The organism is Paenibacillus eucommiae, from assembly GCF_017874215.1.
Classification (GTDB): Bacteria; Bacillota; Bacilli; order Paenibacillales; family NBRC-103111; genus Paenibacillus_AI; species Paenibacillus_AI eucommiae.
The window spans coordinates 57,672-115,342 of record NZ_JAGGLB010000029.1; the positions used below are offsets into that span (position 1 = coordinate 57,672).

The 57,671-nt window shown below is 48.3% G+C and carries 51 protein-coding genes and 1 pseudogene (2 of these 52 cut by a window edge); 37 read left to right on the top strand and 15 right to left on the bottom strand.

Annotated features, from left to right (window positions below; all coding sequences use genetic code 11):
- Positions 1-98, top strand: partial view of a GNAT family N-acetyltransferase gene (locus J2Z66_RS31455; protein WP_209976727.1) — the final stretch only. Its footprint begins 472 nt before the window's first position; only the last 98 of its 570 coding nucleotides appear in the window; its start codon lies beyond the left edge, outside the window; it ends in the stop codon at positions 96-98.
- Here J2Z66_RS31455 and J2Z66_RS31460 read toward each other — a convergent pair.
- Positions 70-525 (bottom strand): VanZ family protein, encoded by a 456-nt coding sequence (locus J2Z66_RS31460; RefSeq protein ID WP_209976728.1) that lies wholly within the window; start codon positions 523-525, stop codon positions 70-72. The two genes, J2Z66_RS31455 and J2Z66_RS31460, sit on opposite strands and share 29 nt — an antisense overlap.
- Positions 526-709: 184 nt before the next feature.
- Here J2Z66_RS31460 and J2Z66_RS31465 point away from each other — a divergent pair, with 184 nt between their 5' ends.
- The 6 genes from J2Z66_RS31465 (at position 710) to J2Z66_RS31490 (ending at position 7,962) form a co-directional block, all read left to right on the top strand.
- On the top strand, positions 710-1,564 hold the full coding sequence (locus J2Z66_RS31465; protein WP_209976729.1) for an ankyrin repeat domain-containing protein: 855 nt from the start codon (positions 710-712) through the stop codon (positions 1,562-1,564).
- A gap of 33 nt (positions 1,565-1,597) precedes the next feature.
- Positions 1,598-1,987 carry an ankyrin repeat domain-containing protein gene (locus J2Z66_RS31470; protein ID WP_209976730.1) on the top strand — a complete coding sequence of 130 codons (390 nt, stop codon included), beginning with the start codon at positions 1,598-1,600 and terminating at the stop codon, positions 1,985-1,987.
- A 604-nt stretch (positions 1,988-2,591) separates the two neighbouring features.
- A complete protein-coding gene (locus tag J2Z66_RS31475; RefSeq protein WP_209976731.1) occupies positions 2,592-2,852 on the top strand; it encodes a hypothetical protein in 261 nt (86 codons plus the stop codon).
- Between the two features lie 179 nt (positions 2,853-3,031).
- Positions 3,032-6,187, top strand: coding sequence for a hybrid sensor histidine kinase/response regulator (locus J2Z66_RS31480; protein WP_209976732.1), 3,156 nt, complete (start codon positions 3,032-3,034; stop codon positions 6,185-6,187).
- A gap of 2 nt (positions 6,188-6,189) precedes the next feature.
- Positions 6,190-7,323, top strand: coding sequence for a response regulator (locus tag J2Z66_RS31485; protein WP_209976733.1), 1,134 nt, complete (start codon positions 6,190-6,192; stop codon positions 7,321-7,323).
- Positions 7,324-7,524: 201 nt separating this feature from the next.
- A complete protein-coding gene (locus tag J2Z66_RS31490; RefSeq protein ID WP_209976734.1) occupies positions 7,525-7,962 on the top strand; it encodes a LytR/AlgR family response regulator transcription factor in 438 nt (145 codons plus the stop codon).
- A 28-nt stretch (positions 7,963-7,990) separates the two neighbouring features.
- Here J2Z66_RS31490 and J2Z66_RS31495 read toward each other — a convergent pair whose 3' ends face one another.
- Positions 7,991-8,533, bottom strand: a complete 543-nt coding sequence (locus J2Z66_RS31495; RefSeq protein WP_209976735.1) for a hypothetical protein — start codon at positions 8,531-8,533, stop codon at positions 7,991-7,993.
- 102 nt (positions 8,534-8,635) lie between these two features.
- On the opposite strand from J2Z66_RS31495, the gene J2Z66_RS31500 reads away from it, so the two are divergent.
- From J2Z66_RS31500 to J2Z66_RS31515, 4 genes are all read left to right on the top strand, one after another.
- Positions 8,636-9,229: a TetR/AcrR family transcriptional regulator gene (locus J2Z66_RS31500; protein ID WP_209976736.1), complete on the top strand. Its 594-nt coding sequence runs from the start codon at positions 8,636-8,638 to the stop codon at positions 9,227-9,229.
- A gap of 89 nt (positions 9,230-9,318) precedes the next feature.
- Positions 9,319-10,113, top strand: a complete 795-nt coding sequence (locus J2Z66_RS31505; protein ID WP_209976737.1) for a VLRF1 family aeRF1-type release factor — start codon at positions 9,319-9,321, stop codon at positions 10,111-10,113.
- A 654-nt stretch (positions 10,114-10,767) separates the two neighbouring features.
- Complete coding sequence (locus tag J2Z66_RS31510; protein ID WP_312894857.1) at positions 10,768-11,739, top strand: transposase; 972 nt, start codon at positions 10,768-10,770, stop codon at positions 11,737-11,739.
- A gap of 45 nt (positions 11,740-11,784) precedes the next feature.
- Positions 11,785-12,234, top strand: a complete 450-nt coding sequence (locus J2Z66_RS31515) for a hypothetical protein (protein ID WP_209976739.1) — start codon at positions 11,785-11,787, stop codon at positions 12,232-12,234.
- 339 nt (positions 12,235-12,573) lie between these two features.
- Here J2Z66_RS31515 and J2Z66_RS31520 read toward each other — a convergent pair whose 3' ends face one another.
- From J2Z66_RS31520 to J2Z66_RS31560, 9 genes are all read right to left on the bottom strand, one after another.
- Entirely contained in the window at positions 12,574-13,476 is a 903-nt protein-coding gene (locus tag J2Z66_RS31520; protein ID WP_209976740.1) for a helix-turn-helix domain-containing protein, read from the bottom strand.
- A 14-nt stretch (positions 13,477-13,490) separates the two neighbouring features.
- The gene (locus J2Z66_RS31525) at positions 13,491-14,342 is read right to left on the bottom strand and encodes a Gfo/Idh/MocA family oxidoreductase (protein ID WP_209976741.1); all 852 of its coding nucleotides are present in this window, start codon (positions 14,340-14,342) and stop codon (positions 13,491-13,493) included.
- Between the two features lie 21 nt (positions 14,343-14,363).
- Complete coding sequence (locus J2Z66_RS31530; protein WP_209976742.1) at positions 14,364-15,422, bottom strand: Gfo/Idh/MocA family protein; 1,059 nt, start codon at positions 15,420-15,422, stop codon at positions 14,364-14,366.
- Between the two features lie 74 nt (positions 15,423-15,496).
- On the bottom strand, positions 15,497-16,021 hold the full coding sequence (locus J2Z66_RS31535) for a GNAT family N-acetyltransferase (protein WP_209976743.1): 525 nt from the start codon (positions 16,019-16,021) through the stop codon (positions 15,497-15,499).
- Positions 16,022-16,334: 313 nt separating this feature from the next.
- Complete coding sequence (locus tag J2Z66_RS31540) at positions 16,335-20,279, bottom strand: carbohydrate binding domain-containing protein (protein ID WP_209976744.1); 3,945 nt, start codon at positions 20,277-20,279, stop codon at positions 16,335-16,337.
- A gap of 351 nt (positions 20,280-20,630) precedes the next feature.
- Positions 20,631-21,125, bottom strand: a complete 495-nt coding sequence (locus J2Z66_RS31545) for a sugar phosphate isomerase/epimerase family protein (RefSeq protein ID WP_245375992.1) — start codon at positions 21,123-21,125, stop codon at positions 20,631-20,633.
- Positions 21,109-21,273 (bottom strand): hypothetical protein, encoded by a 165-nt coding sequence (locus J2Z66_RS31550; RefSeq protein ID WP_209976746.1) that lies wholly within the window; start codon positions 21,271-21,273, stop codon positions 21,109-21,111. The genes J2Z66_RS31545 and J2Z66_RS31550 overlap by 17 nt, the downstream gene beginning before the upstream one ends.
- A complete protein-coding gene (locus tag J2Z66_RS31555; RefSeq protein ID WP_209976747.1) occupies positions 21,254-21,391 on the bottom strand; it encodes a hypothetical protein in 138 nt (45 codons plus the stop codon). Before J2Z66_RS31555 ends, J2Z66_RS31550 begins: the two co-directional genes overlap by 20 nt.
- A gap of 4 nt (positions 21,392-21,395) precedes the next feature.
- Positions 21,396-21,620: a hypothetical protein gene (locus J2Z66_RS31560; RefSeq protein ID WP_209976748.1), complete on the bottom strand. Its 225-nt coding sequence runs from the start codon at positions 21,618-21,620 to the stop codon at positions 21,396-21,398.
- Between the two features lie 101 nt (positions 21,621-21,721).
- Here J2Z66_RS31560 and J2Z66_RS44185 point away from each other — a divergent pair, with 101 nt between their 5' ends.
- Entirely contained in the window at positions 21,722-21,940 is a 219-nt protein-coding gene (locus J2Z66_RS44185; protein WP_376774520.1) for a DUF2716 domain-containing protein, read from the top strand.
- A gap of 313 nt (positions 21,941-22,253) precedes the next feature.
- On the opposite strand, the gene J2Z66_RS31575 is transcribed toward J2Z66_RS44185, so the two are convergent.
- The 3 genes from J2Z66_RS31575 to J2Z66_RS31585 all read right to left on the bottom strand — a co-directional run bounded on the left by J2Z66_RS31575 (position 22,254) and on the right by J2Z66_RS31585 (position 25,137).
- On the bottom strand, positions 22,254-23,072 hold the full coding sequence (locus J2Z66_RS31575) for a sugar phosphate isomerase/epimerase family protein (protein ID WP_209976751.1): 819 nt from the start codon (positions 23,070-23,072) through the stop codon (positions 22,254-22,256).
- 92 nt (positions 23,073-23,164) lie between these two features.
- The gene (locus J2Z66_RS31580) at positions 23,165-24,175 is read right to left on the bottom strand and encodes a Gfo/Idh/MocA family protein (protein ID WP_209976752.1); all 1,011 of its coding nucleotides are present in this window, start codon (positions 24,173-24,175) and stop codon (positions 23,165-23,167) included.
- Positions 24,169-25,137, bottom strand: coding sequence for a Gfo/Idh/MocA family protein (locus tag J2Z66_RS31585; RefSeq protein WP_209976753.1), 969 nt, complete (start codon positions 25,135-25,137; stop codon positions 24,169-24,171). The genes J2Z66_RS31580 and J2Z66_RS31585 overlap by 7 nt, the downstream gene beginning before the upstream one ends.
- A 365-nt stretch (positions 25,138-25,502) precedes the next feature.
- On the opposite strand from J2Z66_RS31585, the gene J2Z66_RS31590 reads away from it, so the two are divergent.
- From J2Z66_RS31590 to J2Z66_RS31705, 25 genes and pseudogenes are all read left to right on the top strand, one after another.
- Positions 25,503-26,264, top strand: a complete 762-nt coding sequence (locus tag J2Z66_RS31590; protein ID WP_209976754.1) for a hypothetical protein — start codon at positions 25,503-25,505, stop codon at positions 26,262-26,264.
- Between the two features lie 443 nt (positions 26,265-26,707).
- The gene (locus J2Z66_RS31595) at positions 26,708-26,875 is read left to right on the top strand and encodes a hypothetical protein (RefSeq protein ID WP_209976755.1); all 168 of its coding nucleotides are present in this window, start codon (positions 26,708-26,710) and stop codon (positions 26,873-26,875) included.
- Between the two features lie 69 nt (positions 26,876-26,944).
- Positions 26,945-28,555, top strand: coding sequence for a response regulator (locus tag J2Z66_RS31600; protein ID WP_312894862.1), 1,611 nt, complete (start codon positions 26,945-26,947; stop codon positions 28,553-28,555).
- Complete coding sequence (locus J2Z66_RS31605) at positions 28,552-31,350, top strand: cache domain-containing sensor histidine kinase (RefSeq protein ID WP_209976757.1); 2,799 nt, start codon at positions 28,552-28,554, stop codon at positions 31,348-31,350. The genes J2Z66_RS31600 and J2Z66_RS31605 overlap by 4 nt, the downstream gene beginning before the upstream one ends.
- A gap of 109 nt (positions 31,351-31,459) precedes the next feature.
- Complete coding sequence (locus tag J2Z66_RS31610) at positions 31,460-32,959, top strand: ABC transporter substrate-binding protein (protein ID WP_209976758.1); 1,500 nt, start codon at positions 31,460-31,462, stop codon at positions 32,957-32,959.
- 68 nt (positions 32,960-33,027) lie between these two features.
- Complete coding sequence (locus J2Z66_RS31615) at positions 33,028-33,933, top strand: carbohydrate ABC transporter permease (protein WP_209976759.1); 906 nt, start codon at positions 33,028-33,030, stop codon at positions 33,931-33,933.
- Positions 33,934-33,963: 30 nt separating this feature from the next.
- Entirely contained in the window at positions 33,964-34,809 is an 846-nt protein-coding gene (locus J2Z66_RS31620) for a carbohydrate ABC transporter permease (protein ID WP_209976760.1), read from the top strand.
- Positions 34,810-35,196: 387 nt separating this feature from the next.
- Positions 35,197-36,807: a LamG-like jellyroll fold domain-containing protein gene (locus J2Z66_RS31625; protein ID WP_209976761.1), complete on the top strand. Its 1,611-nt coding sequence runs from the start codon at positions 35,197-35,199 to the stop codon at positions 36,805-36,807.
- A 391-nt stretch (positions 36,808-37,198) separates the two neighbouring features.
- On the top strand, positions 37,199-38,974 hold the full coding sequence (locus J2Z66_RS31630; protein WP_209976762.1) for a polysaccharide deacetylase family protein: 1,776 nt from the start codon (positions 37,199-37,201) through the stop codon (positions 38,972-38,974).
- Positions 38,975-39,052: 78 nt separating this feature from the next.
- On the top strand, positions 39,053-39,883 hold the full coding sequence (locus J2Z66_RS31635) for a hypothetical protein (protein WP_209976763.1): 831 nt from the start codon (positions 39,053-39,055) through the stop codon (positions 39,881-39,883).
- A gap of 112 nt (positions 39,884-39,995) precedes the next feature.
- Complete coding sequence (locus tag J2Z66_RS31640; protein WP_209976764.1) at positions 39,996-41,252, top strand: DegT/DnrJ/EryC1/StrS family aminotransferase; 1,257 nt, start codon at positions 39,996-39,998, stop codon at positions 41,250-41,252.
- A gap of 706 nt (positions 41,253-41,958) precedes the next feature.
- Positions 41,959-42,204 (top strand): annotated as a pseudogene (locus J2Z66_RS44190) (multi antimicrobial extrusion protein MatE); the annotation flags it as partial.
- An 803-nt stretch (positions 42,205-43,007) separates the two neighbouring features.
- Positions 43,008-43,805 carry a hypothetical protein gene (locus J2Z66_RS31645; protein WP_209976765.1) on the top strand — a complete coding sequence of 266 codons (798 nt, stop codon included), beginning with the start codon at positions 43,008-43,010 and terminating at the stop codon, positions 43,803-43,805.
- On the top strand, positions 43,805-44,167 hold the full coding sequence (locus J2Z66_RS31650; RefSeq protein ID WP_209976766.1) for a GntR family transcriptional regulator: 363 nt from the start codon (positions 43,805-43,807) through the stop codon (positions 44,165-44,167). The genes J2Z66_RS31645 and J2Z66_RS31650 overlap by 1 nt, the downstream gene beginning before the upstream one ends.
- Before the next feature lie 36 nt (positions 44,168-44,203).
- Positions 44,204-44,944, top strand: coding sequence for an ABC transporter ATP-binding protein (locus J2Z66_RS31655; protein ID WP_209976767.1), 741 nt, complete (start codon positions 44,204-44,206; stop codon positions 44,942-44,944).
- A gap of 51 nt (positions 44,945-44,995) precedes the next feature.
- On the top strand, positions 44,996-46,018 hold the full coding sequence (gene hflK, locus J2Z66_RS31660) for an FtsH protease activity modulator HflK (protein ID WP_209976768.1): 1,023 nt from the start codon (positions 44,996-44,998) through the stop codon (positions 46,016-46,018).
- A complete protein-coding gene (hflC, locus tag J2Z66_RS31665; protein ID WP_312894858.1) occupies positions 46,015-46,881 on the top strand; it encodes a protease modulator HflC in 867 nt (288 codons plus the stop codon). Before hflK ends, hflC begins: the two co-directional genes overlap by 4 nt.
- Positions 46,882-47,060: 179 nt before the next feature.
- Entirely contained in the window at positions 47,061-47,879 is an 819-nt protein-coding gene (locus J2Z66_RS31670) for an undecaprenyl-diphosphate phosphatase (RefSeq protein ID WP_209976769.1), read from the top strand.
- 126 nt (positions 47,880-48,005) lie between these two features.
- Positions 48,006-50,591, top strand: a complete 2,586-nt coding sequence (locus J2Z66_RS31675) for an Ig-like domain-containing protein (RefSeq protein ID WP_209976770.1) — start codon at positions 48,006-48,008, stop codon at positions 50,589-50,591.
- A gap of 326 nt (positions 50,592-50,917) precedes the next feature.
- Positions 50,918-51,790 (top strand): ABC transporter ATP-binding protein, encoded by an 873-nt coding sequence (locus tag J2Z66_RS31680; RefSeq protein ID WP_209976771.1) that lies wholly within the window; start codon positions 50,918-50,920, stop codon positions 51,788-51,790.
- Positions 51,783-54,071 carry a hypothetical protein gene (locus tag J2Z66_RS31685; protein WP_209976772.1) on the top strand — a complete coding sequence of 763 codons (2,289 nt, stop codon included), beginning with the start codon at positions 51,783-51,785 and terminating at the stop codon, positions 54,069-54,071. The genes J2Z66_RS31680 and J2Z66_RS31685 overlap by 8 nt, the downstream gene beginning before the upstream one ends.
- Positions 54,064-54,765, top strand: a complete 702-nt coding sequence (locus tag J2Z66_RS31690) for a hypothetical protein (protein ID WP_209976773.1) — start codon at positions 54,064-54,066, stop codon at positions 54,763-54,765. Before J2Z66_RS31685 ends, J2Z66_RS31690 begins: the two co-directional genes overlap by 8 nt.
- Before the next feature lie 21 nt (positions 54,766-54,786).
- Positions 54,787-55,368 (top strand): RNA polymerase sigma factor, encoded by a 582-nt coding sequence (locus J2Z66_RS31695; RefSeq protein WP_209976774.1) that lies wholly within the window; start codon positions 54,787-54,789, stop codon positions 55,366-55,368.
- Positions 55,361-56,191: a hypothetical protein gene (locus J2Z66_RS31700; protein WP_209976775.1), complete on the top strand. Its 831-nt coding sequence runs from the start codon at positions 55,361-55,363 to the stop codon at positions 56,189-56,191. Before J2Z66_RS31695 ends, J2Z66_RS31700 begins: the two co-directional genes overlap by 8 nt.
- The gene (locus J2Z66_RS31705; RefSeq protein WP_209976776.1) at positions 56,188-57,051 is read left to right on the top strand and encodes an ATP-binding cassette domain-containing protein; all 864 of its coding nucleotides are present in this window, start codon (positions 56,188-56,190) and stop codon (positions 57,049-57,051) included. The genes J2Z66_RS31700 and J2Z66_RS31705 overlap by 4 nt, the downstream gene beginning before the upstream one ends.
- Here J2Z66_RS31705 and J2Z66_RS31710 read toward each other — a convergent pair.
- A protein-coding gene (locus J2Z66_RS31710; RefSeq protein WP_209976777.1) for a cryptochrome/photolyase family protein crosses the window boundary here: on the bottom strand, positions 57,048-57,671 show its 3' portion. 699 nt of this gene lie beyond the right edge of the window; the window shows 624 of its 1,323 coding nt (coding positions 700-1,323); the start codon falls outside the window, past its right edge — the gene reads right to left on this strand; it ends in the stop codon at positions 57,048-57,050. The genes J2Z66_RS31705 and J2Z66_RS31710 overlap by 4 nt on opposite strands.

The window sequence follows — 57,671 nt, forward strand, 5'->3', positions numbered from 1 at the left end:
TGTACGTGAAGCGTGGATTTACGGAAGATGGTGTCGTGCAGGTTAGTGGGCATCTTTTTTACAGAATGATTAAACGGTTGAATGGGTTGAACGTATGATTATTTTGGTAAAGCAAAGACCTATTACGGCTCCGAAAGTGTTCAAAATAATATCATCTATATCGAAGCTGCCAACACGGGATAACATTTGAGTCAATTCTATGGCTAGCAGCAGAAGGATAATGAAAGTCAAAAAAGGCAAGGCTCTAATATATAGCTTGTTTAGTAACGGTAAAAACAGGCCTAAAGGTATAAACAAAATAACGTTTCCGAATAAATTTTTGACCCAGGTTTCTGTATTGAAATAATGGCGGTTTACGATATATTGTTTGATAGTCTGAAAGGGAACAATATTATAATTATAACCGTCCCAAAAATATCTTCCTCTAATGAAAAGCAATTTGATCATAACCAGGCTGTAAACAACAGCTGTCAGTAAAATGAAAAGGTTATACCAATTGCTTTTTAAGTATGCCTTTTTAAACATCAGGAAACTACTCCTCTCACCCCCATCTATCTTATCATATCTGCAATTTCGGGTCGATTGTTCCGTAACTCTGCTTTGAATTAATAAATGTTGGAAATTTAAGATGAATTATGTTAATGTAATATTGTAATTAAAAATACAAGAAAAGAAGAATTCAAAATGAAAATTCAGAGGAGTATCCCTCATGGCAAATAAAAAGCAAAGTATTGTCATATCCATCAGGCTGGATGAAGTCTCTTTGAAAGCTGTTGATTTACTTGTGGATTCAGGGCTGGAATCGAATCGTTCAAGAGCGGTCTCACATTTCGTGAACCTGGGAATTCAATCCTCTGAAGAGCTGCTCAAAAAAGCGCAGGTTCTGGCAGATAACGTTCATCAGCTGAGAAATGAAATGATTGAAGCGGTCAAAATAAACAATCTGGAAATGGTAGCAGAGCTGCTTAGCCAAGACTCTTCGCTTGTAAACGCAAGCAACAGCAAGGGAGAGACAGCGATTCTAATGGCAGCCTATTATCAGGCAAACGAGATCAAAGAATTACTGCTTAAAAATGGGGCAGAGCTAAGTATCTTTGAGGCGTCCGCAGTAGGCAATACAACGCGAGTAAGGGAGCTGCTGACAGAATCACATGAGCTTATAAGCAGCTATAGTGCAGATGGGTATACCTTGTTAGGCTTAGCTTCACATTTTGGCAACGAAGAAACGGTACGGTTTTTGCTAGAGCAAGGTGCAGATGTAAACGCAAGAAGTAAAGATGGCGGCTTAAACAATATGGCTATTCATGCAGCGATCGCTGGTAACTTTGAACATATTGTTAGACTGCTTGTCAGTCATGGTGCAGATGTAAACGCTAAGTGTGAAGGAACGTGGAGGTCAGGCTTCAACACCCTCCATGTTGCGGGCTATTTTGGCCGCGAGGCGATTATAGAATTTTTGCTGCAAAAGCACGCGGATAAAACAGCTAAAAATGATAAGGGCGAGACTCCCTGCGAAGTAGCCACTGCCAGAGGACATCAAGCGTCAGCTGCGCTCTTACTATAACAATTAAAAAAACGAATCTAAGGAGAATAGTCCATGGAAAACAAAGAAGCGGTTCAACCAGCTTTGGTCAAAGAATTTGTCGGTAATGCTCATGGTGATCTAGATCGTGTCAAAGAGCTTCTGCAGCAAGAACCGGGACTTATACATGCAGCCTGGGATTGGGGTGGCGGAGATTGGGAAACAGCCTTAGGGGCTGCAGCCCATATGGGAAGAAGAGACATAGCAGAATTTCTTTTAGAAAAAGGAGCACGGCTGGATTTGTTTGCCGCAGCAATGCTAGGAAAGCTAGATATAGTTAGCGCCATACTGGCTGATAATCCCGATCTGAAAAATGCATCAGGCCCACACGGAATCCCGTTATTTCAACATGCTGTAGCTGGTGGGGAAGAGGCCGTCCAGGTTCTACAGTTTCTGCTCAAATAAACAGGAATAAAGGAGATATTTGCAGCACAAATTGAGTGGGACTTCCACTTAACGATGTTTTTAATCGCTAAAGCAAGTGATTCCAGGGCAATCAGCCACTTTAATGATGTTTTTCATCGCTATATGTGCACGAATGGCCTCTTTGGGTGGTAAAAAGAGATTTTAACGATGTTTTTCATTGTTAAAGTAAGGTTGTGGAGACGAGCTGGTGCTTTTAGCGATGAAAAACATCGTTAAAGTAGCAGATCGTGCCAGCTCTTCATTCCTAGGACCTTTGCCCGCTAGGAAGACTCCTCCAAGCAAGAGAAAAAACCTTGCTGGCTGTCAGTTTGAGCTTGGTGTTCGTGTGATTGTAGCTTAGGAGAGGGAAGGGCTGTGGGAGGAAGAGCGATAGCGCCCGCCTTTAGAGATTTGTTCCAACCCCCTCATCCATTCCATTCAAGGGAACAAATCTCTAACAGCGGCTGGAGCCCACAGCCCTTCCCTCCCGTAACGCATCCAAGTTTCAAACATGCTCCTCAAAGGAGCCAGCAAAGCGTTTTTCAAATCAAACTGTTTGTTAAAGGTGGAAGAAGGTTAATAGACGGTAAGGAGGTGCTTTCTAATGAAAAAGGATTTAACCACTTCAACTATAGAGATGGTATATGGAGAAGCATCGTTAGAGGAAACTGAAGATATGAGGAACGTGGACCCGGAGCTATCAGCTAATCCGGATACGCTAATCGTAGAAGAACCGGATCCCGAAATCAGTCCAGTTGCGGAAGAGGGAACCCCGGTTGATCCTGCGGCTCCGCCCGCGGATATTATGCCTGGCACGGATCTTCTAAATGGATATAATGGAGACGGGGAAGAAGAACAGCAGTAGTTAAAATAGGTGCTGCTGAAACGGACTGGTTTGAAGTCATAAGACTTCGAGCCAGTCCATTTTCATTTTGATCTGGTTGCTCAGCTGAAGCTTCCTCGCCCAATTTCTTTTTTTTATTAGAGGAATCTTGTTGAAATATATCGAAATAGTTCTTTTAGACCGTGACCGGGGAGTGAAAAATGAAAAAGCAATGGCTGATGGTGCTAGTCGGTTTCATATTAATAATGATTATTCCAGCATGCGGGTATATTCGAACGGAAATATCGATTCCGGAGAGTCCTTCTCCTAAGGAAGGTGTGCTGGATTTAAGTAATTGGAATTTTGCTGCAGAAGGCCTTATCCGCCTGAGTGGGGAATGGGAGTTTTATCGCGGGCAGCTCCTGATTCCTGAGGATTTCGCCGAATCATCTTTAGACAGGGGCGAGAAGCCGGAACTTAGCGGTATGGTTCAGCTTCCAGGTCAATGGAATGGGTACATAGCTGGTGAGGGCCAATCATCAGGCTCGGGTTACGGCACGTTCAGGCTGCGTATTCAGCTGAAGGATGACGCAGAAGAGGTATTTGGTATCCGAACAACCAATATCCGTATGGCTAACAAAATATTTATTAACGGACATGAAGCCGGGGCTAGTGGGAATCCTGCTAAAAGTGCTGCTGAAGGCGAGCAGAACAATACTCCTTATGTAGGGTTCGCCGCGGTTAGTGGCAATGAAATTGAAATTATAGTTCAGGTTGCTAATTACAGCTATGCATCGGGAGGTATCATTTATCCGATCCTGTTTGGAGACCTTGAATCTATTATGAAAAGCCGCGAATTCGCGCTGTTTGGCGATTATATGACCCTGGCCGGACTTTTAATCTTTTTCTTGTTTTTTCTGGTTTTGTTCCAAAAGAGGAAGCAGGAACGCTCTTTGCTTTATCTCTGTTTATTTTGCCTGATTTCGCTCTTATATGTACTGACGCATGGGGAGAAGCTGATTGGAGGCATGATTCCAGGCTTGGGTTATGGATTTGTACTGAAGGTCCAGATGGTTTCCTCTGTGCTCGCCTACTTTTTTCTTCTTCATTATGCGAATGTGTCAGTGCCGAACGCCATCAGTCGGAAATTTATAAGAATTTGCAACTGGTTAGCCCTGCTTCTTTCGCTTGCTGCTATAATTGTGCCAGTGGTGACATTTTCGAGATATTTTCCGCTGCTTGTTGTAATAGGCGCCTTTGTTATATCTGGAATGGTGTACATTATGATCATAGGCATTCTTCGGCGGACGGAGGACGCTGTTTACATGCTGTTCAGTATTATGAGCATTCTGGCTATTATTGTGATCAATATTTTGCATGTGCTGGGCAAGATGGAAAACCAGTTTTTTGTTCCCTATGAAATGCTGATATTTGTCGCTGTGCAAATTTTGCTGCTTTCTGGAAGATTCGCCAGATCGTTTTATGAGGTCGAGGAGCTGTCCCGAAAGCTGCTAACTTTGGACGAACTGAAGGACGAGTTTATGGCGAACACCTCTCACGAGCTGCGCACGCCGCTGCATGGTATCGTGAATATTGCTGAGTCACTGCTGGAGGGTGTAGCTGGGGCGCCTAATCAGGATCAGGCTAAACAGCTATCGATGATTGTGTCGACTGGCAGGCGGTTATCTTATCTGATCAATGATATTCTGGATTTCGCCAAGCTTAAGAACAAGGACATGATTCTTAATCGCCAGGCTGTTGATCTTCCCTCTGTGGCCCAATCGGTGCTGGAAGTCATCGAGCATTTGTCTGGTATGAAGGGAATTGTTCTGACACAGCAATGGCCGGACAATTTACCGCTGATTGACACAGACGAGGATAGACTCCGGCAGGTCTTATATAATTTGCTTGGTAATGCGGTGAAGTTTACCCATAGAGGGGAGATTCGGGTTTTCGCGGAGGTTGGCGAGGGCTCAGTAACGATCTTCGTTTCAGATACAGGAATCGGCATTGCCAAGGAGCGGTTCGAGGATATTTTCAAATCATTCGACACTGGCAGTGGTTTGGCCGAGCTTTCAAGTTACAGCGGAACTGGGCTCGGTTTGAGCATTACGAAGAAATTGGTAGAGCTGAACGAAGGTCAAATTAAGGTTGAATCGGAGCTGGGCAAGGGGTCGGTATTCCAAGTCACCCTCCCGGCTGCGAAATCAGCCGTACAGCTAGATAGTGCGCAGAATAGGCGGGCAGCGGCTGTTACGATCAAGGAGACTGCTGTTGCGGTAGAGAGTGTTAAGTCTGCGCCCTCTCCCGCGGCTGCGAATGATTTCACGGTGATGGTTGTAGATGACGACCCGGTTAATCTTCAAGTATTGATTAATTTATTGTCGATGGAAGGCTACACAGTGATAGCCGTTAATAGTGGAGCGGATGCGCTCCAAGAATTGGCGGGCAACTTCCGGATTGACCTGGTAATTACAGACTGGATGATGCCGGCAATGTCTGGCATTGAGCTGTGCCGGGAAATCCGTCAGCGTCGTCCGCTGTCGGAGCTGCCGCTGCTTATGCTGACAGCGAGAAGTCAGATGGAGGATATCCAAACCGGATTCAGTGTGGGCGTGAACGATTTTCTAAGCAAGCCAGTAGAGGCTGGTGTGCTCAGGGCGCGTGTGCGTACACTGCTAGAGCTGCGTAAATCCGTGCAGTCAGCGATCCGGTCAGAGATGGCCTTCCTGCAGGCCCAGATTAAGCCCCATTTTCTATATAACGCTTTGAATACGATGATTGCTATATGTCCCACAGATCCGGAAAAAGCGACAGAGCTGCTGATGGAACTCAGCCGTTATTTGCGCAGCAGCTTCGATTTTCATAACCGAGCCCAATTCGTTTCCCTGGATAAGGAGCTGGAACTGGTCCGTTCCTATATGGCGCTGGAGCAAGCCCGCTTCGGTGAACGTCTGAAAATAAGCTATGAAATAAGCACCCATCTACAGGGATTAATCCCGCCGCTCAGTATTCAGCCCATTGTCGAGAATGCGGTTAGACACGGTGTGATGCAAAAATCAGCCGGAGGGACAATCAGGCTGATGATTAAGAAAGAGGGCAACGCACTAAAAATTTCTGTAACTGACGATGGTATAGGGATGAAGATAGAATATGTGAATGGGCTTTTGTCTGAAGATTCGAATACTCGTGGTGTCGGTCTGGTGAATATTCACAGGAGGCTGCTGACGCTGTACGGAAAGGGAGTTCAAATTTCGAGTGAATGGAAGCAGGGGACGACCGTTTCTTTTGAGGTGCCTCAAGCGCAAATTGGCGGTATGGCACAGAAGTGGCGGGGAGCCGTTAGTTTGCAAGAAGCTGTGGAGAGGAGAGGGTGAGCATGAACATTATTTTAATTGATGATGAGGAGCCGGCTCTGGTGCATTTGGAACGGCTGCTCAAAACCGACGGTCGTGTTCAGATCGCAGGCAAGTATACATCCGCTCAGGAAGGGCTGGATCATCTTGCTCGAGAGAGGGTTGATATTGTATTTCTGGACATCGGGATGCCGGAAATGAATGGCATTGAGGCGGGCGAACGAATTCAACAGATAGACAGCAGTATACGAATTGTGTATATAACGGCCTACTCTAACTATGCGATAGAAGCATTCGAGCTGCACGCCCTTGATTACTTATTAAAGCCAGTCGATACGGCGCGTATGACCAAAACGTTGGACCGGATCGAGGAATATGCCAAGCTGTCAGACAAAGGATTGAAAGAAAATAGGGAGGAGGTCGTAGCGGTCCGCTGCTTTAAGCGTCTTGAGCTTGTTGGAGACCCCGGTTCCCGGGAAAAATTAAAATGGAGGACGATGAAAGCACAGGAGCTTTTTGCTTATTTGCTCCATCTGGGGGGACAACGGGTGAATAAGGATCGGCTGATTGAAACGCTTTGGCCGGATGCCGAACAAGACAAGGCGGTTACGTATCTTCACCATTCTGTCTCCCGAGTCCGGAAGCTGTTGAAGGAGTGGGGAGGATTAGTGACGATCGAATATGCGGATGACAGCTATGGCCTCTATCAAGAAGCTATTCTTACGGATGTGCAGCTATTTGAACGGGAACTCTCGCAGCAACCTTATAACTTTAGAGACAAATGGAACCACTATGAGCAGATTTTGCTGCTGTATCGCGGTGACTATCTGGAGGACCACGATTATGAATGGGCAAAGCCGAGAAGGAGTGCGCTGCTGGAGCGCTATCTGCATCTGGTGACTGCCATGGCCAGGCACGAAATGGAGGATGGCCGGGAACGCTCAGCAGCAAAGCGGCTTCTCGAGGCACAGGAAAGAGATCCATACTCAGAGGAGGTATGCCGGCTTTTGTTAACAGCATACAGCATGTTGAATGATTATACTGCGATTCAGCGCAGCTTCGAGTCCTTCACGGAGCTCCTTCAAAGAGAGCTGGGGGTTGAACCGGACAACCGGACCAAAGAGGTGTACGAGGAGCTCATGAAGCGGCGGATGTGACATCAGAACGCATGTGGCCAAAAATAGGGGCGTTGTATTGATGTTTTTCATCACTACATGATCTGCCATCACGAACCCAGTCTTTCACCGCACCCTTAAGCGGTTGATGGGCTTTTTGTGTTGGCTGCGGCATCAGGCTGTAGTTCTGAGAATTAGAACTATGTTTAGAACCGGTATAGAGGAGGTTGCTATAATGGGGTTATGCTGAAAGCTGATTCTGAAGGAGGCACCTTAAATGAAGCCGGAATTTTTACAATGTTAAGGGTCATGCTGATCCAAGGCGAAGAGTTGGTGCTGGAAGAGCTAGCGGCACTGCTTCACAAGATCGGCGGGATCGAAATCGTGGGCCAATACGGCAATGCGCTTAGGGCCTTGGAGACGATGGAAAGCCCGGCAGCGCCGGCTATAGATTTGGTTTTTCTCGACATTATGATGCCTGGAATCGATGGTCTTTCGGCTGCAAGGTATTTCAAGAAGCGGGACGAGCGGATTGAGATTGTGTTCGTCACTGCATACCCGCAATTTTCAATTGACGCTTTTGAGCTTCAGGCACTGGACTACTTATTGAGGCCCATAAACAGGGAACGGTTGGAGAAAATGCTGGAACGAGTTAAATACAAATGGAATAAGCGGCAATAAGCAACGCATGGTAAGCAAAGCAAGGTTCTTAGACGGCCTTCTTGCTCTCGCGGGGCCACAAGGTGTAGCTAAAGCTGATGAGAAAATCGATGCCAAGCACAACCGACCACAGCTGGATGGTTTTCAGTAATGGAAGAGTACGGGGCCCATCGCCTACCAGCACAATTAATACATACAGGAAAGCGCAGCCTATAGCCCAGGCAAGAAGATGATGGAGCCAGCCTATGCGTTCATGACGGGCATGCATGCGGCCGGATTTAGGCTTTGGTGTTGGAGCGGGACCACCGGCAAAACGGTGGGCGAACCGTTGATCAGCCCATTTGATCATGCGGTGGCCAAAGGCGATCGAAACGCCGATATAGATGGCAGCAAGGGAATGGACGAATGTAGCCTCTGCACCTCTCCTTAAATCAATCCCTGTAGCAATAAGAAGCACCAGATCAATAATTGGCGTGCAAAGTAAGAGGATTGTGCCTACTTTTTTGAGTTTGAGTATATAACGGCATACAAGGCCGGCAAGGATAAAAAGCCAAAATGCAATTTCACAGCTGATGATGAGTGTCACGATCAAGTTGAAGCCCCCCTTTTTTTTTTGAAAGTACAGTTGTATTAAATAAAAGCTTTTTTATTATAACACAGTTGTATTATAAAACAAGAGTGCTATAATACAGCTATGCCTAAAATAGTGGATCATAACCAACGAAGAGAACAAATAGCGGAAGCAGTTTGGCGCATTATACGCCGTGATGGACTGGAAGCCGTATCGGTACGCAGTGTCGCCAATGAAGCTGGTATATCACTCGGCTCGCTGCGGCATTACTTTGATACGCAGTCTGAGCTGCTTGCTTTTTCCATGCGGCTTATGTCTGAGCGGGTTAATTACCGTATCAAGAATCTTCCGTTTAGTGGAGACCCCCGCCATGATATCGGGCTCGTAATTAGCGAATTATTGCCACTTAACGGAGAGACACTTGCTGAGTCTGAAGTGTGGCTGGCCTTCATGGGGAAGACCATTACCGATGAGACCTTGCGGACATTGGGCAGGGAAGTTCATGATGAGCTTTATGCAGGGTTTAGAAGCGTAATCGATCTTCTCATTCAGAAGAAGATGACCAAAGAGGGCATTGATGCCGAATATGAAGCAAAGCGGCTGCATGCTCTTGTTGATGGTCTGGTTGTACATCATGTCAACTTTCCGGAAAGGGTACCTAAAGATGATTTAATGCGGATAGTCCTGGCGCATTTAGACAGCTTCATCATTGAATAGACTTCTATATTGCCGTCTGGAGCAAAGCCTTAAGATTCAAATCTGCCTTTGCAGGGTAAAGGATTAGAGCAAAGGAGGCAGATATAAAGATGAGTGTTAAACAAAATCTTGAGCAGCTGAAAAAGCGTGAGTTCTCCCCTGAGCAGCATGTGTTGACTATCTATTTGGAAATACCGGCCGAGAGAGGCCAGCAAGCAACCTGGAAAATCCGCTGTAAGAATGGAATGAACCATCTGATCGAATATGCCCAAGCGGAGGGTGCGGACGATCAAGTCAAACAGCTTACTAAGCTGCAGACACTTTTGGAGCAGACGCTAGAAGCCAATCGCGAGAATTTGAAGAACGGTTTACTTATTATTGCTTGTCCTACTAATGGAATTATGCTGTTGGAAAATTTGCAAATACCACTGCCGAATGCATTTTATTGGTCAGCACGTCCCCAATTGGACGAGCTTGAGGCAGCACTTGCCCAGCACCCTGCAGCAGGAATCGTGCTGATTGGAAGTGAGAGTGTCACTGTGTTAGATACCTCCCATGGGCAAATTAAACGGGAATGGAATTACATTTGGGACTCCGATCAAGAGGACTGGAAGCAGTATCAAGGTCTTTCTTACGGAAACCGGGAAGCTTCGGGAGCCAGCCACAAGGATCAATTCGACAAACGGTACGAGGCCAATCAACAACGGTGGTTAAAGCGCCTGGGTCCTATCCTGCTGCGCCATAACCAGCGAAATGAGTGGGAGGAAATCGTATTGAGCGGCGAACCTGGCCTAACCTCGGAAATGGCAAAGGAATTAAACGGTAAGAAGCCGCTAGTCCTGCCAAAAAATTTAAAGGGTATGCCAAATCATCAAGTCCTAAAGGAAGTTTACGCCAGCCTCTAGACTTACAGGTGAGAGCATCGAGATATTCTAGAAAGGCTGTACGCTAAAGCAGTAAATCTGCTAAGGTGTACAGCTTTTTTAGTGAGGCGTGCCCAGAGCACGCATCTTCTAGCCGGTGAAAGTCCGGTCGCGGGAGGGGCCAAGCCCCCGCGTAGCTAGGATACTTGCGTATGGAGAAATCTGTGCGTAAAAGCGTATCGACGAAAGAACCTGTCAGAGATAGGGCGAGCGACATGCCAGGCCGTAACATCAAGTGAATCCTGCCGCATCGTCAAAAAAGACCTGAAAAGGACAAGAGAGAGTCGAGCCTCGATGTGTTAGGCGAAGACCATGGAACGCGTGAAGCCATTGGAAGTGCAGCGCGGAAGAACTCTCCGGTGTAGAGGGATCGACATGTTGGGAAAGTTGTGCTTGGAACTAGGGAGACCCTAACCCGCACGAGTTTTTTTTCTACGACAGCATGATTAACTAGCAAGTATTTCCGATTTTATGTCGAATAGATAAGGATCAAGAATGTGATCGGAGTGGATCCTTATGTTTCCTAAAAATCGGTTAGGCGCTGCACCTAAAGTGTACTTTAGACCGGAATTTCGTCATTGCCCACATTGTGAAAGTAAACTGCGTCGTTCCCATACAGCATGGGAGAAAAAAATTGTGACATTAAAGCAAGGCGTTATTCATGCTTGGAATGTAGCCTACGCTTGTCAGAATCCGGATTGTTCATATTGTGGTGTTGCGTATAAGTCGGCAGAGGCCGAGATGCTGAGCATGAAGCATTCCTCTTATGGTTATGATGTGCTCTGCCTCGTTGGCGAACTGCGGTTCAAGCAGCATAGAACCGTAAAAGAAATTGCCGATGCATTAAACGAACGCGGAATTCTAACGAGCGAACGAAATGCTCAAAATTTATACGATCGCTATCAAACCCTACTCGCCGCCAGTCTCGATGATCACGTCAAAAAGATATTAGCGGAGATCACTGAACAAAACGGAGGCATTATCCTCTCGATGGATGGTGTTCAACCCGAAAAAGGAAACGAAACCATCTATGTCATTCGCGAAGTATTCAGTGGCACCGTTCTTGCCGCTCAAAATATGAAGAGCGGAACAGCAACAGAACTGAAAACGCTGATTGAACCGATCATCGAACTGGGCTACCCCATCGTAGGCATTGTCAGTGATGGCCAGCAGTCGATTCGATTGGCGTTTGAAACCTTATTGCCCGATGTGCCTTATCAATACTGTCAATATCACTATTTAAAAGACATTGCCAAACCAGTCGTGGATGCGGATCGCAAATTGAAGAAGGAACTCAAAAAAAGCATGCGCGGCATTCGGAATATTGAACGTAAAATTGAACAGGCAGAGACAAGAGTGGGCGACATGGAATCAGAGCAATCTCTGGGAGAAGCAGCGGCAATGAAATCACCAGGAGTCACCGAAGCGCAGATTGCTAAGGGATATGTAACCGCAGTCCGTGCTTTACTTTTAGAAGATGGAGATCCGCCACTCGAATTGCCTGGATTGCTCATTTATGAGCGTGCGCAAGTGATTCAAGCATCGCTACAACGGTGTTTGGATAAAAAAAGAGCCCAATTTACTCCAAAGTTTAATGGTAATATTTAGTAAATTAGGTTTTTTAAGTAATGTTGTGAATCCGTATCTCGACTAATGGAACCGATCCAACATATTGCGACATTGTTAACACCGGAGGTGGACAAGAGTAGTGAAACGGTCGTATGGGAAATGAAGGCGCTGCTGGCATGGGTAAAACAAACCTACACCAAAGAAAGCGATGTACTAATGGTCGATAATTTATTCTGTTACTCCAAAGGGTTTTGGAAAGGACTTTTCACTTGTTATGATCATTACTACATTCCTCGAACAAATAATGGACTGGAACAATTTTTTCGACAGACGAAAGCTTGTCATCGACGGATTACAGACTTACGTAATTGGAATACGTACATCATTCGTAATGGAGAGATGATTGTATTAGTAAACGATGCGCTTCGTCAAGAACACCTCATCTCGCGTCTGCGATCGATTTCCTATGATGCCTACAAGGTGCGGAAGATTAAATGGGATCAACGGTTATCCAGTGTCATTCAGCGTAAATAACCGCAATCCCGATAAATACCTGAACGACTTGGAGTGAGTTAAATTGTTAGTCAATTATGCTGTCGTAGTTTTTTTGCGGTTCTGTCAGTTGTTAAGTTTGATGATATGGATGAGGTCATTACCAATTGGTATGTGTAGACCGTACAGGATCACCGACAATTAAAATGTGAATGCGTCAGGACAGTGGAGTAAGCTGATCGGACGATAAATTGGAAATATCCAAGCATGAAGGACTAACACAACCAAAAGTAAAAGGCTCTATGCAGGACGTGTGGCAGAAATGAGTCTCTAGTCCAATGAGTCCATTTTGACACGTAATAATTCTCGAATACAAGAACCCTATTCCTGCCCACGCTGATCAGCCACATAACGGGAAGGGGGATATCCCATAATGCGCGAGAAAGCTTTGCTGAACGATTGGATCGTTTCATAGCCGAGCTTTTCTCCCACTTGTTTAATGGAGAGATTCCCGTATTTAAGCAATTCAAGCGATTTCTCTATCTTCTTATGATTGATATAACGCTGCAAGGTCATGCCTGTTCTCTGTTTGAACACGTGGGATAAGTAGGTGGAGTTATAATTCAACTTGATGGCAAGTTCCGTAATGCTGCCAAGCTCGAATATGTGTTTCTCAATGTAGCGGATTACAGCATATACGGTTTGGCCTACTGAATGAGGAGACCTCTCCGATGCATATTGCAATATTTTGTCGGCTTTCTCAGTGAATGAACGATAGGCTGAAACGATGATCTCCTCGAAGTAATTCCGAATCATGATGCGGGAATAGGGCTTCTGGGAATAAAATTCATCGATGTTGCGCATGAAAGGAATAAGCAGGTTGTGCGTATCTTTAGAGAAATGATAAGGAGCCGACTGGAAGAATGCCAGCATCTCGGCAAACTCCTTGTCGGCTTGTTCATTGAAATTGAATCCCATGTATACGAAGCGAAGCATGTTGGTTCGGTCGGTTTTAATTTCATGTCTGTGCCCGATCGAATTGAATACGATATCTCCCGCTTCCACCTTGATGCAGGTGTCGTCGATATAGAAATACCCGCTTCCCGATACGATACAGCTTAACTCCAGACAGAATTGGTTATGCGCTCGAACCTCATAGCCGCATTCACAGCAGATTTCCCCAATCTGGAACAGATCGATTCCTCCAAATGTAGCCTGTTTCGCTGCAAAGATGTTGTCGAAATGAAACAGGCAACCCATCTGCCTCGAATCTTTCATGACCATAATGACTGATGCCTCTATTCGCTAAATTTACCCTGCGGCAATTCGATCCACTGGTACGGCGTTTGCGCGGCCTTGGACCCGTACTCAATCAAGGTAATGACTGCAATCGTTTCCTCCGGCTCAACCGTGGAAATACCGCTACGGAAGAATTGTACGAGATTATCGATGAATGCTGCAAAAAAATCTGCTTCCGCCGCAAGTCGTGAAGAATGGCCATCCTCAAATTGTAGGGTGAGGAGAAACGGGCTGCCCTGTATGAGATGAATCGTTGCTTGACGTCCGTGAGTAAATTCAATCAGTAAGGCAGGCGTTAGCATCGTGCCAATGGACATGACCCGCTTGGCCCCGGCGCCCATCAAGGATACAATTGGCTCAATCTGATGAACGGCATAGTTGGCATATTTACCTGGTCCTTGGCTGCATACAGTATCGATTTCCTTGCCAAGGGCTTCTGCATATTCGGGAGCAAATCGTAGCGCCGAGGAAGAATAGAAAGGCGTGCCATTCTTTGCTGCCCATTCGATCAATTTTATTGCAGTCAATCGATCGGGAGCAAATGTTTTATCCACGAATGTTGGTTTGCCTGACTGCAAGGGAAGCCAAGCTAGCTCTTCATGGAATTCCGGATGGTCAGGAGACAGCACGACCAAACAATCGCTGTTTTCAATGACGGCTTCAATCGTGGGCAGCAGCTCGATCCCCCTATCGCGACACCAGCCAGCATTGTCCCGCCCGTTCGGCGCATCTATTTTACCATAGGCGCAGGTTACCTTCATCGTTCCCCCGGATGCTTGTTCAATCCATTCCGGATATTTATTGGCATGCCCTTCATCGAGAAAATAGTCGATAAATCCGATTCGTTTCATTTTCTATCCTCCATGGTTGATTTAGAATGCAATCTCTTTATTTAAATCGGATGAATCATAGATGCCTTGGATGATTCGCGAGGAGAGAATCACGGAATCGATATGGGATGGTAGCTTCTCGCCTGTACGGATACAGTCGATGAACCCGTTGATCTCGTTCTGGAACTTATCAACGGACTTGTAGGAAGGAGTTGTCTCCAGCAATACGCCATCTTTTGCTCCATACACTTTAAAGTCTTTGCCATATTGCAGACGAATTCCAGCCTTGTCCCCGAGAAAGTCGATATACATTTCATCTACTCCGATATTCTGCGCCCATGCTCCGTTTAATGTAATGGTTGGACCTTCAGTTCTGATCATGGCTGTTACGAAATCATCTACGTCATAGGTGCCAGAATAATTCGGCGGGCCCGCCCACATGTTCAGATACGAATAATTCGGCATGTCCAAGCCCAATTTGCTATAAACCTGTCCGGTTACCGTCTTAGGCAGCGGGTCACCCGAGCAATACATGACGATATCGAGAAAATGGACGCCCCAGTCGATCAGTACGCCTCCTCCAGCAATAGACTTAGTCGTAAATGTACCGCCTAATCCCGGAATCGAACGCTGGGAGCGAAAGCTGACATATACATGATACAGCTCGCCAAGCTCTCCATTCGTGATCATCTTCTTGATCAAATTAACGCCCGTATTAAAACGGTTGCACACACCGATATTCAACACAAGTCCGGTTTTATGCTGAACCTTCTGCATCTCCAACGCTTCTGCATAGGTTCTTGCAGCCGGCTTCTCGCAAAGCACGTTCTTGCCCGCACGCAAGGATTCGATGGAGATAGCCGCATGAACATGATTCGGCGTACAGATGGATACCGCCTCAATTTCCGGATCATTCAAGGCAATGCGATAATCCTCAATCGCTTCCCCGCAGCCGCTGTCAAGCACGGCTTTATCCGCTTTCTCTTTGATGATATCGCAGAAATACTTAATCTCGGCGTTGGGATTATTCAGATACGCTTTGATATGTGCGGCGTTGGCATTCGAGCCGCATCCGATGATGGCAACCTTGATTTTGGACAATGTAAATTCCTCCCTATCGATTTTGATAAGATAATTGTAGCATTCATGCAGCATTATTAAAGGTGATAATTTGTTTAGATGGTTATCCCAATTTGTCTTAGTGTTTTGGCCATATGCCAATAGGGCTTATGGTGAATAAAGATTTCTTTGTCTGCCTCGTATCCCAGTCTTTGATATAGACGATGTGCTACTAGATTCTCCTGATCCACGTTGAGGGCTATTTTGGTGTATTTTAATTCGGCGGCATTCCACTCTGCTGCTGCGATTAATTCTTTGGCAAAACCTTTCCCCTGATGGTTAGGGCTGACTGCGAGTGCATCGATATAATATTCGTCTTCATCAGCCTCTTGTTCGATCTGGAAGGAAGCATTTCCGCTTGATTGCCGCAAATGGTCAATTATGGGCTGATAGAGGTGGACGGCTTGACTGCCATGGTAGCACAAGATCATCCCGGCAAGTTCGTTATCCACCTCTTTGACCCAGATGCATGCTTGGCTGAAACGGTTTCCCTTCATTTCGTAGAATAGTGCCAATTGCTTGAGTGCTTCAGGTTGGTTACTCTCACCCGTTAATTGGTATGCCATATCTTGAATAGCCAATAAGATTAGCTTCGCGATTGGTGCGGCCTCCTGATTGGAGGCTTGTCTTACTAAATCAGAAAGTTTAACTCCAGCTGGATTCGGGGGGATTCGATCTATTCCGGTTGATGGCGGTTTGATAAGGAGGGGCTGACATAACCAGCCTTCACTCTACAAATCCGAAAAATTAGTGAGACGTTAAGCTCTTATGCACAATATTGCACGAAATGCAACAAATTTTCCATCCCTTTCTGAATATTTCTAGAAAGCCTCCTGAACCGCTATACAAGCGGATCAGGAGGCCTTTTCATGCAGGTGCAGGCAATGAATGATTTCAGTTCAACAATACCCCAACCTCGTCAAAATAGGCGTCACCGCTGTTAACAGTTGGGTCGTTATGCTCCAGATAGATATTAACCTGATCCGTATAGGTGCTAGGCGCAGTGAAGGAGACCGTATAGTTGGCCCACGAAGTGCTGTCCACCAACCCGCTTGTTGCCAGATTCGTTGAAGTGGTTTCGTTGCGCACCCTTGCTCTTGCTTTAGCCAAAGACCCGTTTGTTTTGCTGTAGAAGGTAAGCGTATAAGATGCGGAAGGCTTAAGTCCTTTTAGCGTGTAAACAAGTTGTTGGCTTACGCCCGATACATCGGTTGACAGCTTGATGCTTGCACTCCCTTTATATTTCTCTGCAGTGGTTAATACAACTTTGCCGGATACCGTCCCCGACGAACGTACCCAATATTTTGGCAGCGTGCTGTCGAAAATTTCCGCTTCTTCAAATCCTGCATTAGGTGAAAAGGAATTCCACAGGGACGGGTAAATCTTCACATCGTCGAAATAAACATATTGGTTAGCCGGCGTGTAGATATTGTGATACAAGTCAAGCCTGATGTCATTGCTTGCATTGGATGGGGAAGTAAAGCTTAATGTTCCCGCGGTCCACGATGTATTCGCCACATTTACGGTATTAACCAAGCTTTCTGCCGTATAATTATAGATATCAGCCCGTGCTTGGACACTTCCTGATCCGGCTTTGGCAAAGAACTTTACATCATACAGGCTGTTCGGCAAATATCCCGTTATTTTTTGCTGGAGGATATTCCATGCGGTGCCGTTGGTTTTAAGAGCCAGTCCCGCATCCCCCTTGTAAGCGTTCGAAGTATCCCGATAGGCTGTACTCGAATTCGTGTATGCTATATATCGGGTCCAGAAGGTCGGTAACGTGCTGTCATCTTTATTGGACAGTTCGAAATTGCCGTTTACTGTAGTTTCCGGATTATAGACGGTTAGAGCTGCCAATAAAGGCGGCATAACATAGCCGTTAATGTTATTGACAATGGCCATGCTGATATCCCAAATTTGCGGATCGAATTCGGCGAGCTCCACAAACTCCCATATATAAGGAGTGGAAGCAATAAGGTTAACAGTTGTGCTGTAGTTTGTAACCACGTTGTATCCAATGACTGGTTGCGACATAGAACCGTTCCACATGGTATCGACAAAAGTGGAAGCAAACTTCTCCATATCCGTTTTCGTAAACACAACACCGTAATGATAAGCCGTTATGGCTGCAGAAATGTCAAGGGAGCCATGGGAAGTATCTTCGAAAGTGTCATAATCAAAGCCGTTATCCCAGCTTCCGGAACGATTCCAGTAATCCCATTTATAACCGGTAGAGTTTGTTTCCAGATTGTCTTTAAAAAAGTTCAACAGCTGTTCAGCGCGTGTTTTGTAACTGGCGATCCCTGTAATATCCCAAAGGTATAAATAACATTCTGCTGCGACCAGGTTCTGGTTATGGGGCAATGTTCTTCCTGCAAAGTATGCGCCCCGGTTTCCTGAAGGAAACACATAAGTGCCCCGATTGTTGCCAAGATCTACGAAGTTCGTACTCCACTTGGGAAGCACTTCGTCTTCAACAATAAAATCCAGATAAGCATCGGCTGTTGCTCCATAAATAGCATCCAGATCGGGATCGTCATGTACCGTTTTAATAAACTTCAGTGCTCCTTTGATGGTCATCGTGTCTCCAATGAGGAATCCTACCCGTTCTCCCACGGACACATTATCAAAATAAGCGAATTGGGAGCTGTTGTTGTAATACTGTTGGGTAAGGCGGATTTCGATCACATGATTGGCCGCATTGGGCGTCGTGAAGTCGAGCTGCAGATCAGCCCAATTGGTATTCACAAACGTCATGGATGCAAGCTGGGTGGAAGAGGTTACATCATAGACCACTACCTTGCCGCCATTCGACGCAGTGCTCGTTTTCCCGTTAAAGTAAACCGAATGCGGCTTGTTCGCTTCATAGGCCAAAAGCTGCTGTTTCACGTATCCGTCGGTCGAACCATCATTGCCGATGACAAGGCCATAGGAGCTGTAATAAGATTTGTCGTTTGCATTTGTCGTATATGCGTTGCTCTTGGTCTTGTTGACCCTCTCCCAGGCGGCAAAGCTCTTGTTTACAATCGGAACCACCTCCACATCGTCAATGTACGTGATCAGACTGTTATCTGTCGCTGTGGAAGCCTGCCTAAGCCGTAAATAGATCGTATCGGTCAGAGAATCGGTTGCTGTAAAATCGAACGATTGCTTTTCCCAGTGTGTGTTGCTGAATGTAATGCTTCCCAATGTTGTTGCTGTGGTTGCATTATACAATTCTACTTGCCCCTGCGCCGCAGGTAAATTGTTCCGTCCTATGAACTTGACGTTATACTGCATGCCTGGAATCAGATAAAGCTGCTTCCTAAGCATGGGCACTGCAGAGTTATTCGATTTAATGACAACGCCCTTGGACGATGAATAATATTCATTCAAAGTGGTGGAAAGATACGCGTTGCTTGAGGTGGATTGAAATCTTGCCCAACCTGCCGGCAGGGTCGAATCAGCTCCATCCGAAGTCTCAAATCCAAAATTGCCATTGACGTTTTCCGTATAAGGTTCAATCTTCAAATCATCAAAATAGGCGATCCAGGTTGGATGGGTGTGTTCGGCTTGCCTCAGATAGATGTTTAGCGTCTTGCCTGCCAGACTGGGCGCGGTAAAGATGAAGCTCTGTTTCTGCCAAGACGTATTATTGAAAGTTTGATCCAGAATGTATTCCGAGTCAGTCACATTATAGACTAGAATTCTGCCGTAAGCGGATGAACTGTTGGTTTTGCCCATGATTGACAAAGTATATTTTTCTGAAGGTATATAGGGAAGCTGCTGGGACAATTCTTTCCACGAAGAACCGTCAGACTTGATTACGAGACCATTGCTTCCGGAATAGTATTCCCCAGCCGTAGAGGAACGGTAGGTATAGGTGCTGGTGCCAAATCTGGCCCATTTGTCCGGCAGTGTGCTGTCGCCTGAGTCTGCAGTTTCAAAGCTGCCATTCTTGACTTCGTTGACGATATTCTCAACAGGCTTGATGGAAATATCATCGAAGTAGGCTGCCCAGCCCGATTGGTCAATTTGAGCCAGCTTTATCTTAATGGACAGCGTTTGCCCTGAGGTAGTCGGTGCCGTAAAGATCAGGCTGCGCTTTACCCATTCTTCGATGAAGATCATGCTGTCGAGATCAAATGTCGCAGTTTCGGCCAATACCGCTGATGTCGTCTCATTATAGATTTGGATTTTACCTACCATGCTGCGGCTGTCGGTCTTGGCGGCAAATGACAAATTGTATTTTCTGCCGGGTGAGTAGGTAAACGACTGCTTAAGGGTTGCTGCACTTCCGCCATTATATTTAACGGCGAGCCCTGCACTGCCGGAGTAGTACTCCCCTGCAGCGGTTGATCTGTACACGGTTGTGTTAGTTCCCGCTTCCCTTGTCCAACTTGCGGGGACACTGTCCGCGCCTGACGTTTCAAACCCTCCGTTGGCAATCGCATCCGCTTCATTCGCATCCTGGGCGTCTGACTCAAAATCTTGATTTTCCATATGCTGATAGGAATATTTCGGGGAATACCATCCCCATGTACCGTCTCCTTCCGGATCCTCCGCATTGGCTTTGACTCTGTCAAAGTGATCGACGAATTTATCCAACCAATACTTATCCTTATATTTGTTGTAAATGTCGATGTAGGAGTCAAGAATGTAGCTTTCTCCCCAAGAAAGGGTTGCTGCATCCGAAGATTCCGAATAGCCTCTGCCGTAATTGGTTTCCGCATCCAATTGCTTATAGCGGTCAAACACACGGTCCTGTGCTGAAGTGGTATAGGCAAAAGAGAATATCAGAGCGAAAACGGCAAGCAGGCTCAGGATTGCTTTTGTATAATACTTTCTATTGGACATAAATTTAAACACCAACCTCTCATTTTAAATTTTTTGCATGATGAGTTTTGAATAAACAACTCTTAATATAGTTTGTCATTTAGAAACATGATGTGTTCTACGATAATCTCCTTAAGTGCGGCTACTAATTCGGATTGTACGGCTATTTGCCTGAATAAAGGACTGACTGCTGCTAAACCGAGCAAGACACCTCCTTTACCACTTCCTCATTCTTCCCAAATCTTTCTTGCTTCTTCTTTGAACAATTGCACATCCTCTGGTGAAAAAAGCTGATTAAGTTTGATATAGCCGTTCTTAACAAATTGAGTTTAGGTAGATGTCACCATCGATACACCCCTTTCTTCATCTTACTTACAATCCTGCTTCTTTCAGCAGACTTTGCAGGTTGATTCTAGCTTTGGTGATTCGTTCATCGATTTGCTCCGGGTCGATCGGTGACGGGATATCGCCATCAATCCGCTCGACAACAACCGAACCGGACATCCCTGAACGTTGCCAAGTACTGAACAAGGCTGCGAAATTTACATCGCCTTCACCGGGAATCGGGAAATCGGGATTTGCCGATTCCCGGTGAAGGCGATGGTCTTTAGCGATCAGGGAGATGGTTTGTGCGGCTATTATGGGAAAATCCAGCTCGGAGCTTATTACCTCATAATAATGCACGTTGCCGGGATCATAACTCGCCTTGATTGAGCTGGAGCCAATTTGCTCAAGTGTCTGCAACAGATGCCGGGCAGTTGCCGTATTTCCTGTATGCGGCTTCAAGCTGACGGCGATACCCATAGATTCGGCTATGAATCCGATTTCACGGTACTTGTCAACGAACCGCTTATGTTCCGCTTCCAGCTCTTCTGCGGGTTTTGCAAGGTGGGGAAACTCCTGGTATCCCCACGTTTGCTATATCGACATGCAGATGGTCGGGAGTAGCAACCCAGACAGCATCCAAATCCTGCTGCAGCAAATCCTCGTAATGATCATATACGGTTGCGCCCATTTCCGCGCTCCCGGGAACGGTTATGCACCGCTTTAACGGACACACCGGGCAGTTTGTGTAAGGTTCGCGCATGCAGAGCACCCATTAACCCGCAGCCAATTAAACCAATGTTGATCATACTTTCACCCGCCTGATACTACGGCTTCATACATCGCCCAAATGGTTCTGAGCGATTTCAATGCATCATAGCCGTCCGTTTCGGGTTTTTGGCCGGATTCGATGCAATCGAGGAAATGCTCAATTTCTCCGGACACAAAGGAGCCCGGTGAAGTATCCGGATTATAGGTCATCAAGGTTTGGTGGCCATTTTCCGTCACGGCTTCCAGAGTGGTCAACTCGCTATTCAATATTAGCAATGCCTTGAGGGTGTGAACATGCAAAAACGCGGGCCTTTCCGCGAACGGCATTCCCCAGCTGGTTTCCAGATAGCCGAGCGCACCCGGTGTAATTGTCCGGATACTGTTACGATGAAGAACTCATTAGAGACTTCGAGAAAAAGTCCATTATGGCCTTTCAACAATGTACCCTACCCGAGGAGCTTATTTACGATTTAGATTGGCAACATGAATGTTATTTAGTGGATACACGACTGGAGTTTCCAAGACATGTGCCTTGGAGAGTGGATAATGGAGATTGGGTAATTTCCATTCATCCAGATGGCCAATGAAAAAGAAAGCATGTTTTACAATATTTTCTACGATAAAATTATTTTTTAGTTTTGTAATAGGAGTCATGGCAGCTCCGAAGTTGTCGTTTTACTTCAATGGAAGTACGAAAAACATGGATGTAAGAATCATAAACAATAAAGCATACGTGCCCTTAAATGATCTGACAGCCCTATTCGATAGCAAAGTAACTTATGACAAAAGCAAGAACAAGTATTCACTTGTCCTTGCCAAATTGTTCTTTAAATGATGTCACCATCGAATACTCCCCCAGTCAACTTGTTAAACATATTTTCTACAAAACTTTTCCGTGCCTCAACTTACTTCTAATCCTGTTTCCTTCAGCAGACGTTGCAGGTTGATTCTCGCTTTGGCGATTCGTTCGTCGATTTGTTCCGGGTCGAACGGCGAAGTGGTATCGCCATCAACCCGTTCGACAACAACTGAACCTGACATTCCCGAACGATGCCATGTACGGAACAAGGCAGGGAAATCAACATCGCCTTCACCGGGGATGGGGAAATTGTGGTTGGCCCTGGACCCGCGATGGTCTTTAGCGATCAGGGAAATGGTTTGTGCCGCAATGATGGGGAAATCGAGCTCGGAGCGTATCCCCTCATAATAATGCACATTGCCGGGATCATAGCTCGCCTTGATAGAACTTGAGCCAATTTCTTCAAGTGTCTGCAAAAGATGGCGGGCCGTTGCCGTATTTCCGGTATGTGGCTTCAAGCTAACGGTGATACCCAAAGATTCGGCTATAAATCCTATTTCACGGTACTTGTCGACGAACCGCTTATGTTCTGATTCCAGCTCTTCTACGGGTTTTGCAAGGTCGGGAAACTTGTGGTATCCGCAAGCTCCGAGGGACACCACTTCTTTTACACCCAATGTTTTGGCTGTTTCCAAACGGTGTCTGGCTTCTTCGAGAGGCATTCCGGGAGCAAGCTGATTTGTGCCGATCAGCATAATTGGTTCTACGCCGTAACGATCGAACAGCCGCTGTAGCTGTATTAAAGATGTTGTATCGTTCCCGCTTGGCACTTCCATGCCGACATGGGGCAGGCCAAAAGCGATATTGCGGTAACCGGCCCGGGATATTCCTTCAAGTGCCCGTTCGAACGGGACATTCATGTAAGGCAATGACATACAAGCAATTTGGATCATGGAGGTACTCCCAACTTTCTCAACTGAAATAAATTCACCAATAAGCAAGGTGCAGATTATTAGATCGTTTCCACAAAAATTTCCCGGCGTTCCTTCAATGAACGGTAGGCCGCTTCGGAAACGGCGATGGCCTTCAATCCGTCTCTAAGTGAAATAAGCGGCTGTTTATCGTGAAGAATACAATCGATAAAATGACTGTTCAAACGTATCCACATATCATTGTCCGAAAATGTAATCCGTTGTTCCGGATTTTGTTCGTCCTTTACGCGAAGTTCCCCGTTGTTGTTCACAACCGTCAGGTTTTTGGCAGCTACTCCGGCCATATCGTACTCCACCCGCGTCAACCAAGGAGTACTCACGTGAGCAATTCCGCCGCTTTTGAAGCGTAAGGCCACAGTGAATCCGTCTGCTACACTTCCCGGCGGCAGCAGGTAGGTACCCCCATAGGCAAATACGCTTTCGACCTCTCCACACATCCAGATCAGCAGGTCATAATCATGGGAAGCGTGGGAGAAAATCGGTCCTTTGCCGATTTCGTCGCTGAAATACCAGTCAGGTGTGTCGTAATAGTGATCGCGGTACTTGTCGTACACTTTCTGGTTAGGATCAAGAAAATGGGTTCTCATCGACCAAGCTTGCAATGCAGAGCCTGCTTCCGGGGCAGAGATGATTTCTTTCATCTTGCGGTTGGCGGGAGCAAACCTCAGCGGATATCCGACCATTGCTTTCAAATGCGGATGTCTCTCTCCGACGGCCACGATCTCGTGGCCATCCCGGACAGAGGTCGCAAGCGCCTTTTCCAGAAACAAATGTTTTCCTGCTTCCAGCACCGCTTTGGATATATCGACATGCAGATGGTCAGGAGTAGCAACCCATACAGCATCCAAATCCTGTTTCAGCAGATCTTCGTAACGATCATATACGGTTGCGCCGACTTCCGTGGCAAGGCTAGCGGCCTTGTCTCTGGATCGGTTATGCACAGCCGTTACTGAAGCACCAGGCAGCGACTGCAAGGTTCGAGCATGCAGGGAACCCATCAAACCGCATCCGATAATTCCGATTTTTAACATTTAATCACCTCATACATCGCCCAAATCGCACGGAGTGATTTCAACGCATCATGTCCATCCGTTTCGGGTTTTTTGCCGAACTCGATACAATCGAGGAAATGCTCGATTTCCCCCGACACAAAGGAACCGGGGGATGTGTGCGAATTATGGGTCATCAAGGTTTGACGGCCCTTCTCCGTCACGGCTTCTAGTGTTGTCAGATCACTGCTCACGATTAACAGAGCTTTAGGGGTGTGAATGTGCATGAGCGCGCGTCTTTCCGCAAACTGCATCCCCCAGCTGGTTTCCAGGTAGCCCAGAGCACCACTTTCGAATAACATCGTACTATGTGCCGTTCCTTCGCCTTCCATCCATTCGGTTCCCGTTCGGGTGCCTAGAGTAGAAACTTTGACGGGTTTGCCCAACAACCAAACAAGCAAGTCGATATAATGGCAGCCGTGGCTGAACAGTACGCCTCCGCCCAAGGTTTCTTTACGCGACAACCAGCTTCCCGGCATGGGCGGAATAAATCCTTCAATCCAGCAGTTCGCATTGAACGGTTTTCCGAACTCTTCCGTTATTATTATATCCTTGAGCTTTCTTATAATGGGCAAGAAACGGATAACATAAGCCATCATAAGGATGGTATTGTTCTCTTCGGCAGCCTTGATGACCCGCAAGCAATCCTCTTCTGTATTGGCGAGCGGTTTCTCCAATAGCACATGTTTGCCTGCTTTAAGGGCGAGAATGGATTGATCCGCATGCAAATGATGAGGGGTGCAGATACTGACAGCATCGATGTCGTCCATAATGGAAAGCCAATCGGACGTATATTTGCATCCCAATTCTCCCGCCAGTTTGGCTGCTTTCTCCTCGTCCAGATCCACAACCCAACGCAGATCGGCGCGTTCCGCCGAATGGAATGCATAAGCATGCTGCAATCCCATGTTTAAACCGACTACAGCCGTTCTAATTTTTTTCAAGTCACATTCTCCTATTCGTTTTTTTGTGTACTTAATAATTGAATCGTATGGCATTGAGGCAAGAAAGTCTTTGTCCGGCAGGCCATAAATTTGCATAACTCGATTTTTATTTTGTATTGAAAGCACTTTGTGTTGCTGTATATTATTATATAATGGGTCTCAGCCCTAAACTATAAGGCAGAATAAAGATATTGTGGTTTTTATTAATCATCTTAATCTTTGTCCGGATGAAGAGTTGTTGGTTTAGGAATTATCACTTTATGCATGCCTAATTTACATCATTCACATCGATACTTTGATGTGTTAGAATGTTCCCTGATAGAAAATACAATCTATACCATAACGGTATAAAGTGAGGAGCATTTATGAAAACAAGAGAACCTTACAGCTTTTTCCGACCTCAAAGAGCAGCAAGCTGGTGGTGCACTCTCGATGACATACTTTGGCCTCAAAAAGGTGTTATTGACCGGATCAAGCGGCGTGCAGAAGGGTTTGCGGAAGCAGGAATTGATACAGCTATCAACTTCGGTTTTCATATTCGCTTCGACTTCTCCAATTACTTCAGTCAATTGCACGGTTATCTGAACAACGTGTGTGAAGAACTGCACAAATACGACATTCGCTTCCTGGACCACTACTCCTGTAACCTCATCGAACGGCCCCGCAATCAAACGGATCTCATAAGGATGAATAGCGCTCAAAGGCATCACATCCTGCTACATCACGACCCCCTTGCCGCTGAATACGCAGGATATGCGGGATACCGATTCCACGATCTCTGCGAGGTCGATGTGCGCGACGGAAGCAGGGGCTACAGTACATCATATCAAACCGAGTTATTCTGTCATAACAATCCCTTGTTTCTTGAAATGCATGGCAAATACCTCGAGAGGCTGCTTAGTGAAGTAGCCTTAGACGGTGCGCAAATCGATGATATGGCTCACTATGGTTGGTTGTCCACATGCGGCTGCATTCACTGTATAGAAAGATTCAAGCGAGATTATGGACATGTACTGCCTGTTTTTGGAGAACCCTCATTCTGGGGCAAAAGGATATTGCCGCCCATATGGGGAATGCGCCTGCTATTGCACTCAGTTATACTATTTATGATAAAGGCGGTTATTTAGGATGGAGCCTCAGTCGTTTTTGGGGTGTTGTTAATTGGAGCAGTACACTGAACGGTCGACTTCAGGAAGATCCGACGGACATGAGGGAAACTCATGAGATTATAAATCCCTATAACAACTGAGTGCATTTGTGGAATCCAATATAATGGAGGTCGGCACTTGCACCTCGGCCGCCGAAGAAAAACATGCTTCATTGAGTTCGCATACAAATTCGCTAAAACGGCTTATCGACAATGGAGATTTTACACCCCGTATCCGGCAAATCGCCGGTGATTCTTGCTGGTCAACCAGGTTGCGTGTACATGCCGGGGGAGTTGTCCTTCATCTGATGAACCGTTCGCTTGAGGCAATTCCACATCCTGTCCATATGGATGCTCATAATAATGCGGTTGTATTGAAGGATATCAAATCCTTAAGCTCGGATAATCAACTGGCTTTCGAAGTTGAATTCCATTGGGGTCGATGCAGTTGAGCCGTGGACTTCAGCCATACTGAAGAGTCCGGAGCTTGGTCCGGATTCACGGGAAGTCACGATTGAGCGAATGTCGGATACGAAGGTTAAAATTTTCATTAACTTGGACGGTATTGATGTCTACGGTGTGATTAGTTGAGAGTTCCCGTGAATGCATTTTGTCTTGCCTGTGATTATGAATAAAAGGGGGTTGGTTGATTTGTACAAAGTGGTCATCGTGGATGACGAAGATGTCATCCGAGAAGGTCTGAAAACATTCGTCGACTGGAATCGGGTTGGTTATTTCGTCGCAGGAGAGGCGGAAGACGGAGCAATGGCGTTCGAACTGGTGCAAGATTTGCAGCCCGATCTTGTAATAACTGACATAAAAATGCCCATCTGCACGGGAATTGAGTTGATGGACAAACTGCGCAATTATAACCGGGACATCAGAATCATCGTCCTGAGCGGCTACAACGAGTTTCAATACGCGACGGCCGCGATCGAGGCTGGGGCCGTCGGTTATCTACTGAAACCGATCAAATTCGATAAACTGCACGATCTCCTGGCCAGCGTGAAGGAAGAATTGGATGCCGACGCGTTCGCGCGAACCCGTAGCGAGTATGTGGGCAAGCTACTCAGATACGATTTCATCCTGCAACTGTTGCAGAGGCATCCGGCCAATCGGCAGGAAGCGGAAAAGAGAGCTGCGGAGCTTGACATGCCGCTCGCGGGGAGATGCTGTGATGTTTGGCTTGCGCAATTCGACGATTACAACGATCTGACGCACAGATACACGAAGGATGAGATGGAATCATTCAAACTTGAGCTTAGAGAAACGGCGGCAGAGGCAATCCGCCCGATCGGCGACGTTTACGATTTTCCCTGCGATGACAGTTCACTCGGATTGTTGATTGCTGGCGATTGCCGGAGCAAGGATGATTGGAGGGCAGCTGCCTCCAGGCTGTTGAATGACGCGAACAATCGTTTCCCATTTCGGGTTACGCTGGGCATAGGCGGTATTTTCCGAACGATCGAGGAAGTCCATGAAAGCTATCTGATCGCCAGAAGCTTGATCGCCAAGAAGTTTTTTCTCGGCAAAAATCTGATCATTATGAAAGGGAACACTTCGGAAGTCCCAGATACCGCCGACGCAGTCTCACCTGTGCCCACGACATTGCATATGGAACGGCTGATTGTGCATATGCAGAGCTTGGAAAAAGACAAGGTTCGCGAATATGTCGATGAGGCATTTGCCAGTGTGTCTTCCAGAAACGAAGCGCTCAATGTCTATTATCTGTTCATGCAACTCGTCCAGAATTTCATGGACAGGTTCGCTTTGTCCAACTCCCGCCTCGCCCATTTGAAGTCTCCCGATTATCAATCGCACAAGGAAACACTTGCGGAATTGAAAGATGAGATCAATCAATTTTTGTGCCTGGTCGTCGACGCCATGGCCGAAGGAGGCGCCGCAAGCACGAATAGCATGATCGGCGAAGTCAAAAAATTCATCGAAGCGCAATATGCGCACGAGATCTCCCTCGAGTCGGCGGCCAGGCATATTCACGTCCATCCGGTGTATCTGAGCAAAATTTTCAAGAAAGATTCTGGCGTCAATTTCATCGACTATTTGACCGAGGTCCGGGTTGCCAAAGCCAAGCAGTTTCTTGCCGATACCAGGTTAAAGGTCTACAAAGTGAGCGAAATGGTCGGCTACAACGATCCCAGACATTTCAGCAAAATTTTCAAATCGGCAGTCGGGGTAACGCCTTACGAATACCGTAGGGGCGTTCTAGGATTCCTAGACGACCCAGCCGGGTCACAAGGACAAAAACTATGAAGAAGAAATTTATCGTATATTCCCTAGTCGTGCTCACTCTGAATTTGCTTATCATCGGTTTCATTTCTTACCGCATTTATTCTTCAACGGTATTTAAGAGCGTCGCCGATACGAATGCGATCATTCTGGAGCAGACCGTTGACAATATCGATTTTGTGCTGCGGGGAATCGAACGGCAATCGATCAACGCCTTCGAGGCAATCGATTTTAATCTCTATTTCCGGTATTCGGGCACCGACGCTTTCGAACAAATGACAGCGTTTTCAAAGAGCTTCAATCAGTTTATCCGCATGACGGGCTTTGTCGAATACGTATTTGCGGTCGGCAAGGACGGGGAAATTTTATCGACGGTCGAGCATGCCGGCAGAAATCAGTTAGACCTTGCCCTGTTCGAGCGGCTATTGGGGAATTCCGACGGCCGTTTCGTCTGGACGTATACGCTGATGGAGGACTACACGGTCAGCCGGAAAATGATCGGATTGAGTAGGGCCATCTTCGACGAACAAGGCCGGTATGCGGGTTACCTGGTTATTTTTCTGAATAGCAAGTCTCTGGAAAATTTCTACCCTGACGGACAAGTCAAGAAGATGATGCTGGTCGATGGGGATGGCACGATCGTGTCTTCGAACGACAAGGCTTTCACCGGCGGCGCATGGAGCGCACAAAATCGGGTCGGACCGGGCGAGACGGCAGCCAGGCGAATTGAGGGCAAGCGCTATCTCGTCTCATCCATCGAATCGGGGGTTACCGGGTGGACGCTGTATGTTGCAGACCCCGCTGACAGTATTTTTGGGGAAATCATGAAACGGTACGGCTGGCAGGCAATTCTGCTGGCGCTAGTCTTCCTTTGTTTCGTCGGCTCGATCGTGTTTTTCGCCGATCGGCTGCTGACCCCGCTCAGCAAGCTTAATGCAACAGTCAAGGCGGTGAACGGGGAAGACGGCAACCTCCAACTCGGCGCCTTGAGCGGTCGATCCCGGAAATTCCCGTTTTGGGCGCGTCTGAATTTCGAGACCAGGCTGACTGTCGCCCTTCTGACCATCACTGTGCTGCCGATCATGCTGCTCATCTTCGTCTCCTACAATTTTACCCATGCGATGGTGGAGAAGAAGGCCGTCGAAGTCAGCACGCTGAACGCCGAGCAAATCAGAAAAAAGGCGGAGTCCTACTTGAACGACCTAGAAAGGTCCATCTATTACTTTTACTATGACGATAACATGATACGGATTATGGGGGGGCATCAGCAGGAAGCCTCCATTCGGGACAAGTCCGATTATCGGGCCGTTCAGGATATGGTGGAGAGGGTCAAAACCCAGAAGCGTGAAATTGTGTATATCGATATTTACAACGCCCGCTCCGACTTGATGTACCGCTCCCAAGAGCGCAACGAGAAGTTCATGTACAAGCCGCTCTCACCTGCCTCTACTTCCGGACAGACCTGGCTGGATTCGTACCGAGACGGTTACAACGACCAACTCATCACATTCGTCAAGAAGATCGCCCGGCTCGATGACAGCGTTGTACTGGGCTATATTTACATGACGATCCGCTCGGACGCGCTGGAGCTCGGTCCTAGCGGCAAAGGCCGGGACGAGAGCGATACCTTCATTGTGAATGCGGACGGCGTGATCATGATGGACGGCAACAAACACCGGATCGGCCGGATGCCCGATATAGAGTATATGCCGTATATGCATGCCACCGGATACGGAGGAAACGTGAAAATGATGGGCAAGGGCGGCAATCTGCTACTCAGCGACTTTCGTCTGGGCAATACCGGTTGGCGGCTGATCCATATTACTTCGCTCGGTTACGTGCAGGACAACATGGTGAAAATTTTGCTGTATGACATCCTGGTACTGCTCGGCAGCTCCATTGCGATGGGCATCTTCGTCGTGCGGTATACCAGGAGAGTGACGAAGCCGGTGAAGGAACTGACCCGTCAGGTCGCCAGCTTCGCCAATACGCTGTTCGATTACCGGATCGAAGAGTTCAAGGGCGACGAGATCGAAGAGCTCAAGGTCAATTTTCACAAACTGATTTCCAAAATCGACACGTTGATCAACGAAGTGTACCAGATTCAGCTCAAGAAGAACGAGGTGGAATTAAACAAGAAGGAAGCCGAGCTTGCGACGCTGCAGGCGCAGATCAACCCTCATTTCCTGTACAACACGCTGGAAGTCATCCGCTTGGAATCGATGTTCCAAATGGGCGGCGAGAACGAGGTTTCAGTTATTGTGACCACCTTGTCCGATTATTTCCGGCTCAGCCTGAGCGAGGGCAGGCGTTCGATCACGTTGGCGGAAGAACTGGAACACGTACGAAGCTATATGAAGATCATGAACTACCGGTACAGGGACAAAATCGACTACTGCTGCGAGGCGCCGCAGGAGGCAATGTCGGGATTGATTTCGAAGATCACGCTGCAGCCCATCGTGGAGAACGCCATTTATCACGGCATCAAGCCGAAGAAAGGCCAGGGGATGATCCGCATTTCCGGATGGCTTGCCGGCGATTTGCTAATCCTGGAAGTCCAAGACAACGGCGTCGGCGTCGCACCCGAGCGGCTGGCGGAGTTGCGGGAAACCATGAACGGCAGCGGGCTGGAGAAGGCCCGGACGGACGGTGGCGGATACGGGCTGAGAAACGTGTCGCAGCGCATCAAGATGCAATTCGGCGACAAATACGGGCTGGAATTCGCCAGTACGCCGAACGAAAGCACGACGGTCCGCATCCGGATTCCGTTCTTCAGCGAGCATGACGCCCCGCATCCGGACAAAGATCAAGATGATTAATAAAAACCACAATATCTTTATTCTGCCTTATAGTTTAAGGGCTGAGACCCATTATATAATAATACACAGCAACACAAAGTGCTTTCAATACAAAAAAGGAGGTCCAGCGATGGTTAAAAAGACAAGATTATGGTACGTCATGACGGCCGCACTGCTGATCGTTGCGCTCGTGCTCGCCGGATGCAGCAGCAAGAATGAGACGCCCAAGCCGAGTGACTCTGCTTTACCCGCACCTTCGTCATCGCAGTCCGCAACCACCAGCCCTACGTCCGGAGGGGAATCACAAGGCATCAAGATCGACCCGAACAAGAAGGTCAATCTGCGCTACTACACGTCTCAGAGTTACGACCAGGTCGCATTCGAGGCGTCTTATCAGGATTGGCAGAAGATGTATCCGAACATCAAAGTGGAAATGGTGCTGAGCTCCGGCAGTGATTTCCAAACTGGCGTTAAGATGGCCTCGATCGCCGGCGAGCAGATGGACGTCATCTATATGAGTGCCGATAATATGGAACGGGCAAACCCGGACACCCTGTACTTACCGCTCGACGAGCTTGTTGCGCGGGACGGTTGGGACCTGACGGTGGAATTTGGAGCTTACCAGGAACAACTCAAGGTGAACGGCAAGTTGTATGGCATTCCTCGAGGAATAGCACCGGATGGAGTCTGGTACAACAAAAAGTATTTCGAAGAGGCGGGTCTGCCGGATCCTTCAAGCGGGGACTGGACGTGGGACGAGTTCTTCCAGGCCGCGAAGAAGCTGACGAAATACGATGACGAAGGCAATATTACACGTTACGGCATCCATGATTGGTCGTTCGGCGGCACCAGCCTCTCAGTCGCGACGACGAGGCTCGCTCTCTACAGCGGCTGGGAATTAGTTAATACGGACGGCAGCTTCAACATGGACTGGACGAATTACAAGAAAGCGGTGGAACTGCTCTATAATGCGGTTTACATCGACAAGTCGATGGCTTCGCCGTCGGATATCAAGGCTAAGGGCCTGCATTGGCAGAACGACTACTATGCCGGCAAAACTGCGATGGGCATTGGCGGCCGCAATGGCGCCATCTTCCAAGATCTTGCGGTGGAGTATGGGCAGTTGACCAAGGAAGAGGACGACGCAAACATTCACACGTTGGCTCCGATGCCGCGGTGGGACGCCAATTCCCCCAAGAAGCAGGCGTACGAGCTGGTGGTCGGCGCTGCGGTCTCCAAGACGACCAAATATCCGGAGGAAGCGTATCTGTTCACAAAATGGTTCTCGACCAAATCGGTCGAAATCTCATCCAAGGTCGCCCACACGATGCCGGCGTCCAGGCTACTGGACAAGAGCGTGCTGCTTGAGAATTGGCGCTGGTACAGCGACAAGAACGACAAGGTGACGCAAGGCAAGCAGCGGGACGATCTGTACAGCCGGATGATGGACCCGGAAATCAAGCCAATTTATTTTCAAAACTCTGGAAAATTCTCTTACGTCGCGAAGATGAAACTCGAACTGGATAAACATCTGTCGCTACTGTTCGCCAAGGAGAAGTCGCTGGATGAAACGATCCAGAATGCCAAGATTGCCACGTTCAAAATCTATGAGGAAGAAACGGCGAAATAATACAAAATCAGGGTGAAGCCGCGGAGAAGATGCGCTCTGCGGCTTCACGCCGAAGGTGGTGCTGGAAGATGGAGAAAACCAAGCGGCTGTACGTCACGAGAAAATTCCGGCAGACGATCGACGGATATTTGTTCATTTTGCCCAACCTTGTCGGATTTCTCGTGTTTACCCTATTCTCGATCGGATTTTCGTTTGCCGCCGCTTTTACGAACTGGGATATGGTAACAGGCCTCGGCCATATGAAATTCAACGGTCTGGCCAACTTCTCCAAGATGTTCGGCGATCAATGGTTCATCGATTCCATGGTCAATGTTATCTATTTCGTAGCCTTCGTGCCTTTGCAAATTCTCGTTGCGTTAATCGTAGCGTTCATCATCAATGAAAGCGTGTATTTTACCAAGACGATTCGCACTGCACTCTTCCTGCCCTACGTCACCAATGCGGTCATTATCGCCATCGTATGGGGGATGCTGCTCAACCCGGGCGACGGCATTGTCAACAACCTGCTTCGGACGGTTGGAGTCGGCCACCCGCCGGGTTGGTTGGGCAGTCAGGATTGGGTTAAGCCGGCCATCATCGTCATGACGACTTGGTCCGGCCTCGGGCTGAACGTCATCCTGTTTCTGTCTGGACTGGTCGGCATTCCGAAGGAAATTTACGAATCGGCGGAGATCGATGGTGTCAAACCGTTTACCAAGTTTTTATATATTACGTTCCCGCTGATTTCGCCGACGACGTTCTTTATTCTGATTACCTCCATCATCGGCTTGTTCAACGCCTGGTCCCACATCCAGATTCTTACAGGAGGTGGACCTGGGAGCTCCAGCACGGTCATCGGTTACTACATTTACAAGACGGCGTTCGAATTCGGCCAGATGGGGTACGCGTCCGCGATGGCATTGGTGCTGTTCGCCACGGTATTCGTATTTACCCTCGTGCAATGGTTCTATCAAAAAAAATGGGTTCATTATTGACAAAGTCCGCGAGAGGAAGGGGGGAAATCGATGCCGCTGAAAAAAAAGTTTTGGAAAGTCGTTCGGACCTTGATCTTGCTTGCTTTTTCTTACGCCATGGTCTTCCCGTTTCTGTGGATGCTGGTCGCTTCGTTGACGCCGGAGCGCGAAATTTTCTCCGTCCCGTTCTCGATCATTCCGGATCCGATCAACTGGGACGGTTACAAGAGCGTCTGGGTCAAGTCGGTGCTCGGCTACAACATGGGCCTCTATTACTGGAACAGCGTCAAAGTTACGCTGATCGCCATGTTCGGCTCGCTGATCACCTGCTCGCTTGCAGGGTATGCCTACGCTAAAATTTCTTTTCCCGGCAGGAATATCATGTTTCTAGGGCTGCTGGCCACGATGATGATTCCTTCTCAGGTCGTCTTGCTGCCAAATTTCATCATTTACAAGGAATTGGGTCTGGTGAATACGCATGCCGCGATTTGGCTCGGCGCCTGTTTCGGATCAGCGTTCGGCATTTTCCTATTCAAGCAATATTTTTCCGGGATCCCGCATGAATTGAACGAAGCGGCAGAGATAGACGGCGCGGGCAACTTCAGAATTTTCGCGAGCATCATGATTCCGTTGGCTAAACCGGTCATCGCCACGCTCGTCATCTTCAACTTCATAGGGTACTGGAACAATTACGAAGGGCCGCTCATCTACTTGCGTTCGCCGGAGCTGTTTACGCTTCCGCTGGCACTCAAGGTCATGTCCAATGACAAATATGTCGTTCAATATGCCGGCATCATGGCCGGATCAGTCAGCGCTGCGCTGCCGATTCTGATCGTGTTCATCACAATGCAGAAATATTTCATACAGGGCGTGACCATTGGCAGTGTCAAAGGCTGACGAATCAAGCGGGGCTGAACGGAGATCAAGGTTTTGAACAAGCTGCGACTGTGCATTATCGGCTGCAGCAATATGAAGGGGGCGTATGCGCGGGGTTATCGGGAGTAGGAATCGTTTCCGCAGCAGACGGAAGTGCTGATTACGTTCCAAGCCAGTAGCAAAAATGCTGCAATACAAGATCGGACACAATTCTCTCGTGCATCCACAAGGACCGTCGATCGCTGACGGACGGACCGGGAAGCCTTCATGGACTGCGTGTCATCTGACGTATGTATGAGACGGAGGAACAAGGCATGATCGCCGACCTGTGGGGAAAGGGAATGGACGAAGAGTGGACACATACGAATGGCGCCGCTATCTGGGCGCCGTAATGGGGAGAGGTTGAGCATGAGTTTCACACAAACGGAAAAGCGGGAACGGCCCCGCCGTATCGGATATTGGCCGCTGAGGAGCGATGCCGGGGATGCGTTGGGCGGTGGCCGTGACGGGATTGCGGAGCATGTACGATTCGAGGATAGCGCAATATTCGACGGCGTTACATCGACGATCCGGCTGCCGGGCGCCGGGGAGACGGACGGTTCGCAGCCGTTCTCTCTGTCGCTTGAGTTCGAGGTTGACGATCAGGGAGGCAGTTGTCTGCCAGGCGGTCTGGTTAGCCGTTACTGCGAGGAGCGCATGGAAGGCTGGCACCTGTCGGTGCTGTCCCAACCAGGCGTCACCTCAGCGCAGACCAACTGGCGCAATCTGCAGTTTGGCTGGACTGCGGAGCGGGCCGTCGGCGAATGGAAGGATTGGGGCAGCCCGGGTGGCAGCCGGATGATCTGCTCCATGTGTGTGTTCGACGACAGCCTGTATGTCGGCATATTTGACGATGCACAGGATCGCAAGGGCCACGTCTACAGCTTGACGGACGAGGGAGAATGGTTCGACTGCGGCCATCCGGACGATAGTAACTCGGTATGGTCGCTCGCCGAATTCGGCGGCAGGTTATATGCCGGCACGATGCGCTACAAGGCGTCGGGATCGGCACTGCCGGAATCGCCGAACCAGGCGCCGGGCGGTCGTATCTTTCGTTACGAAGGGGGCCAGGAATGGTCGCTCTTCGGCGAATTGCCGGTCGAGGGTAATGACAGCATCGGTGCCCTGACAGTGTTTGGCGACCGCCTGGTGGCAATGCCCTTCTATTCGTACGGCGCCTTCGCCTTCGACGAGTCCGGCAGGTGCGAGCCGCTCGGCGCGCCCGGATCGGAGGGGAAGACACGAGGATTCACGCTGTCCCCGTTCCAGCGCAGACTATACATCGGCTGCAATTATTCTGATGGCGTCTGGAGCCGCACTTTGACGGAGCCGTGGCGGAACGACAGCGTCTTGAAGAATTGCGATCAGGTGTACTGCTTCGCCGTGTACCACAACCGCTTCCTGACGGGTATATGGCCGGAAGCCCGCGTGCTGTGCTACGAAGGAGGCGTGGATTGGAGCGATTACGGTCTTCTGGGTGCAGAGAAGGAAGTGATGGGCGTTTCCGTCTTTAACGGCAGGTTGTACGGCGGCACACTGCCCGGCGGGGAGGTATATCGATATGCCGGCGACCGCCGCTGGGAGAAGGTCGGCGTTCTGGAATCACCTGAACTGGATGTCGTCCATCGGCGGGTTTGGACGATGGCGGTGTACAGAGGCAGCCTGTTCGCAGGCACGCTGCCAAGCGGCAAGGTGTGGAGCCTAGGCGGCGTCCCGCTCGTGACGAGCGACCGCAGCCTGACGCCGGGCTGGCACCGGGCGACGGTCACGTACAATAGGGAGACGCTCGCCCTCTATCTGGACGGCCGGCTCGTATCGGAAGCCCCGGTCGGCGGCGCGGTCGATCCGCTGTCCGGCGACGTGCCGCTCATGCTGGGCAGCGGCCCCCAATGCAAGTATTCGGGGCGCATCCGCGAAGCGGAGCTGTATGACGGAGCTCTGACGGCCGGGCAGATCGCCGACTTGAGCCGGAAGTCCTGAAGAGGAGCAGGAGGGCACAGACGGATAATCAAGCAAATCCACCGCGAACTGGTCATCCGCGATAAAGGTAAAGGAAGGTTGCCGGCGCCGAACCCGGTTTGCAGAGGGTCGTCGCCGGCAAACAACCCTGAGATGACGGTTAATGGAATGGTATTTTTTAATTCGCGAATCCGGATGATGCGATATTGCCTGACCATTGGGACAGGTATCTTTTGTATACGACTTCAAGCAAGGCTTACCGGGATACAACAAAAGCGTACAAGTGCGAAGCTGGCGCTCATTATGTATGGCATCGCATGGAACATCCATTAATTGAACCGCACAAAATCTTGGAACGATCAGACCCTGGCTGGACCGGGTCTGATCGTTCCATCGAAAGAAGGAAACCCTGATGCTTACGATCGTATGGGACACAGCGGAAGTCGAACAGGTACGGGACGAGGGTAGAGATTGCTACACACCCTACCTGTTGACGATTCTTAGTGATCTCGGATTATCCTGTCGCGTTCTGAACCATAAAGCTTGGTTACAAAGCCCGCCCAATGGTGTCACCCTCGTCGCCGGGGGAACGGATGATTCACAATGGGCCGCTGCCTGCCGCTCATATTGCGAGCGGGGCAACGCGCTGCTGGCGATCGGCGGCGTATATGGTCTGGAGGACGTGCTGGGCGTCGTCTGCACCGGGCGGGTTCGCGAAGGCTGGGTCGATTGGGCAAGTGGCGGGCTGGCTGACGGTATGCGAAGCGCCTTTCATTTCTTCGAAGCCATATGCGTGGAGTCCCGTGATGCCGGGGTGAAGGCGGACGGTTCACTCGTGCGGCTGAACGGGTCGCTGGGCGTCGAACCCACCATAACCGTGCGCGATCATGGGCAAGGCGCGGCGGCCCTGCTGGCGGTAGACCTGATGAAGACATTCTGCCTCATCCAACAGGGAGTGGCAGTCGTGCGCGATGGCAGGCCAGCGCCCGATGGTACGGCTGCTACCGATGATGACGTGCTGAAGACCGATGACGCCGCCGTCCTCGATTGGACGCGCGACCGTACCGCCGCGGAGGCAGGCGGCGTGCCTATCTTCCTCCACCCGGTTGTGGATGAATGGAGAATCGTGCTGATGCGGCTGATCTACCGGTTGCATGAGAAGATCGGTGCTCCGATGGCGCAGAGCTGGTTCTGGCCGGACGGTCTTACGGCGATCGGTCATATTTCGCACGATACTGACGGCAATTCGCCCGCGCATGCCTGCGCTTTGTTGGCCAGGTTGAAGGAGGCGAATATCCGCTCCACCTGGTGCATTATCATGCCGGGTTACGATCCCAGCATTAACGAGGCGATTACGGCCGGAGGACACGAAGTCGCGCTCCATTACAACGCGATGGAGGTGGAGATTCCCGAAAGCCGCTGGTCTGAGCGCGATTTTCGTCATCAGTTGTCGATGCTGCAGGCGCAGTTTCCAGACCGGGCGATCCGGACGAACAAGAACCATTATTTGCGCTGGGAAGGCGACACGGCATTCTATCGCTGGTGTGAACGGGCGGGCGTGAAGGTGGAGCAGAGCCGTGGTGGAACGAGGCAGGGGAACAAGGGCTTTCTCGCGGGCACGTGCCACCCGTTCGTTCCCGTGGGGACGGCCGCCGAACGTAACCGCCCGCTTGCAGTTCTGTCCTTGCCGACATTGGCCTGGGACCCGCCGATGCCGCTTCGCTGCACGAGGAGTGAAGCATTTGCTTTGCTCGACCGCGCGGTGGATGTGAACGGCGTGGCGCATTTTCTGTTCCATCCAGCCATGCTGCTGCGCGAAGGCGACGAGGTAGGCGCATTTCTAGTGGAACTGGCGGGTTACGGCGCCTCCCGCGGCTTAGCATGGTGGACGGCGGAACAATTATGGCAATGGCGTTCGAACCGCGCGCAGGTTGTCGTACGGGTGGAGCGGGATGAGAGCGGCGAGCCGTTATGGGTCATCGAAGCAGATGCCGACCTGGACGGCTTTACGTTGCTGATCGCCGGGCAGGAACAAGGGCAGTGGCTGGCACGGACGCGGGGCGGGGCAGTATCCGATCAGGTCGATCGTATGATCCGGTCCCAGGCCGTTAATCGATTCGGCTGCGCCTACATGGAGCTGACTGTGGATATTCGGAAAGGGCGTACGGAATTTGTGTGTATCGGTTAGGCGTCGGAAATCCGATTGCCGAAAAACGATGGGGTAGCGGGCCAGCGGAGAAAACAGACAGCAGGGAGGAAACGGAGCATGGGAATCGTACAGGTAGAAACCAACTACTATCAGCAATTTGACGCGGATCTGTCTCGCGATGTGCCGGGAGAAGGATACGGAGGTTGGCAGAGAGCGGAGCTGCCGCTTGATTTGGAGCGAACCGCCGTAGTTGTGATGCACGCGTGGAATATCGGTTCGCCGGAGCAAAACCCCGGTGAGTTTCGCGCAGTGGAATATGTGCCGCGTTCATATACGATCAGTCGGGAGTTATTCCCGAATCTGCTGGACAGTGTGCGGCGAGCGGGGATGAAGCTATTTCATGTGGTCGGAGGACCCGACTACTATACGCACTATCCCGGGTACCGGTTGGCCGCTGATCTGGCGGGTACAGAGCCGGAAGCGCCCGAACGAATAGCAGATGACGAGGTGCAAGCGGCGTTGCGGACATTCCGCTCAGATCGGGTATACCCTGGCTCGAACAATCGCGAGGACATGGAGCGGTGCGCGCCTTATGTCGACTTTTTACCGGAGGCGAAGCCGCAAGGCGACGAAGACGTGGCGGCCACCTCGCGGCAACTGTTCGCCCTGTGCAAGCATTATGGGATCAGCCATCTGATTTACACCGGATTTGCGATCAACGGGTGCCTGCTGTTTTCGCCCGGAGGCATGGCCGACATGACGAAGCACGGAATCCTTTGCTCTACGATCCGCCAAGCCGTAACCGCCGTGGAGAACAAGGAGACGGCCCGCTTGCAATTGAACAAGGAAGAGGGACTGTGGCGTGTAGCGCTGCTATTCGGTTTTGTGTATGATGTGAATGATTTGACAGCTGCAATTAACGGGGAAGAGCATGAGGATTTATCGTAAAGGGGAGGCCGTGCGCATCGTTTTGGTAGTGGGAACTTGCACGGCAATCCCACACATGGATCGCATTTTTCGCTGACGACTTGCCGTCAAGCAAGGGAATGGGGGAAGCAACATGGAGAGACAACCGGCCAGGCAAGCTGGCAAGCCGCTGTTTGAAAAGCCGCTAGAGGGTCACTATCCAGGCGCGACGGCCATGGGGGCGGAGGAAGCCGCTGCACTGTCCGCCGTCGCGATGGCCCGTTCGCCATTTCGCTATTACGGATTGGATTTGCAGCATCAAACTCGAAGCTTCGAGGATCATTTCGCCCGCTATCTGAATGTCCGGTACACCTTGGGCGTCACGTCCTGTACGGCTGCGCTGTTTGTGGCGCTGAAGGCACTGCAGCTCGGGTATGGCGACAAGGTGGCGGTGCCGGCATTTACCTTTCTGGCGACAGCCGGGGCGGTCGTTTCTGCCGGTGCTGTGCCGGTATTCATTGACATCGACGACAGCATGGGCATAGACCCGCTCGACCTGGATCGTAAGCTTGCAGCCGACAACGAGATTCGGGCCGTCATCATTGTCCCGCTGCTTGGCTATCCTTGCGATATGGCGGCGCTGTTGGCCGTTGCCGCAAAACACGGCGTGCGCGTCATTGAAGATGTGGCGCAGTCGTGCGGGGCTTCCTATGCCGGGCGCAAGTTGGGCACGTTCGGAGATATCGGCGTATTCAGCTTCCAGATGAATAAACTCATCACTGCCGGCGATGGCGGGGCGGTCGTGACCAGCGATCCGGCATTGTTCATCCGGGCCGTGCGCTATCACGACCAGGGAATATTCCGCGAGCAGGAAAGGTACGGGCTCCAATCGCCCGACGAGGCAGACGCATTCGCGGGGCTGAATTTTCGCATGAGCGAATTTACCGGCGCAGCCATGGGGGCACAACTGGTGAAATTGCCGGACATCCTGCGTCGGATGCGGATCGTTCACGACTTGGTCCGCGGCGAACTGCAAGCACGGGCGCCACAGCTGCGCCTGCGCAAGCTGTACGACGAAGAGGGCTGTGCAGGCTGTTATGTGGCGCTTGTGCTGCCGACGCCGGACATTGCGCAAGAGTTTATCCGGGCGCTTGCGGCGGACAATATTACATCGTACCTGCTGTATGGCGGCATGCCGCTGTTCCGCCGGGACATATTCCGGCTGCGGCGCACGGCGGAGAAGGACGATTTTCCATACAACTATCCGTTTCGCAACCCAATCGAAGACCCCGAACAGAGCTGCCCCTGCGCGATCGATCTGTGCCCTCGCACGGTGTTCATTCCGATCTCGCCCGATTTCACGCGGGAAGATGGGGAACTGCTCGTTACGGGCATTTTGTCTTTTTTTTGAAAGAGAAATCAATAATGTTTGTTTACTTAAAGAGGAGCCTCCAATGAAAAAATTGGCGACTCGATTACGGTAGGCTACCGATCTTTCGTCAATGCACTGCTCGCCGAGACGGCTTTTGCGAATATGGCCGACAACCCGTGCGCAATCGACAATCTCGCTCTTCGCCGGGAAATCGATTATGCGCTCAGTCAGTCCGGATATAAGTAAGAGGCTATTCATTTTAACAATGGGGCTGCAGGTTGGCACTTATCAGACGACGCTTATGCGGAGCATCTTGTGCGGACAATAGACTGGCATGAAAGGCGTTCAGTCTGTGCCCGAATCGTGCTGGCTTTATCGACACCTGTCTGGGTCCAAAGTCAGACATCCGAGCTGGATGCGGACAAGTGCCGATCCCTCGACGGCCGCAATGCCGGCGTGCGAAAACTTGCGGAGTGGATGGGTCTGGCGGTGAACGTCCTGCACGTCGCCGGATTCAGAATAGTAATACCAATGTATAATAAAGATTAATCTTGAAGGAATGAGTTTTCTCCCTTGTTTTACAAAGAAGAACTCATTTTCTTCAATGTGATATTCAGTCCATCCCGAGCATCAACAATCCAGTATTCGTAAGCTGAAAAATATTCCTCTAGCGTAAAAACGAAGGGACAGAGAAAATGGTATGATCACTTGGAGATATTAATCATTAATCATATTAGGAGATGTTATGGATAGAGAAGATGACGGAAAAGACCTATTGAAATTAAAACAGCTCTACGCTTTTTTTATTCCGCTTGGGTTTTCTGCTAGCCTTATGACCATGTCCCACGTAATAATCAACGGGACCTTGGCCAGGTCATCCCACCCTGAAGCGATTGTAACCAGTTATGCCATTGCATTGAGTTTGTTGGGTCTTTTTGAGAAACCTGTTACTATCTTAAGGCAGACCTGTTCAATACTGGCACGGGACCGTATATGAGCAACGTAGTGGCACAGCAGGGATGCTAATCGTTACGGACATGAGCGCTGTTATTTGTAGCAAATTCCCCTGTTTAGGGAAGCTTACGGACTTCAGATCCGCTATTTGGTTCCAAAGTAGCCCAAAACCCCCTGGACAAAGCGAATAAGGGATCTGATGTCCGTAACGATCCCCAAAAGACCTTGATTCTCACAAATAGCGTATCTCATGTCCGTAAGCTGCTGCTTTGGAGTGGCTCCGTCAAGAATCAGACACCTGCACCTGCCTGATTGTTGACTATCCGGTTGAACTATCCCTTTGAGAACGGCTTGTTCTGCGTCCTGCCATTGAAAGAAGGGGGATTGCAGACACCTTGGAGGCCAAAGCCTTGGACTCTACCCATATTAAATCCTGCAAAAGTGCAGGATTTTTCACCTTAAATCGGGTATTAGCCGAGAATTCCTGCAAAAGTGCAGGAAAATAGTCACTTGGAGCGCTCAAACGGGCAAGAGACGCCTAAAATCCTGCAGATTTGCAGTAATTTCCTTTACGGGTGCATTCGAGTCCATAAATGATGTACTTATGCATCTTTTTGCCCCCCAGGGTTAGTTCTTATCGGAAAGTATTCTATAGGTAGGGAAAGAGAGTAGTGGAAATAAACATTTATGTACCCAGTGCTTTTAACGATGAAAAACATCGGTAAAGTAGCAGCTCTTCGTCTTCCAATAAATAAATTGACACGCTTCATTGTCCTAGTGTACTATTTAAATAGTACACTAGGACAATGAAGTTGCCTTAATATGTTGCTGGAGGAATGAATGGTGAAGATATGGTGGAATTTATTTAAGAAGGAACTGGCAGTCGGGTCGAGAATGTCGATGCCTATATGGGCTTCCGTATTGCTTTTTCTATGCATGGGAGGGGCGTCGCTTTTCTTGGCTTCTTTTTTTAAGTCGGGCTTAGTAAGCCAGGTATGGCTGTTGGTTATATATTTCCACTTTATTGCCCCCTCTGTCTATATGATGATGAGCTTGTATAAAGAACGTGAGCGTTGGCCTCTGTGGCTGCAGCTGCCTCTGCGTGGATGGCAGCTGTTAGCAGCCAAGCTTGCGGCAGCGTCTGTCGAGCTAATAATGGGGCTTGTAGTTTCTGTATGCATGTTTTTATGGGTATTTGAATTGGAAGACTCCAATAACTTTTGGGAATTTGGAACTGGGGAAGGTGCTTCTACGATTAAGGCCGAGACCACGACACAAGCCCAGTATTTTTATGATTTGTTGCGTGGTGAGGGCATTTGGAGTGCTCTAGGATTTATTTTTATAGCAATTGGGATTGCTGTTGTTCTTGTGCTGTTATACATGATCGCTAAATCGTTGACTAATCGTTTTGGACGCTGGCGCTGGCCAGTTGCGATAGTGCTGTTCGGAGCCATTTCACTATTGGAGTATATTTTCGAACAGACGAAGGAGTACAGCTTTCTTTTTAGATGGGGCCATCTTTCAGGGTTGGAAAGTGAGCCTATATATATCGGTGAAGGACTATGGATCTTTTTGATTATGATAGTTAGCTTGTATGCAGCTGGATGGCTGCTGGACAGGAAAGTAGAGGTGAACTGATGGTCGAGTCATATTCGAACACACAGCCAATCTACCTGCAGCTGGTGCAGCGAATTTGCAGACAGATTGTACGCAGAGAGGTGCAGCCAGGAGAAAAACTGCCATCAGTCAGGGATTTAGCTGTGCAGTTTGGTGTCAATCCGAACACGATACAGAGAGTGAACATGGAGCTCGAGCGTATGGGCGTAGTTGAAAGCCGAAGAGGGCAGGGCATGTTCGTGACAGAAGACAGCACGAGATTAACTTTGATGAGAGAGCATTTAAAAGAGGAGCTTATCACTAAATTTGCCAGTGAGATGAAAGAATTAGGCTATTCGGAAGATGAAATCATAGCAGGCATTCAGGCATTCTTACTGCCGTAAGGGAATGAATAAGAAACATTTTAGGAGGAGTTCGAGATGGCGGAAATTGCTATTGCTGCTGATGCAGAACCGATAGTTGTTTTTAACCGTGTGGAAAAAAGCTTTTCTGGCAAAATAGCACTTAAGGAAATTAGCTTTACGATTCCAAAGGGAATTATTGTTGGCATTGTCGGTACAAATGGCAGCGGGAAGTCGACGATTTTGAAATTGATGGCAGGCTTGCAAAGACCAGGTAAAGGCAAGGTTCTTCTGAACGGGCGTCAGGCAGAGCGCCTTAGTTCGCGGCAGGTAGCTTTTTTGCCGGAGCAGGATATGTTCTATTCGTCTTTTACCGTAGAGAAAACGCTGAATTTTTACAACGAGATGTTTACCGATTTTGATAGGAAAAAGGCCATGGAGATGATCCAATCCTTCGAGCTGCAGATGGGGCAGAAGGTAGCTCATTTGTCCAAAGGTAACCGGGCCCGGTTGAAAATAGTGCTGGCACTGGCCAGACAGGTACCTTTAATTATTATGGATGAACCGTTGTCCGGGCTCGATCCTTTAGTTCGCGAGTCGATTATCCGCAGCTTAATTGCCACTGTCGATATGGGAGAACAGACATTGGTGATAACTACTCATGAGGTAGAAGAGGTGGAGCCCTTGCTTGATCGGGCGATGCTGATTAAGGACGGAGAACTGTGCGGCTATGAGGAAGTGGAGCGTATTCACAGCGAGCAGGGAATAGGTCTTGTAGGCTGGATGAAAAAAAATATAGAGAAAATGAAACGTAACTAGTGTCCTACTCGTATGATACTACTGACTAACAACCCAGAGAGGAGACAAGCGATGCATAATGATGAACCAAATCCGTGGCAGAACAGACCTCCAGAAATACCCCCGGGATTGATTAAGAAAATAATTATAGGGGTCGCGGTAGTATTTGCACTTATGGTAGGCTATTCATCGTTTTACACCGTTCAGGAGCATGAGCGGGCGGCAATGCTGACTTTTGGCAAGTATACAGGGGAGGAAGAGGCAGGGCTATATTTCAAATGGCCGTATCCAATCCAGCATGTCATTAAAGTTCCGGCGGAGCTGACACAGCGTATTTATATCGGCTACCGCCAGGAGGGCGACAAAGTCATTCCGGTTGAGGAAGAAGCGATGATGATAACGGGTGATGAGAATATTGTTTCCGCCGATGCTGTGGTGCAGTGGAAGATCAGCAACATTCACGATTATTTGTACAACATCAGCAATCCTGAGCAGTTTCTAAGAAATTCAGCCAGCTCCTCTATCCGCTCTGTGATTGGATCAGAAAAGCTTGACTATGCCATTACAGACGGAAAAACAGAAATTCAGGACAAAGTTAGAGAGAAGCTGTTAGAGCTTCAAGAGAAGTACCACACAGGCATCCAAATCATTGATATTAAATTCCAGGATATTGAACCGCCAAGCGGTCAAGTAGAGGAAGCCTTCCGTGAAGTAACCAACGCGCGTGAGGAAAAAAATACGAAGATCAACAATGCTACGAAGTATGAGAACGACCGCATTCCAAAAGCACGGGGTGAAGCGCAAGCTAAGCTTGAAGGCGCGGAAGCGGAGAAAAAGTCGCGGATTCTGAACGCTGAGGGTGATGTGGCTCAATTTAACGCGATTTATGCGGAATATGCCAAGAGCCCCGGAGTGACGCAAAGCCGTCTCATCTTGGAAACATTAGAGAAAATATTGCCGAGTGCCAAAATATTCGTTTCCGACTCCAACAGCGATACCGTTAAATATTTGCCTATTAATGAATTGCTGAAAGGCGGAGGTCAGGCTGCAGGGCAACCAGCAGGTCAGCCGGCGCAAGGAGGTGCTGCTAAGTGAAGAGAAGACTAATTATTATGGCAGTTTCCGCATTGGGACTCATTATTTTGTTAGCTAATTCTTTGTTTGTTGTCAAGGAAGGCGAATACAAGGTCGTTCTTAAATTCGGTGAAGCCGTAAGAGTAATTGAGAACCCGGGTTTAAGTATCAAAATACCATTTATCGAAAATATCACGATGCTGCCTAAATACCAGATGACATATGAGAGCAATCCGACCTCTATTTTAACCAAAGATAAAAAGCCGATTATCGTTGATAACTACACCGTATGGAGAATAGACGATGCGCAGAAGTTTTTGAAAACTGCACAAACCGTTAGCGTAGGTGTACAGCGTATCGATGAGGCCGTATACAACTCGGTTCGCCGTAAGCTTTCTGAAGTCAATTACGATAATATTATTAGTGAAAACACGGCACGGGGTAACATCAACGATGAGATAACAAGCGATGTATCTACGGCTCTTGAGCGCGATAACTATGGGATTACAGTCGTAGATGTCCGTATTAAACGTACAGACCTGCCTGAAGGTAATAAACAGAGCGTATACAATCGTATGATTTCTGACCGTCAGTCAATAGCCGCCGGATATTTATCCGAGGGTGACGAGGAGTCACGGAAAATCACTTCCAAAGCGGACCGCACAGCGATAGAGCTGATTGCACAAGCGGAAGCGGACGCTAAGAAAATCGTGGCCGAGGGTGAACAGGAAGCAGCTAAAATTTATAACCTTGCTTATGGTAAGGATCCAGCATTCTATAGCTTCTATAGAACGCTCGAAAGCTATAAAACAACGCTGATGAATGAACCGGTCATCATGCTGCCAATTGATTCACCATATGCGAAAATTTTGCTTGGTCAATAAGTCACCTATTTGGCAGTGATGCTTCATAAAATCCTTCAGTGCTTAATGCTGAAGGATTTTTCTTTTGTTCTCAGATAGACCCAACTGCTAGTCTGGTTAGAAGCATTGAGAGTTAAAGCTGTTTTGGGTTAAGATGGATAGAAAGATAGAAAATTTGTGTTGAGAAAGCAGGCAATTTCATGGAATTCGACATGATTGTGTTACTCAAGTATTTATTTTTAGGGATGATTCAAGGATTTACAGAGCCTATACCGATTTCCTCAAGCGGGCATCTCATTATCGCTCAGCAACTGCTTGGTGTGGAGCGGAGAGGGCTGGCTTTTGAAATTTTAACGAACACAGCTTCATTACTCGCCATTGCTTTTATTTACCGGAAAGATATAGCCAGACTGATCCTGCATGGGTACAAGTACGTGCGTACGCGGGAGGCTGCATACAAACCGGATTTTATGTTCATTATGTATGTGGTCATCGGCACAATTCCGGCGGTAATCATCGGGCTGCTGTTCAAGGATAAAATTGAAGCTTATTTCTCTTCCGTACATATGGTAGCTATTGCTCTCCTTTTTACAGGAACCGCATTATGGCTGATCCGCAATTTGCGTGGCCGCAAACGGGATGGAGACTTGTCCGCTAAAGATGCAGTGCTCGTAGGATTAGCCCAGGCCGTTGCTTTGATTCCAGGGATCAGCCGTTCCGGGGCAACGGTCATTACGTCCATTGCAGTTGGCATGAAACAGGATACAGCACTTCGATTTTCATTCATGCTCTACATTCCGGTAAGTCTGGGAGGTCTGGTGCTCGGTACATCCGACATTGTGAATGATCCTGACAGATCGGCATTAGCGCTTCCCTATTTGGTTGCTTTTCTAGCTACTTTAATTGTCACGTATTTCTCAATGAAATGGTTTATGAATATTATGGCGAAGGGAAATCTGAAGTATTTCGCTTACTACTGCTTCGCTGCGGGAATATTACTGTTAATTTTTCTGAGATAGCATGCTTTTAGCATTTCATGTGGTGTTTTGTATTAAATTTGTAAAAAACTAAAGAAATGATGGCTGGATGCCGACATATAAGAAGAACGCCCAGAAAAGTATGGTTTTGAAATAAGGAGGCACAGCATGCTGTTAAAGAAATCACTAGCTATTGTTTTGACTGTAATGTTATCGCTCTATGTTATGGCAGGGGCCGCCGTTGCGGCAGATGAAGAAATTGAACGCCTGGTTTTATCTAAGAATGAGCTTGCACTGGAAATGGGCAATTCTCAATCCCTTACGGCGACAGCTATTTATGTTAACGGCAAGACTGAAGATGTGACAGTGAAGACGGATTGGACAAGCAGTTCCTCGTCAATAGCCTCTGTATATGCAGGAACTATAACGGCGAAGGATGTAGGAACAGCAACACTGACCGCAACATATAAGACCAAAACGGTAGTTGTGAATGTAAAAGTTACAAAGAAAGTAAAGGCCTTAACTAAAGATAAGCATACGATCAACATCCGTACAGGAATGTCCGAGCAAGTAGAGCTGTCCGCGGTTTATCAGGATGGAACGATTGAGGATGTTACCAAGAAGGCGGATTGGACGATTGATAACTATGCTGTGGCTACGGTAACCAATGGATTGGTTAAAGGTGAAGTTTCCGGAACTGCCATAATAACGGCTAAATTCGGCAATCAGACAGCCACAATTCCTGTTAGCATTGAGATTGTGAAGAGGTTAGACCCTAGCAAAGCGGAAGTTTCTCTGCTGCTTAAAGGCAAGGAGAAGATTGAATTGATGGCGACCTTTCCCGATGGAACGGTAGAGGACGTTGCAGATAAGGCCGAATGGTCAACAGATAAAGAAACAGTTGCGGATGCTCTCAAAGGTGTCATTACCGGTTATGGAGCCGGGCAGGCGACCATTACCGCCAAGTATGGAACAAAGACTGCTACCATTAAAGTCGATGTGGATTCAACAAAAAAGCTGGAAATCAACAAGCAGGATGTGTTTCTGCGGGTGAATGGTACGGAACAGCTGCAATTAAAAGCTGTTTATTTGAACGGCACGACAGATGACATTACAAGTAAAGCGGAGTGGTCCTCCAGCGATACAGAGATTGCCGATGTAAATAAAGGTAGTGTCATTGCTCATAAATCAGGAGAAGCGGTGATAACGGCGAAATATGCCGATAAAGTTATCAAAATTAATATTGATGTAGAAGTTCCCAGAAGACTGGATGTCAACAAGGAGTTTATATCCTTGCAAGTTGCTGGTACCGAGCAGTTAAAGGTTATTGCCACATATGCAAATGGAACCAAAGACGAAGAGCTTGCCTCGAAAGCAGAATGGACTTCTTCGAATCCAGCTATTGCAGATGTTATTAAAGGCAAAATTACGGCGTATAAATCCGGAGAAGCTACGATTAAGGCAAGCTACGGCGGCAAAACATTGACTATACTGGTTGATGTCGACATCCCGAGAATTATTACGCTCAGTAAAACCAGCGTTGCCCTGCAAATTGGGGACACACAACAATTAACGCTTAAAGCCATCTATGTGGACGGACGCGAAGAAAATGTTACGGAGCAAGCCGAATGGCTATCCGCCTCTGGTGCGATCGCTGAAGTGCGCAGAGGTCTTATTACCGGCGTTTCAACAGGAGCGACCTCTATAACGGCTAAATTCGGCACTAGAAGCACCGTCATTCCTGTATCTATTGGAGTTATAAAAAGCATGACAGCGGATCAAAAGAAGCTGATCTTGGAAAAGGGAGGCTCTTCTAAAATCGTAGTAACCGTTGTTTATACAGACGGAACGGTTAAAGATGTAACTTCGTTAGCGGCCTGGACAGTGGGAGATCCCGCTGTTGCAGAAGTGGATGCCGGTGTTGTGAATGCTATTGGCAACGGCAAGACTAATATTACAGTTTCCTTCGAGAATAAAACGATATCTGTCCCCATTGAAGTGGGTATAGCACAAACCTTATCGGCAAATCCGAAGGTCTTAATTCTGGAAAAGAATGAGATTAGACAAGTTGTGTTAACGGCAACGGATTCTAATGGTGTTGCTAAGAATGTTACAAACGACGCAGAATGGTCTTCAAGTGCGCCATTGATTGCAGATGTTTCAGCGGGTATGGTAACGGCATTGGCGAATGGCAAAGCAACTATTACTGCTAAATACGGCGGCAAAACGATAACTATTGTTGTTGAAATCGAGATTGTTGAGAAGGTAGTAGCGAGTGTCCGTTACCTTTCACTTAAATCCGGATCCAAATCGCAGATTCGCCTGCAGGCGACTTTGTCTGATGGGAAAACCAAAGATGTGACCGATCTGGCTGATTGGAAAACCAGTGCATACAAAACGGCTGATGTAGAGCTCGGTTTAGTCACAGGCATCGCCTATGGCAAAACAACGGTCACCGCCAAATATGCCGGGAAGACAGTCTCTATTCCAGTAGAAGTGGATCAGCTTAAATATTTAAAAACGAGTGAAGTACAAATCGATCTTGTCAAAGGGGAGACAAAGCAGGTAACAGCTATTGCTACCTATACAGACGGCTCAGATGCCAATGTATCTATCCCTGCTATATGGAAATCCTCGAAAAATCTTGTTGCTGATGTCAAGGACGGCATCATCAAAGCGACAGGAAAAGGCAAAGCAACTATAACTGTCAGCTTTGGAGGCATGAACACAAAGATTGTTGTTAATGTGAAGTAGACAAAGGCTAAGTAAACAAGCTTGAAGGACTCTTTCGGAAACTAATTCCGGGAGGGTCTTTTTTTTGATTAACGATGATTTTTCATCGTTAAAATAGGTGCTTCCAGGCCAATCAGCGCTTTAATGATGATTTTCATCACTATATGAGGACGGATGGCCTTTGTGAGTGATTAAAAGGGATTAAAGCAGCAGATCTTCTTCCCAGCGCCTAAATCTAATCTAGGGAACCTATCTTTATAAAGAAAATGCATCAATCCAAACTTTTTGTGCGACTCTTCCGTTGTAGGGATATACCGGTATAAACAAATAGGTTAGGAATGAAGCAAATGATCGAGATACGAGATTTAGGTAAAAAATATAAAACAAACGAATGGGCCCTGCAGGGAATCGAGCTCCATATTGAACATGGGATGTTCGGCCTGCTAGGACCGAATGGGGCTGGAAAGACGACGCTGATTCGGATTCTTGCCACATTGCTGAAGCCAACCACAGGCGGTGTGAAAATAAACGATGTATCTTTACAGCGGCCTGAGGAAATTCGTAAAGTGATCGGTTATTTGCCACAAATTTTCCAGATTTACCCACAGTTAACGGCCCTGGAGTTTCTGGATTATGTGGGAGTGATGAAAGGAATCACGGACAGCAAGCAGAGGCGCAGGGAGATTGATACGCTGCTGGCCAAGGTGAATTTGACGGAGAAAGCCAAGAAGAAGGTGAAGACGTTTTCCGGGGGAATGAAGCAGCGGCTGGGGATTGCCCAAGCGCTTCTTGGAGACCCGCAAGTATTGATTGTCGACGAGCCGACAGCAGGCCTGGACCCGGAGGAGCGTGTAAGGTTTCGCAATCTTTTAGCGCAGTTCAGCGTCAATCGTACTGTCATTTTATCCACGCATATTGTGGCAGACATTGAAAGCAGCTGTAATCAGCTGGCGGTATTAACCCGAGGGAAGCTGGCGCTTTCTGGGACGCTGCAGCAGCTGCAGGCGTTTGCGGAGAACCACGTATGGGAAATCGAGGTTTCGGATCAACAGTTCGCCGGGCTTTCCCATTTGCAGATCGTATCCAGCCGCAGGTCCGCCACTGGAGGTTTAACGTGCAAAGTTATTGCACAAGAGCAGCCGGTTCAAGGGGCCATTGCTTTAAAACCGACACTGGAGGATGGCTATTTGGCATTGATCGGTGGTGGCAGACGTGCATAACGTGCATAAAGCACTCCGTCAATTCAAGCTGGAAGCAAAGCTTCTGTTCTCGAATTGGTTTTTTGCGGCATTGCCGATTCTGTTTGGCGTATGGATGTTTAGCAGCTTGTCGAAAATCTCTGCGTTAGCAGCAAAGAAATTACCGCCATCTCAGGATTTGTACACATTTGTTTACAGCTTTCATCAGGTGCAGCATACATTAAGCCTTGGTGCTGCCGTGATCATTGGCATTCTGCTGATCCGCCGCGATATTCGCAGACCCTCGTATGATTGGCTGGGCAGCCTGCCAGTGTCGGGCGCTATGCTTATTTTTATTAAATTTGCGGTTGGACTGTTGTACTTATCGTTATTCACTGTAGCTATGGATGTCGTGTTTCTGTATTTTGGGCTGCAAAGGGAGCTCGCAATTGGCGTGATCTGGGAACAAATGATGTTTTTTACATGGCAGTATGAATGGTCCTATGCCGTTACCCTAGCTCTTGCTATGCTTCTGGCCATGGCTATTTCTAACCGGATCGTCTATATGATTGGCTTTTGCGCCTGGATGTTCGGCACCTATTTCCTAGATATTTTCATTATCCAACGGCAAAACTTATATCCCCTCAAGACGTTTCATTTGAGCCAGTTTATGACGAAATCATTTTTTGAAAATGAAGTGTGGGGATATTCGATAACGAATCAGGAAGTGGGGCTGTCCCGGTTATTCGTGCTCGTCTTTACACTTTTGCTCCTCGTATGGGCTGCAGCCATTTACAAGCAGGGAAGGCCCAGCGGTTCAACGCTCAAGTGGCGCGTATTTTGTGCTGCCATGCTTGCTGTGACGATTGCAGCGTATGTTCCGTATGGTTTGTTTTGGAAGGACAGGTTTCAGGCATATGCGCAAGTAGTCAAGGATACTTTACCAGGTGGTGAGCATTCAATATTAACGCGTTTTGAAGTAGATAGTTATGATTTACAGGTGAAAAGGAAGCAGGATCAGCTGGGCGTAACAGCCGCGATTACATTTCCTGCTTCTGAGGTGTCACAGCAAGAGCCGATCGTATTCACATTAAATCGTATGTTCCAAGTGCTCAAAGCTGAACTAAACGGCAAAGAGATTCCTTATCAAAGGAATGGTGATTGGATCTCTTTTGAGCCTGGTCTTCTAGATGGCCAGAAGGAGGAACAAATAGTATCTTTTCAATATGAAGGAACCGTTATGAACTGGATGTATGAAGAGAAAAATGAACTCCTCTTGGCTTTTGTAAAAGGGAAGGACGTATATTTGCCGCGAGAAGCTTATTGGTATCCCGTGCCTGGGAATTACTATTTGTGGTTGAAGGACGGGGCAGATAAAGTCGCTACAGCTTATTATATGGAGCCGCCACAGTTTGCGAAATATACCCTGACATTGGAAGGCTTCGATGATTCTGTATATGCTACAATTACTCCAATGACCCCCAATATGACCGGAAGTGGAAGTGAGGCTGGAACTGGGAAGCAAGTATTTGAAAGGCAGTATAACAATGGCCTCTCGATCTATGGTGGCAATTTGATTGAGGTGGCTGAAGCTGATGATACACTGAGAGTAGTTACTTCACCCAGTAATCAGCTGGAGGCCCAAACATTTTTGCAAAAGCTGACTGCAGCCAGAAGTTACTATGATTCTTGGTTAAAGCTGGACACCAACTATGTGAACCAAATTTACTATTTACCCCTGTCTGATTTTCGCAGCAAGAATATCTGGAAGAAAGAAGAGCTTATTGGGGATAGCTTCGTGATTGAGGAATCACCAGGCCACAATTTGGATTACATTCAACAAAGCAAGGCACTGACTGCGCTGTTATTTGGGAGCGAGGATCTTAATAGAGCCATCATTCGAATCCCGGGTGAAACTCCCGATATGTTTCCGCGTAAAATTCGTGAAGCCATTCTTTATATGTATTACCGTGACTTCTTACAGTTGACGAACGAGGAACTGAAGGCAGCTTATATGATGACCACATCCAGATTTTTTGTGGATGAGGATGTAAATGAAATCGGAACGTCAATGATTGACATGATTAATGAAGCGATTATCCAGGGGAAGCAGGCACAGGTCAAAGAGATATTGGCCGCTTGGTATGCTAAAGATTTACGAATGAATAGCGGAAAAAGTAAACCGGGTGAAAAGCCGGGCGGTACATCGGGCGGTACACCGAGCAGCACACCGACTGATATAACGACCGATACACCGAATGGAAAACTCGGCAGTATGAAGGATTGGAATCGGGAGTGGGAGCGGGTGATGGACGATGCCTAAGCTGCTGCAGGATTTGAAGAGCTTACGCAGCAGTCTTATCCTTGTGCCGGGGATGTATTACCTAATGCTGATTTGGTCATTGCTTGCTGCAGATCCGGAGAATCCGCGGACCGTGTATTATTACAACGAAATGGCATTTCTGCCGTTGTTGGTTTTGCTGACTGTGCTCTTTTTTCAGCGGGAGCTTGGCGGCAGTGTGATGGAAATCGTGGCGACGCTGCCGCTGTCATTTGCAGCGATGCTTATTCGTAAAATAGCGTTGGTGCTTGCTTCGGCGATCATTCTGCATATAGGCTGGGTTGCCATCTATATGCAGAAATTTACTAAGCTCGAAACGGATTTGTACTCTTTTCCAGCGAAGAGGCTGCAGTGGATGGAGGCGAGCTGGCCGCAGCTGCTGCTGCAGGCGCTGCCTTCCTATCTGCTCATCATCGCCTTCGTTGTGCTGTTAACGGTTATGACGAAGAAGCTGTATGCAGGGGTGGCTGCAGGAATGACGCTTTGGCTTCTGGAGGTGCTGTCCAGCGGCAAGGCGCTTGGGAGATTTGTCTTGTTAACGAAAGACATTCCTAAGGAAATTCCCTTTCTGCAGAACAGGCTGCTGCTTGCTGCTGCAGCGCTGATACTGCTGCTCCTGGCGATTTGGTCGGCAAATCGCAGGGATCGCTGGATTGTACATGATGATGGAGAGTAGGGAGAACAGGGAGGGATGGGGATGATAACAGACGAACAGCTAGTACAAGCTATGGCGCATGGCGATCAGGCCGCGTTCGAAGCGTTCGTTTACCGCTATCACAGTCCGCTGCTGGGGTACCTGGAGCGGCAGCTGCAGGATTCTGGTAAAGCCGAAGAGCTCGTGCAGGAGCTGTTTATCCGCTTGATCCGGCAATTAAGAAGCGATAAAATTCCGCCGCAAATCCGCCCGTGGCTTTACCATGTAGCCTTGAATCTATGCCGCGATTATTGGCGCAGCGGGGGCTATCGCACTGAGCGAAGTACATCCGATGAACTGCTCGAACAGAGGGATGCCCATCCGACTGTAGTCGAAATCTATGAACGACAGGAAACGAGGCAGGAAATTATCCGCACCCTGCAAAAGCTGCCCGAGATGCAGCGGGATATAATCATCCTGCGATTTTATCAGGATTTGATGCTGCAGGAAATCGCTGATGTGCTGGACTTGTCGCTGAGTACAGTTAAAACTAATTTATACACAGCTCTGAAAAAGCTAAAGAAACAATTAGCGAATGGGCTGACGCACGAGTTGTTGGAAAGGGAGGAGAAGTCGCATGTCTGAACCAAGTGACTGGGAACTGGAGCGATTAGAGCGGCAGCTGAAAAAGCCGTTGTCCGGTTATTTATCCACATCGCCAAAAGCGGATGCCACACAGCAGCTGCTTCGCAGCCTGCAGGGGGAGTTCGACCTGCTGAGAGAGAAGAATACCCCCTTTGAATGGAAAGACACCAGGGATAGGAAGCAACCGTCTTTATGGAAGCAATGCATGCTGCAGCTGCAGACCTACAACAAATCGTTTTGGTTGGTCAGTGTACTTGCTTATATAATGATTACTGCTGTAGGCCATATGCAATCCTCTTTCATACTTGGCTTGAATGATATATTTTCGATTGCCATTCCGCTGCTTCTGTTAGGAGGTATCGGATACAGTCATAGAAGCTGGAACAAGGAGATGCGGATGGTCGAAAGCGTAACCCCTTTTCCTCCTGCCTTATTATTTCTGTGCCGGTTGTTGATCGTCGTCTCGTTTCATGTGCTGATGGGCTCAATCGGAAGCGTCTATGTATTTATGGTAAATGACAATCCGCTGTTTGTGCCGCAGCTATTCTTGTTGAACTGGCTTGCACCTGTATTGTTTTTAGGTGGCTTACTCGCTTTTATTTCGTTCCGATGGGGAATAATTAGCGGCTTTGCAGCCGCTATCATGATTTGGTTTGGATGGGGCGGCGCTTTGCAGTGGCTGGAAGGGAGTGAGTGGCTGACTCCGCTGTGGATGTATGCCATTTATTGTGGTGCTGCAGGAGGCGGAGTAGTGCTGTTCACTGCAGCATATCGCCGCAGCTTGACTCTTCAAAGGCTGGATTTGGGAAGAGGCGGATTATGATTACCTTGCACGACATTTCTCTAGGGTTCGACGAGTTTCACTTGGTGGTTGAACACCTGCATCTGCAAGCAGGGTTAACATTACTTGTTGGGCGTAATGGAGCCGGTAAATCGACACTGCTCTCGTTGTTGGCCACAGCAAGTATGCCTGAGAAGGGAAACATTATTTATGCGGGGAAAACGCTAGAAACATCGCTCCCGCTTATTCGCAGCCACATGGGTTATATGCCAAGCGGGCTTGAACTCTATGAGGAGATGACGGTTGAACGCCAGCTAGGTTATTTGGCTGAGCTCAAAGGTATTTATGATAAACAGGAGATTAACATACTGCTTAGCGAATTTGAACTTGAGTCTTTCCGTAAACGCAAGCTGAGAACGCTATCGCAAGGAGTCAAGCAGCGAGCCGCTATTGCACAGGCGTTTCTGGGCTCTCCGGCCTTCCTTCTGCTGGATGAGCCTCTGAATCATTTGGACATTCTCGAGCGCAAGCGGGTGATTTCGATGGTAGCACGTTACGCCAAACGTCATCTGATCGTGGTGGCAACTCATGAATTGAGCGAATGGGGCAATGAGCAGGTGGAACGGATCTTGTGGTTGGACAGAGGGCGGGTGCATTTCTATGATACGGTTGAACGATGGATGCGTCATTTGCCGGAACGGGTATGGGCGGGATCCGTTCCGCTTGCTGAGCTGGAATCGCTGGATAAGCAGCGTATCAGTCAGTTGAAGCTGCTGGGGAACCAGGCAGAGATCCGTCTGTTGGCACGCCAAGCGCCGGATGACCGCTTTGTTGAGGTGCAGCCGACGCTTGAAGACGCCTATTTTATTCATACCGGTACAGCGATCAGCAGCTTTTATTAGCGCAAAATGTTTTTATAGACTTCAATAGCCGCAGCTCTTGAAGTCTTGAGATCAACGATGGCATTCTTCTGGGGTAGATGAACTTCTTTTTCACTGGCGGTCTTTAATTGCGGGAGCCATTTGCGAATATATTGACCAGTGGGATCGTGAGTCTGTGATTGGGTAACAGGGTTCATGATCCGAAAGTAAGGAGCCGCATCGAAGCCCATGGAAGAGCTCCAAAGCCATCCGCCACGATTCAGGGTATTGTCATAGTCACTTAGCTTGTAGCGAAAATATTGCTCGCCGAGTGTGAACGGACATAGCAAGTTTTTGGTGAGGAACATGGCCGTGATCATCCGGAGTCTATTGGGCATATGCCCTGTTTCGTTAAGTTCGGTCATGGCGGCATCGATCACAGGTATCCCCGTTTCCCCTTTGTACCAGCTTGTGAAATGACGATCGTTCAGGGAAGTAAGGTCGTAGAGCTTTTCATAAGTAAAGAAGTCCTTACTGTAGACGGATTGATATAAATAGAAATCACGCCATGCCAGCTGTCTGATCCAAGGAGCCGCATGCTCTCTTAAGAGCAGAGCTTCATACACACTGCGAATGGAAATCGCACCAAGGTTTATGGATTT

Coding starts and splice junctions, on each gene's coding strand:
- J2Z66_RS31630 (WP_209976762.1), top strand. CDS start 37,199: ATGCTTACGATCGTATGGGACACAGCGGAAGTCGAACAGGTACGGGAC.
- J2Z66_RS31540 (WP_209976744.1), bottom strand. CDS start 20,279: ATGTCCAATAGAAAGTATTATACAAAAGCAATCCTGAGCCTGCTTGCC.
- J2Z66_RS31705 (WP_209976776.1), top strand. CDS start 56,188: ATGATTACCTTGCACGACATTTCTCTAGGGTTCGACGAGTTTCACTTG.
- J2Z66_RS31645 (WP_209976765.1), top strand. CDS start 43,008: ATGGTGAAGATATGGTGGAATTTATTTAAGAAGGAACTGGCAGTCGGG.
- J2Z66_RS31485 (WP_209976733.1), top strand. CDS start 6,190: ATGAACATTATTTTAATTGATGATGAGGAGCCGGCTCTGGTGCATTTG.
- J2Z66_RS31695 (WP_209976774.1), top strand. CDS start 54,787: ATGATAACAGACGAACAGCTAGTACAAGCTATGGCGCATGGCGATCAG.
- J2Z66_RS31515 (WP_209976739.1), top strand. CDS start 11,785: ATGGAACCGATCCAACATATTGCGACATTGTTAACACCGGAGGTGGAC.
- J2Z66_RS31675 (WP_209976770.1), top strand. CDS start 48,006: ATGCTGTTAAAGAAATCACTAGCTATTGTTTTGACTGTAATGTTATCG.
- J2Z66_RS31550 (WP_209976746.1), bottom strand. CDS start 21,273: ATGGGCGCAACCGTATATGATCATTACGAGGATTTGCTGCAGCAGGAT.
- J2Z66_RS31525 (WP_209976741.1), bottom strand. CDS start 14,342: ATGAAACGAATCGGATTTATCGACTATTTTCTCGATGAAGGGCATGCC.
- J2Z66_RS31470 (WP_209976730.1), top strand. CDS start 1,598: ATGGAAAACAAAGAAGCGGTTCAACCAGCTTTGGTCAAAGAATTTGTC.
- J2Z66_RS31465 (WP_209976729.1), top strand. CDS start 710: ATGGCAAATAAAAAGCAAAGTATTGTCATATCCATCAGGCTGGATGAA.
- J2Z66_RS31580 (WP_209976752.1), bottom strand. CDS start 24,175: ATGTTAAAAATCGGAATTATCGGATGCGGTTTGATGGGTTCCCTGCAT.
- J2Z66_RS31505 (WP_209976737.1), top strand. CDS start 9,319: ATGAGTGTTAAACAAAATCTTGAGCAGCTGAAAAAGCGTGAGTTCTCC.
- J2Z66_RS31690 (WP_209976773.1), top strand. CDS start 54,064: ATGCCTAAGCTGCTGCAGGATTTGAAGAGCTTACGCAGCAGTCTTATC.
- J2Z66_RS31625 (WP_209976761.1), top strand. CDS start 35,197: ATGAGTTTCACACAAACGGAAAAGCGGGAACGGCCCCGCCGTATCGGA.
- hflK (WP_209976768.1), top strand. CDS start 44,996: ATGCATAATGATGAACCAAATCCGTGGCAGAACAGACCTCCAGAAATA.
- J2Z66_RS31700 (WP_209976775.1), top strand. CDS start 55,361: ATGTCTGAACCAAGTGACTGGGAACTGGAGCGATTAGAGCGGCAGCTG.
- J2Z66_RS31555 (WP_209976747.1), bottom strand. CDS start 21,391: ATGATCAACATTGGTTTAATTGGCTGCGGGTTAATGGGTGCTCTGCAT.
- J2Z66_RS31605 (WP_209976757.1), top strand. CDS start 28,552: ATGAAGAAGAAATTTATCGTATATTCCCTAGTCGTGCTCACTCTGAAT.
- J2Z66_RS31480 (WP_209976732.1), top strand. CDS start 3,032: ATGAAAAAGCAATGGCTGATGGTGCTAGTCGGTTTCATATTAATAATG.
- J2Z66_RS31500 (WP_209976736.1), top strand. CDS start 8,636: ATGCCTAAAATAGTGGATCATAACCAACGAAGAGAACAAATAGCGGAA.
- J2Z66_RS31610 (WP_209976758.1), top strand. CDS start 31,460: ATGGTTAAAAAGACAAGATTATGGTACGTCATGACGGCCGCACTGCTG.
- J2Z66_RS31520 (WP_209976740.1), bottom strand. CDS start 13,476: ATGGTCATGAAAGATTCGAGGCAGATGGGTTGCCTGTTTCATTTCGAC.
- J2Z66_RS31640 (WP_209976764.1), top strand. CDS start 39,996: ATGGAGAGACAACCGGCCAGGCAAGCTGGCAAGCCGCTGTTTGAAAAG.
- J2Z66_RS31590 (WP_209976754.1), top strand. CDS start 25,503: ATGAAAACAAGAGAACCTTACAGCTTTTTCCGACCTCAAAGAGCAGCA.
- J2Z66_RS31680 (WP_209976771.1), top strand. CDS start 50,918: ATGATCGAGATACGAGATTTAGGTAAAAAATATAAAACAAACGAATGG.
- J2Z66_RS31460 (WP_209976728.1), bottom strand. CDS start 525: ATGTTTAAAAAGGCATACTTAAAAAGCAATTGGTATAACCTTTTCATT.
- J2Z66_RS31615 (WP_209976759.1), top strand. CDS start 33,028: ATGGAGAAAACCAAGCGGCTGTACGTCACGAGAAAATTCCGGCAGACG.
- J2Z66_RS31475 (WP_209976731.1), top strand. CDS start 2,592: ATGAAAAAGGATTTAACCACTTCAACTATAGAGATGGTATATGGAGAA.
- J2Z66_RS31650 (WP_209976766.1), top strand. CDS start 43,805: ATGGTCGAGTCATATTCGAACACACAGCCAATCTACCTGCAGCTGGTG.
- J2Z66_RS31575 (WP_209976751.1), bottom strand. CDS start 23,072: ATGAATGTCCCGTTCGAACGGGCACTTGAAGGAATATCCCGGGCCGGT.
- J2Z66_RS31620 (WP_209976760.1), top strand. CDS start 33,964: ATGCCGCTGAAAAAAAAGTTTTGGAAAGTCGTTCGGACCTTGATCTTG.
- J2Z66_RS31670 (WP_209976769.1), top strand. CDS start 47,061: ATGGAATTCGACATGATTGTGTTACTCAAGTATTTATTTTTAGGGATG.
- J2Z66_RS31655 (WP_209976767.1), top strand. CDS start 44,204: ATGGCGGAAATTGCTATTGCTGCTGATGCAGAACCGATAGTTGTTTTT.
- J2Z66_RS31490 (WP_209976734.1), top strand. CDS start 7,525: ATGCTGAAAGCTGATTCTGAAGGAGGCACCTTAAATGAAGCCGGAATT.
- J2Z66_RS31635 (WP_209976763.1), top strand. CDS start 39,053: ATGGGAATCGTACAGGTAGAAACCAACTACTATCAGCAATTTGACGCG.